Source organism: Kitasatospora sp. NPDC058218, assembly GCF_042882445.1.
In the GTDB taxonomy this organism is placed as follows: domain Bacteria; phylum Actinomycetota; class Actinomycetes; order Streptomycetales; family Streptomycetaceae; genus Kitasatospora.
Map to the genome: position 1 here is coordinate 86,997 of NZ_JBHVWC010000003.1, position 56,003 is coordinate 142,999.

Annotated in this window: 50 protein-coding genes and 1 tRNA gene; 21 read left to right on the top strand and 30 right to left on the bottom strand. The window is 73.3% G+C overall.

The genetic code is table 11. The features are described from left to right. Nucleotides 1-187 precede the first annotated feature (187 nt). A complete protein-coding gene (locus tag ACFVYI_RS02500; RefSeq protein ID WP_387880687.1) occupies nt 188-1,495 on the bottom strand; it encodes a serine hydrolase domain-containing protein in 1,308 nt (435 codons plus the stop codon). 68 nt (nt 1,496-1,563) lie between these two features. After that, entirely contained in the window at nt 1,564-2,814 is a 1,251-nt protein-coding gene (locus ACFVYI_RS02505; protein ID WP_387881009.1) for an IS110 family transposase, read from the bottom strand. Between the two features lie 536 nt (nt 2,815-3,350). Between ACFVYI_RS02505 and nhaA the strand changes: the two genes are divergently transcribed. The 4 genes from nhaA (at nt 3,351) to ACFVYI_RS02525 (ending at nt 7,176) form a co-directional block, all read left to right on the top strand. Continuing rightward, a complete protein-coding gene (nhaA, locus tag ACFVYI_RS02510; protein WP_387880689.1) occupies nt 3,351-4,751 on the top strand; it encodes a Na+/H+ antiporter NhaA in 1,401 nt (466 codons plus the stop codon). Between the two features lie 282 nt (nt 4,752-5,033). Then, nucleotides 5,034-5,510 carry a phage holin family protein gene (locus ACFVYI_RS02515; protein WP_387880692.1) on the top strand — a complete coding sequence of 159 codons (477 nt, stop codon included), beginning with the start codon at nt 5,034-5,036 and terminating at the stop codon, nt 5,508-5,510. Between the two features lie 257 nt (nt 5,511-5,767). After that, nucleotides 5,768-6,835, top strand: a complete 1,068-nt coding sequence (locus tag ACFVYI_RS02520) for an alpha/beta fold hydrolase (RefSeq protein ID WP_387880695.1) — start codon at nt 5,768-5,770, stop codon at nt 6,833-6,835. A gap of 131 nt (nt 6,836-6,966) precedes the next feature. Continuing rightward, entirely contained in the window at nt 6,967-7,176 is a 210-nt protein-coding gene (locus ACFVYI_RS02525; RefSeq protein ID WP_387880698.1) for a hypothetical protein, read from the top strand. A 102-nt stretch (nt 7,177-7,278) separates the two neighbouring features. Here ACFVYI_RS02525 and ACFVYI_RS02530 read toward each other — a convergent pair whose 3' ends face one another. From ACFVYI_RS02530 to ACFVYI_RS02555, 6 genes are all read right to left on the bottom strand, one after another. After that, the gene (locus ACFVYI_RS02530) at nt 7,279-7,980 is read right to left on the bottom strand and encodes a metal-dependent hydrolase (protein ID WP_387880700.1); all 702 of its coding nucleotides are present in this window, start codon (nt 7,978-7,980) and stop codon (nt 7,279-7,281) included. Between the two features lie 134 nt (nt 7,981-8,114). Further along, entirely contained in the window at nt 8,115-9,299 is a 1,185-nt protein-coding gene (locus ACFVYI_RS02535; protein ID WP_387880702.1) for a MarP family serine protease, read from the bottom strand. A gap of 46 nt (nt 9,300-9,345) precedes the next feature. Further along, nucleotides 9,346-10,122 (bottom strand): NUDIX hydrolase, encoded by a 777-nt coding sequence (locus ACFVYI_RS02540; protein WP_387880704.1) that lies wholly within the window; start codon nt 10,120-10,122, stop codon nt 9,346-9,348. Then, complete coding sequence (gene nth, locus ACFVYI_RS02545; protein ID WP_387880707.1) at nt 10,119-10,991, bottom strand: endonuclease III; 873 nt, start codon at nt 10,989-10,991, stop codon at nt 10,119-10,121. The genes ACFVYI_RS02540 and nth overlap by 4 nt, the downstream gene beginning before the upstream one ends. A gap of 40 nt (nt 10,992-11,031) precedes the next feature. Then, a complete protein-coding gene (locus ACFVYI_RS02550; protein ID WP_387880710.1) occupies nt 11,032-12,405 on the bottom strand; it encodes an MFS transporter in 1,374 nt (457 codons plus the stop codon). A 138-nt stretch (nt 12,406-12,543) separates the two neighbouring features. Then, nucleotides 12,544-13,485 carry a beta-ketoacyl-ACP synthase III gene (locus ACFVYI_RS02555; RefSeq protein WP_387880713.1) on the bottom strand — a complete coding sequence of 314 codons (942 nt, stop codon included), beginning with the start codon at nt 13,483-13,485 and terminating at the stop codon, nt 12,544-12,546. A gap of 89 nt (nt 13,486-13,574) precedes the next feature. On the opposite strand from ACFVYI_RS02555, the gene ACFVYI_RS02560 reads away from it, so the two are divergent. Next, nucleotides 13,575-14,240, top strand: coding sequence for a TetR/AcrR family transcriptional regulator (locus tag ACFVYI_RS02560; RefSeq protein WP_387880716.1), 666 nt, complete (start codon nt 13,575-13,577; stop codon nt 14,238-14,240). A gap of 60 nt (nt 14,241-14,300) precedes the next feature. Here the strand turns inward: ACFVYI_RS02560 and ACFVYI_RS02565 are convergent, their stop codons facing one another. Next, on the bottom strand, nt 14,301-15,158 hold the full coding sequence (locus ACFVYI_RS02565) for an isocitrate lyase/phosphoenolpyruvate mutase family protein (protein WP_387880719.1): 858 nt from the start codon (nt 15,156-15,158) through the stop codon (nt 14,301-14,303). A gap of 473 nt (nt 15,159-15,631) precedes the next feature. On the opposite strand from ACFVYI_RS02565, the gene ACFVYI_RS02570 reads away from it, so the two are divergent. Then, nucleotides 15,632-16,306 carry a Crp/Fnr family transcriptional regulator gene (locus tag ACFVYI_RS02570; protein WP_030240972.1) on the top strand — a complete coding sequence of 225 codons (675 nt, stop codon included), beginning with the start codon at nt 15,632-15,634 and terminating at the stop codon, nt 16,304-16,306. 107 nt (nt 16,307-16,413) lie between these two features. Here ACFVYI_RS02570 and ACFVYI_RS02575 read toward each other — a convergent pair whose 3' ends face one another. From ACFVYI_RS02575 to ACFVYI_RS02595, 5 genes are all read right to left on the bottom strand, one after another. Then, complete coding sequence (locus ACFVYI_RS02575) at nt 16,414-17,235, bottom strand: MBL fold metallo-hydrolase (RefSeq protein ID WP_387880722.1); 822 nt, start codon at nt 17,233-17,235, stop codon at nt 16,414-16,416. Continuing rightward, a complete protein-coding gene (locus ACFVYI_RS02580) occupies nt 17,232-17,426 on the bottom strand; it encodes a hypothetical protein (RefSeq protein WP_387880725.1) in 195 nt (64 codons plus the stop codon). The genes ACFVYI_RS02575 and ACFVYI_RS02580 overlap by 4 nt, the downstream gene beginning before the upstream one ends. 131 nt (nt 17,427-17,557) lie before the next feature. Next, on the bottom strand, nt 17,558-18,424 hold the full coding sequence (locus tag ACFVYI_RS02585) for an NUDIX hydrolase (protein WP_387880728.1): 867 nt from the start codon (nt 18,422-18,424) through the stop codon (nt 17,558-17,560). Nucleotides 18,425-18,486: 62 nt separating this feature from the next. Then, a complete protein-coding gene (locus ACFVYI_RS02590; protein ID WP_387880730.1) occupies nt 18,487-18,951 on the bottom strand; it encodes a RidA family protein in 465 nt (154 codons plus the stop codon). Beyond that, nucleotides 18,948-19,106 carry a DUF4177 domain-containing protein gene (locus tag ACFVYI_RS02595; RefSeq protein ID WP_094743074.1) on the bottom strand — a complete coding sequence of 53 codons (159 nt, stop codon included), beginning with the start codon at nt 19,104-19,106 and terminating at the stop codon, nt 18,948-18,950. Before ACFVYI_RS02595 ends, ACFVYI_RS02590 begins: the two co-directional genes overlap by 4 nt. A gap of 208 nt (nt 19,107-19,314) precedes the next feature. Between ACFVYI_RS02595 and ACFVYI_RS02600 the strand changes: the two genes are divergently transcribed. Further along, nucleotides 19,315-20,397 (top strand): ArsA-related P-loop ATPase, encoded by a 1,083-nt coding sequence (locus tag ACFVYI_RS02600; RefSeq protein WP_387880733.1) that lies wholly within the window; start codon nt 19,315-19,317, stop codon nt 20,395-20,397. An 80-nt stretch (nt 20,398-20,477) separates the two neighbouring features. After that, nucleotides 20,478-21,605, top strand: coding sequence for an ArsA family ATPase (locus tag ACFVYI_RS02605; protein WP_387881011.1), 1,128 nt, complete (start codon nt 20,478-20,480; stop codon nt 21,603-21,605). A 154-nt stretch (nt 21,606-21,759) separates the two neighbouring features. On the opposite strand, the gene ACFVYI_RS02610 is transcribed toward ACFVYI_RS02605, so the two are convergent. After that, nucleotides 21,760-22,083 carry a WhiB family transcriptional regulator gene (locus ACFVYI_RS02610; protein WP_033333275.1) on the bottom strand — a complete coding sequence of 108 codons (324 nt, stop codon included), beginning with the start codon at nt 22,081-22,083 and terminating at the stop codon, nt 21,760-21,762. Nucleotides 22,084-22,605: 522 nt separating this feature from the next. Here ACFVYI_RS02610 and ACFVYI_RS02615 point away from each other — a divergent pair. After that, nucleotides 22,606-24,852 (top strand): transglycosylase domain-containing protein, encoded by a 2,247-nt coding sequence (locus ACFVYI_RS02615; protein WP_387880736.1) that lies wholly within the window; start codon nt 22,606-22,608, stop codon nt 24,850-24,852. Between the two features lie 107 nt (nt 24,853-24,959). Here ACFVYI_RS02615 and ACFVYI_RS02620 read toward each other — a convergent pair whose 3' ends face one another. Beyond that, a complete protein-coding gene (locus tag ACFVYI_RS02620; RefSeq protein ID WP_387880739.1) occupies nt 24,960-25,415 on the bottom strand; it encodes a GatB/YqeY domain-containing protein in 456 nt (151 codons plus the stop codon). A gap of 113 nt (nt 25,416-25,528) precedes the next feature. Here ACFVYI_RS02620 and ACFVYI_RS02625 point away from each other — a divergent pair, with 113 nt between their 5' ends. The 4 genes from ACFVYI_RS02625 (at nt 25,529) to ACFVYI_RS02640 (ending at nt 27,855) form a co-directional block, all read left to right on the top strand. After that, entirely contained in the window at nt 25,529-26,188 is a 660-nt protein-coding gene (locus ACFVYI_RS02625; RefSeq protein ID WP_387880741.1) for a CGNR zinc finger domain-containing protein, read from the top strand. Between the two features lie 50 nt (nt 26,189-26,238). Continuing rightward, nucleotides 26,239-26,715: an SRPBCC domain-containing protein gene (locus ACFVYI_RS02630; RefSeq protein WP_387880744.1), complete on the top strand. Its 477-nt coding sequence runs from the start codon at nt 26,239-26,241 to the stop codon at nt 26,713-26,715. A gap of 24 nt (nt 26,716-26,739) precedes the next feature. Further along, nucleotides 26,740-27,681, top strand: coding sequence for a metallophosphoesterase (locus ACFVYI_RS02635; RefSeq protein WP_360637548.1), 942 nt, complete (start codon nt 26,740-26,742; stop codon nt 27,679-27,681). A 100-nt stretch (nt 27,682-27,781) separates the two neighbouring features. Beyond that, nucleotides 27,782-27,855, top strand: a tRNA-Pro gene (locus ACFVYI_RS02640). Here the strand turns inward: ACFVYI_RS02640 and ACFVYI_RS02645 are convergent. The 3 genes from ACFVYI_RS02645 to ACFVYI_RS02655 all read right to left on the bottom strand — a co-directional run bounded on the left by ACFVYI_RS02645 (nt 27,837) and on the right by ACFVYI_RS02655 (nt 31,275). Continuing rightward, the gene (locus tag ACFVYI_RS02645) at nt 27,837-28,280 is read right to left on the bottom strand and encodes a tyrosine-type recombinase/integrase (protein WP_387880747.1); all 444 of its coding nucleotides are present in this window, start codon (nt 28,278-28,280) and stop codon (nt 27,837-27,839) included. The two genes, ACFVYI_RS02640 and ACFVYI_RS02645, sit on opposite strands and share 19 nt — an antisense overlap. 492 nt (nt 28,281-28,772) lie before the next feature. Further along, nucleotides 28,773-29,699: an HNH endonuclease gene (locus ACFVYI_RS02650; protein ID WP_387880750.1), complete on the bottom strand. Its 927-nt coding sequence runs from the start codon at nt 29,697-29,699 to the stop codon at nt 28,773-28,775. A 619-nt stretch (nt 29,700-30,318) separates the two neighbouring features. Further along, nucleotides 30,319-31,275 (bottom strand): ScbA/BarX family gamma-butyrolactone biosynthesis protein, encoded by a 957-nt coding sequence (locus ACFVYI_RS02655; RefSeq protein ID WP_387880753.1) that lies wholly within the window; start codon nt 31,273-31,275, stop codon nt 30,319-30,321. A 124-nt stretch (nt 31,276-31,399) separates the two neighbouring features. On the opposite strand from ACFVYI_RS02655, the gene ACFVYI_RS02660 reads away from it, so the two are divergent. From ACFVYI_RS02660 to ACFVYI_RS02675, 4 genes are all read left to right on the top strand, one after another. Beyond that, the gene (locus tag ACFVYI_RS02660; RefSeq protein WP_387880755.1) at nt 31,400-32,026 is read left to right on the top strand and encodes a ScbR family autoregulator-binding transcription factor; all 627 of its coding nucleotides are present in this window, start codon (nt 31,400-31,402) and stop codon (nt 32,024-32,026) included. Further along, nucleotides 32,023-32,988, top strand: a complete 966-nt coding sequence (locus tag ACFVYI_RS02665) for an NAD-dependent epimerase/dehydratase family protein (RefSeq protein WP_387880758.1) — start codon at nt 32,023-32,025, stop codon at nt 32,986-32,988. The genes ACFVYI_RS02660 and ACFVYI_RS02665 overlap by 4 nt, the downstream gene beginning before the upstream one ends. Before the next feature lie 245 nt (nt 32,989-33,233). Next, a complete protein-coding gene (locus ACFVYI_RS02670) occupies nt 33,234-33,971 on the top strand; it encodes a TetR family transcriptional regulator (protein ID WP_387880761.1) in 738 nt (245 codons plus the stop codon). A 314-nt stretch (nt 33,972-34,285) separates the two neighbouring features. Then, entirely contained in the window at nt 34,286-35,434 is a 1,149-nt protein-coding gene (locus ACFVYI_RS02675) for an IS701 family transposase (RefSeq protein WP_387880763.1), read from the top strand. Between the two features lie 33 nt (nt 35,435-35,467). Here ACFVYI_RS02675 and ACFVYI_RS02680 read toward each other — a convergent pair whose 3' ends face one another. From ACFVYI_RS02680 to ACFVYI_RS02695, 4 genes are all read right to left on the bottom strand, one after another. Beyond that, a complete protein-coding gene (locus ACFVYI_RS02680) occupies nt 35,468-35,833 on the bottom strand; it encodes a MerR family transcriptional regulator (RefSeq protein WP_387880765.1) in 366 nt (121 codons plus the stop codon). Nucleotides 35,834-36,081: 248 nt separating this feature from the next. Continuing rightward, nucleotides 36,082-38,493, bottom strand: a complete 2,412-nt coding sequence (locus ACFVYI_RS02685; protein WP_387880768.1) for a PKD domain-containing protein — start codon at nt 38,491-38,493, stop codon at nt 36,082-36,084. 241 nt (nt 38,494-38,734) lie between these two features. Then, nucleotides 38,735-41,158 (bottom strand): right-handed parallel beta-helix repeat-containing protein, encoded by a 2,424-nt coding sequence (locus ACFVYI_RS02690; RefSeq protein ID WP_387880770.1) that lies wholly within the window; start codon nt 41,156-41,158, stop codon nt 38,735-38,737. A gap of 183 nt (nt 41,159-41,341) precedes the next feature. Further along, nucleotides 41,342-44,113 carry an AAA family ATPase gene (locus ACFVYI_RS02695; protein ID WP_387880772.1) on the bottom strand — a complete coding sequence of 924 codons (2,772 nt, stop codon included), beginning with the start codon at nt 44,111-44,113 and terminating at the stop codon, nt 41,342-41,344. Between the two features lie 155 nt (nt 44,114-44,268). Here ACFVYI_RS02695 and ACFVYI_RS02700 point away from each other — a divergent pair, with 155 nt between their 5' ends. The 4 genes from ACFVYI_RS02700 (at nt 44,269) to ACFVYI_RS02715 (ending at nt 48,728) form a co-directional block, all read left to right on the top strand. Beyond that, nucleotides 44,269-44,691, top strand: a complete 423-nt coding sequence (locus ACFVYI_RS02700) for a nuclear transport factor 2 family protein (RefSeq protein WP_387880775.1) — start codon at nt 44,269-44,271, stop codon at nt 44,689-44,691. Nucleotides 44,692-44,835: 144 nt separating this feature from the next. After that, a complete protein-coding gene (locus ACFVYI_RS02705) occupies nt 44,836-46,242 on the top strand; it encodes an MFS transporter (protein WP_387880778.1) in 1,407 nt (468 codons plus the stop codon). A gap of 84 nt (nt 46,243-46,326) precedes the next feature. Then, the gene (locus tag ACFVYI_RS02710; protein WP_387880780.1) at nt 46,327-48,201 is read left to right on the top strand and encodes a S9 family peptidase; all 1,875 of its coding nucleotides are present in this window, start codon (nt 46,327-46,329) and stop codon (nt 48,199-48,201) included. Continuing rightward, nucleotides 48,198-48,728 (top strand): hypothetical protein, encoded by a 531-nt coding sequence (locus ACFVYI_RS02715; RefSeq protein ID WP_387880782.1) that lies wholly within the window; start codon nt 48,198-48,200, stop codon nt 48,726-48,728. The genes ACFVYI_RS02710 and ACFVYI_RS02715 overlap by 4 nt, the downstream gene beginning before the upstream one ends. Before the next feature lie 13 nt (nt 48,729-48,741). On the opposite strand, the gene ACFVYI_RS02720 is transcribed toward ACFVYI_RS02715, so the two are convergent. From ACFVYI_RS02720 to recR, 7 genes are all read right to left on the bottom strand, one after another. Beyond that, nucleotides 48,742-49,533 (bottom strand): SURF1 family protein, encoded by a 792-nt coding sequence (locus tag ACFVYI_RS02720; RefSeq protein WP_387880785.1) that lies wholly within the window; start codon nt 49,531-49,533, stop codon nt 48,742-48,744. A gap of 141 nt (nt 49,534-49,674) precedes the next feature. Continuing rightward, nucleotides 49,675-51,045, bottom strand: coding sequence for a hypothetical protein (locus ACFVYI_RS02725; RefSeq protein ID WP_387880787.1), 1,371 nt, complete (start codon nt 51,043-51,045; stop codon nt 49,675-49,677). Beyond that, complete coding sequence (locus ACFVYI_RS02730) at nt 51,038-51,583, bottom strand: SigE family RNA polymerase sigma factor (RefSeq protein WP_387880790.1); 546 nt, start codon at nt 51,581-51,583, stop codon at nt 51,038-51,040. The genes ACFVYI_RS02725 and ACFVYI_RS02730 overlap by 8 nt, the downstream gene beginning before the upstream one ends. A 365-nt stretch (nt 51,584-51,948) precedes the next feature. After that, on the bottom strand, nt 51,949-53,001 hold the full coding sequence (locus ACFVYI_RS02735) for an aspartate-semialdehyde dehydrogenase (protein WP_387880793.1): 1,053 nt from the start codon (nt 52,999-53,001) through the stop codon (nt 51,949-51,951). Further along, nucleotides 52,998-54,278, bottom strand: a complete 1,281-nt coding sequence (locus tag ACFVYI_RS02740; RefSeq protein ID WP_387880796.1) for an aspartate kinase — start codon at nt 54,276-54,278, stop codon at nt 52,998-53,000. The genes ACFVYI_RS02735 and ACFVYI_RS02740 overlap by 4 nt, the downstream gene beginning before the upstream one ends. A gap of 368 nt (nt 54,279-54,646) precedes the next feature. Further along, nucleotides 54,647-55,357 (bottom strand): DUF5063 domain-containing protein, encoded by a 711-nt coding sequence (locus ACFVYI_RS02745; RefSeq protein WP_387880798.1) that lies wholly within the window; start codon nt 55,355-55,357, stop codon nt 54,647-54,649. Further along, the gene (recR, locus tag ACFVYI_RS02750) at nt 55,350-55,949 is read right to left on the bottom strand and encodes a recombination mediator RecR (RefSeq protein WP_360637435.1); all 600 of its coding nucleotides are present in this window, start codon (nt 55,947-55,949) and stop codon (nt 55,350-55,352) included. Before recR ends, ACFVYI_RS02745 begins: the two co-directional genes overlap by 8 nt. Nucleotides 55,950-56,003 lie beyond the last annotated feature (54 nt).

Sequence of the window (56,003 nt, forward strand, 5' to 3'; positions counted from 1 at the left end):
GTTTTTTTTGTTTTTTTGTTTTTTCTTGTCCCTGCCCCCGGGGGGGGGTTGGGTGGGGTTCCTGCGTGTGTCGGGGGGGGGGGCCGGGGGGGGGGGGCCCGGCGGGGGCCACCGCTGTCCCCGCCCGCCGCCCCCTCCCCCTCCCCCTCCCGTGAGGCGGCATCGACCGCGCTTCCGGCGAGGCGGTTCAGTCCTCCGGCGCCCGGCGCTCGGCGATCAGCGTGCGCAGGGTGTCGTAGGCGTTCTGGACGAAGCCCCGACTGCGCAGCGGCAGCGTGCCGGCCATCACCGCCAGCCCCACCTGCGCGCGCGGGCTGAACCCGACGAAGGTGGTGAAGCCGCGGGTGGATCCGGCGTGGTAGACGACCTCGAACTCCCGGCCCGCTCCACCACCTGTGCCGCCACCACCTGAGCCACCATCCGCGCCGTCACCATTCCTGCCGCCACCATTCCTGCCGTCAGCCGTGCCACCACGCACGGCGGCGCCTAGCGGGCCGGTCGCCGGGTGGTCCGCCGATTCGCCGGCCGGTTCGACAGCCGGCCGGTTCTCCTCCGCAACCGCCGGGACCGAGCGGTGGTTCCACCCCAGGCAGATCCGTGTTCCGCCACGCCGTCGGCCGGCCCGCGGTCGCCGGACCTCGCCCAACGCCGTCCGCAACGCCGCCGCGTCGGCCCGTTCGGGCAACGGGACGGCGTCCAGCGCCAGATGCGCCTGCAGGTAGCGGAGCATGTCATCGGCCGTGGAGCGCAGCGCGGCGGCGCCGGGCAGCGCGGGCAGGCGGAAGGACGGGACGCGCCGGCCGCGCCGGTAACCGGCGGCGTCCTCGCGGCCGGGGCCGCAGGAGGTGTCCACCAGGCCGAGCGGCCCGCAGACCCTGGCCTCCAGCAGGTCGTCGTAGCGCTGCCCGGCCGCATTGGCCAGCAGCAGGCCGAGCAGCCCGCAGCCGAGGTTCGAGTAGCGCACCTGCGCGCCCGGGGTCCCGCGGACCGGGGTGCGGGGCAGTGCCCTGAGCAGGTGGGCCGGGCCGAACGTGGCGTACGGACTGGTGAACCACCTGGGGGCCATCGCCGGTAGCAGTCCGACCGGCAGCCTGGGCAGACCCGAGGTGTGGGTGGCCAGGTGGAGCAACGTGATCGGCCGCTCGTGCGGGTAGCCGGGGGCCGCGTCGGCGGGCAGGTAGCGGTCGATCGGATCGTCGTAGCCGACCTCGCCGCGGGCGGCCATCTCGGCGAGCAGCAGCCCGGTGAAGGTCTTGGTGACGGAGCCGAGCTCGAACCTGGTGTCGGCGCGGACGGGACGCTCGCTGGAGCGATCGGAGTGCCCACGGCAGGCCACGGTCCGTTCGTCACCGCGGATCACCACGACGGCGACGCCACCGCCCGGGGCGGCGGCACGGAACAGCGGGCGGAGCAGGCGGTCGAGTTCGGGCCCGGGCTCGGTGGCCGGATCAGCGGCGACGGCGGCGGCGACGGGGGCGTGCGTCGAGCCGTTCACCGGTCCGCGCTCCACCGGAGCGGCCGGCCGAACGACAGGGGCGATAAAAGGTGCCCCTATGGTTTTCGTCAAGCCGCGGTAGCGATCGGGGGTTCGTAGAAGGTGCCGTCTCGGAGCATTGCGAAGAGCACGTCAATGCGTCGGCGGGCGAGGCAGACGAGGGCGGCGACGTGGTGCTTTCCCTGTCGTCGCTCCTTGTCGTAGTAGGCGCGTGACTCGGGTTGGGACAGTGACGCGAACGCGGCGAGGTAGAAGGCTCGCTTGAGCTGCTTGTTACCTCGGCGGGAGGGGTGCTCGCCGTGTATGGAGGAGCCTGAGCTCCTGGTCACCGGTGCTAGTCCGGCGTAGGCGGCCAGGTGGCCGGCGGTGGGGAAGCTGCTGGCGTCGCCGACGTCGATGAGGATGCGGGCTCCGGTCCTGACCCCGATGCCGGGCATGGAGGTCAGGACCTGGGAAAGAGGGTGGGCCTCCAGCAGTTCCTCGATGCGGGCGGCGAGGAGCTTGCGCTGGTCGAGGACGGAGCTGAGTGAGCCGGCGAGGCTGGGGACGATCAGCGAGGCGGCCTCGGTGCCGGGCACGACGACGCTCTGCTCGTCGAGGGCGTCGAAGATGTCCTCGACCAGGCGCCCGGCCAGCCGCGGGGCCTTGGGCCGCAGGAGGGTGACCATGCGGCGTCGGCCCGCCTTCCTCAATTGGGCGGGTGAGCCGTGCCGTTCGAGCAGCGTCAGGACGGCTGGATGGTCAAGTCTCGGACCGATGACCCGCTCCAGCGAGGGGTGGATCTGGGTGAGCAGACCACGCAGCCGGTTCTTGATCCGTGTGGACTCGGCGGCGAGGTCGTCGTCGAACCCGACGATCATCTCCAGCTCGGCGACCGTCTCGTCGCAGGGCGCCAGGTCGCGCAGGGTGTGCGGCATGGTCCGGGCGGCGTCCGCGATGATCGCCGCATCCCGTGCGTCGGTCTTGGCCTCGCCCGGGTAGAGGTCGGCGATCCGTCGCATCGTCAGGCCGGGCAGGTAGGCGACGCGGCAGCCCGTGTCGCGGGCCACGGCCAGCGGCAGGGCTCCGATCGAGGCCGGCTGGTCGACCACGACCAGCACGGTGCCGTGCTTGGCCGTCAGCTTGCTGAACACCTCGCGCAGCTTCGGCTCGGTGTTGGGCAGCCGCTTGTCGAAGACCCGCTTGCCGGCCGGGGTCAGGGCGGTGGCATGGTGCTCGCCCTTGCCCACGTCCAGGCCCAGGTAGACGTCGATGTCACCCGTGTCGATCACGCGCACTCTCCATCGTGGTCGTGCTCTTCCCGGCCTTGCCTGCGGCATCAGCGTGCCGGCATCCACGTTACGAAGAGCCTGCCTCACCCCAGGAACGGGATCGGCGCTCGTGCCCCTAATCAGCGGTCTGCCAATGCCTCCGGTACCCGGTGACAGCACCTTTTCGATCATGGTCGACTAGGGCGAAGAGTCATGCCGGGCCCGGAGGCCGGGAGCCCCATTGCGGGGCCGCGAGAAAGGTAACGGGCGGTCTGGGCATCGTCGTGTCTCCACAGCGGAAGCGGGAACAAGGGAATCGCGCCACTCGAACGGGTGGCACTGCGATCGACGATAAGGAGGCGTTCACCCGTCTGCATGCGGCCGACTCCATTCGAGTGCCACGCACGCGGGCAGAACGGGACATCGAGGCCTAGGTCCTGAAGTATGACAATGCGGATATCGCATTCCCGTTCCGGCTAGACTGTCAAAGACGCGACAAGATCTCCCCCGGGAGTTCGTCGCGTCACAGGGCGCGCCGGGAAGTCTGGTCGGCACTGCACCACAGGTGCATCCATACACCGTTCCCCCGCCCAAGGAGGTCCCGCGTGGCCGACCAGCAGCCCGTCAACGAGCCGACCCGACGCCGCCAGTTCCTCGGCAGACTGCCCCTCCCCGAGCGGGCCTACATCGCCGACGCCCTGCGCACCGAGACGGTCGGTGGCGTCCTGCTGCTGATCGCCGCCGTGGTCGCCCTGATCTGGGCCAACGTCTGGCCGGACGCGTACGAGAGCGTCCTCGACTACACGATCGGGCCGTCCGGCCCGCTCCACCTGGACCTCACCCTGGACGCCTGGGCCAAGGACGGCCTGCTGACGATCTTCTTCTTCGTGGCCGGCATCGAGCTGAAGCGCGAGTTCGTGGCGGGTGAGCTGCGCAGTCCCAGCGCCGCGCTGCTACCGGTCATAGCCGCGATCTGCGGTGTCGCCCTGCCCGCGATCGTCTTCGCGATCGCCAACTCCGGCAGCGGCGGTCACCCGGGCGGCTGGGCGATCCCGACCGCGACCGACATCGCCTTCGCACTCGGCGTGCTGGCCGTGGTCGGCAGCCACCTGCCGTCCGCGCTGCGCGCCTTCCTGCTCACCCTCGCCGTGGTGGACGACCTGATCGCGATCCTGATCATCGCGGTCTTCTACAGCTCGGGCATCAAGTTCTGGGCGCTCGGGCTGGCCTTCGCCGGCCTGGTGCTGTTCTGGTTCCTGCACCGGCGCGGGGTGCACGGCTGGTACCTGTTCGTACCGCTCGCCTTCGTGATCTGGGCGCTGATGCACGAGAGCGGCGTGCACGCCACGGTGGCGGGCGTCGCGATGGGCCTGATCCTGCGCTGCCACCGGGTGGGCGACGAGAAGTACTCCCCCGGCGAGCACATCGAACACCTCGTCCGACCGCTCTCGGCCGGGCTGGCCGTCCCCGTCTTCGCACTGTTCGCGGCCGGAGTGACGATCTCCGGGCCCGCACTCGCCGACGTGTTCACCCAGGCCACCCCGCTCGGGATCGTCCTCGGCCTGCTGGTCGGCAAGACCGTCGGCATCTTCGGCGGCACCTGGCTGGCCGCCCGCTTCACCCGCGCCGAGCTGAATCCGCAGCTCAAATGGGCCGACATGTTCGCGGTCTCGGTCCTCGCCGGCATCGGCTTCACCGTCTCCCTGCTGATCAGCGAGCTGGCGTTCCCCGACGACGCGGACCTCGCCGACCTCTCCAAGGCGGCCGTCCTGGTGGGCTCGCTGCTCTGCGCGCTGGTCGCCACCGTGCTGCTGAAGCTGCGCAACCGGCACTACCGCGAGCTGTGCGAGGAGGAGGACCGCGACCTCGACGGCGACGGCATCCCCGACGTCTACCAGCAGGACGATCCGGCCTGGCAGGCCCGAGTGGCGGAGGCGGCGCGCCGCGCGGGCGAGAACGGCACCGACGGCGCCGGGTCCGACCCGGGCTCCGGCCCGACCCGCTGACGTCCCCCCGACCAAGGGGACACGGCCCGCTGATGACGCACCCTCCGAACGGGCACGCCCCGCTGACGACGCACCCCTGCGAACGGGACACGTCCCTCCGGCGGGGCCCCGGAGTGGTGTGCGACTGACCGGTAGGGGCATGATTCTGAGCTGTCGACAGTCCACAGACACCGCCGGCCGCTCCGATCCCCCGGAGCGGTCCCCGGACACGGCCCCCGGAACGACCCGGGAGCAGCACCGCCCGGCGGCGTCACGCCGCACAGCCGCAGAGGAGAACCGCTGATGCCCGCAGGAGCCGCAGACCCGTCCAGCAACGGCCGGGCGCCCTACGAGGGCGAGCGTTCGGTGGGGCAGCTGTTCGCGGCGGCCACCGCGGACCTGTCCGCCCTGGTCCACGACGAGATCGCGCTCGCGAAGGCGGAGATCCGCGCGGACGTCAAGCGCGGTGTCTCCGGCGGTGTGTCGCTGGCGGTCGCCGGCGTGGTGGCACTGGCCGCGGTGCCGATGCTGAGCGCCGCGGCGGCGTTCGGGATCCACGCGCTGGGCGTCTCGCTCGGCTGGTCGTTCCTGATCGTGGCCGGTGCGTACCTGCTGCTGGCGGTGCTCCTCGGACTACTGGCGCTGCGCTCGTTCAAGCGGATCGAGAAGCCCCACCGCACCATCGAGGGCGCCCAGAAGACCGCCGACGTGCTCAAGAACGCCCGCCCCCGCCCGGCCACCCAGGAAGAGATCGACCGGGCCCTCGGCCGCATTCCGTAGGCCCGCCGCCGGGACGCCCCAGCCCGGTCCTACGGACCCGCCGGACGCCCCGGTCGCGTCCGGCCGGGCCGGTGGATCGGCCGGCCCGGCGACAGCCAGCGCGGCCGCACCGCCACGTCGGTGATCCGGCGCTCCCGCCCCGGGCACCCGCGCCCCGGCGGCCCCGCCCCGGTGGCCGGGGCGCCCGGTCCGGTCCGGACGCCCCGAGAGCGAGTGCCGAGCGCGTACCCGGCGCGCCGATGTGACACGCTCTCGGTATGCCGCTCGACCAGAAGCCCGTGCCCGCGCAGCCGTCCGCCAGCTCCGGCCCCGACCGCACGGTCGGTCAGGACGCCGTCGACCACGGTCGGGACGCCGCCGGGGAGACCGCCGCCGGGCCGGCGGACGGCGGGGGCGGCTCCGCCGCGGAGGCCGCGCCCGCGGCGCCCTGGGACATCCGGCAGGCCGGCCCCTGGCGACACCGGGACCTCGCGGCCAACGGCGCCCGGTTCCACATCGCCGAGCTGGGCGAGGGCCCGCTGGTCCTCCTGGTGCACGGCTGGCCCGAGTACTGGTGGGCCTGGCGTCATCAGCTGACCGCGCTCGCCGAGGCCGGCTACCGGGCCGTCGCGCTCGACCTGCGGGGCATCGGCGGCAGCGACCGCACCCCGCGCGGATACGATCCGGGCAACCTCGCACTGGACATCACCGGGGTGATCCGTTCGCTCGGCGAGCGCCGGGCGCACCTGGTGGGCCACGCCTCGGGCGGCACGCTGTCCTGGGTGGCGGCGGTGATGCGGCCGTCGGTGATCCAGAGCCTCACCGTGGTCTCCGCGGCGCACCCCCGGGACCTCCGCCGGGCACTGCTGACGGACCGCCGCCAGATGGCCGCCTTCGAGCACGTGCTGGGCTTCCAGCGGCCGTGGATACCGGAACGCCGCCTGGTGGCCGACGACGCCGCGCTGATCGGCCGCTACCTGGACGCCTGGACCGGCCCCGCGCAGCTGGACCGGACGGCGGTGGCCGCGTACCGGCAGGCGATCCAGATCCCCAGCACCGCGCACTGCTCGATCGAGCCGTACCGCTGGCTGCTGCGCTCGATGGCCCGCCCGGACGGCATCCAGTTCGCCCGCCGGATGAAGAAGCCGATCACCGCGCCCACCCTGCACGTCCAGGGCGCCGCCGACCCGGTCCTGCTGTCGCACACCGCGCTGGGTGGCGGCGAGTACGTGGCCGCGCCGTACCGCTGGCGGCTGCTGCCCGGGGTCGGGCACTTCCCGCACGAGGAGGCGCCGGAGCAGTTCACCGCCGAGCTGCTGGACTGGATCGGCCGCCACAAGGACTGAGCGCCTCCACATTCCGGGAACGGAAGCGGAACTCAACTCCCTTTATATTGCGCTCATATGACAAACGCATAGGCCAAGATGACGACCCCCTGGGCGGTTACTCCGGCCGGCCCAGGGGCATCCATTGCGGTATGACCTGGATGCCCGATCACGGCAGCGCCCCGCGCGGCCGACGCCACAACAGCTCGCAGAGGTCCGGCCACCGCCCCGACTGGGCGGACGACCTGGGTCACGACGGCACGGACCACCGCCGGAGCACGGCACAGCGGCAGCTCGGCATCCCGCGCATTCTCGGCCGCCGCGCCCGCTGGGTGGGCGCGCGCCTGCGGCGCGAGACCTGAGGGCGCACGCCGGGGCAGCACGGCGCTCAGCACGGCACGGCCCCGGCGCTCAGTCCGGACCGGCGATCAGCCCGACCCAGTGCTCAGCGCACCCGGATCAGATCAGTTCACCACCGTGGGTGACAGCGCGGTGAACCAGAGCAGCACGAAGGTCGCCACCGACATGATCGGCACCAGCACCTTGGTCTCGACGCTGTTGCCACTGCGCTTGATCAGGACGACCTCGTAGCGCTCCTTGTGCGGCCAGAGCAGCGGCGCGCCCTTCTTGGTCAGACAGTCGCCCAGCAGGTGCGCCAGCGTGCCCAGCGCCACCGCGTACGGCAGCCAGCCGGGAGCGTTCGGCATCCAGGTGTTCATCCCGGCGGTGCCCAGCGCGGCGAGTCCGATGATGGTGATCCACATCGTGGGGCCGTCGCCCGGCGGGTGCAGCCGCAGGGCGCGGATCGCGAGCGCCAGGAGGAAGAACGTCATCGCGAGGGTGAAGTTCCGGCCCAGGAAGGTGACGCCGGCCCAGGTGCCGCCACCCATCAGCGCGACGAACAGCAGCGAGTGGGTGGCGTGCCGGTGTCCCCCGGAGATCCAGGCCACGAGGCGGCAGAGCACCTTGGAGATCGGGCCGAGGAAGTTGGCGATCGTCCCGTCGTGGTGGTCGAGGTCCGGCAGCAGGGCGGCGCCGGCGCACAGCACCGTGCCCATCAGGATGTCCGCCGGCTGCAGGGTGGTGTCGAGCAGCAACGGCGGCAGGAACGGCGCCGAGGCCGCGTACAGCATGGCCCCGCTGACCGCGTGCGAGTGACCCATCATCGGACGCCGCCGACCTCCGCTCGGCCCACGCCCGGACGGCGCCCGATTGAGCCGAACGGGTGAGCGCGGCCGACGCTACCAGCCGGGGCCGCCGGTGCGGCGGACATCGGCCGCACCGCCGGTGGCCGGCCGCGTCAGAGCGCGCAGCCCTGGGTGTCCACCCGGGTCGTCGCGGTGCTGCCCTTCTCGGCGTCCTCGCGCACCTCGGCGGCGGTCAGCACGTACCCGGTGTCCGCGCTGTCCAGCGACTTGGCGAAGACCACCCCGTAGACCTGGCCGTCCGGGGTGAGCAGCGGGCCACCGCTGTTGCCCTGGCGGACCAGCGAGCGCACCGAGTAGACGTCGCGGACGACCTGGCCGCGGTGGTAGATGTCCGGGCCGTTGGCCTGGATCCGGCCGCGGATACGGGCCGGTTGGACGTTGAAGGCGCCGTTCTCCGGGAAGCCGGCCACGATCGCGTTGTCGTTGGTCTTCGCCTCGCCCGCGAAGGAGAGCGCGGGGGCGTTCAGCTTGGGCACGTCCAGGACCGCGATGTCCCGCTGCCAGTCGTAGCTGACCACGGTCGCGTCGTAGAGCTGACCGACGCCGCCGATCTGCACGGTGGGCTCGTCGACGCCGCCGACCACGTGGGCGTTGGTCATCACCCGGTGCGGGGCGAAGACGAAGCCGCTGCCCTCCAGGGTCTTGCTGCAGGAGGTGGCGGTGCCGACCACCTTGACCAGGCTCTGCTTCGCCTTGGCCACGGCCGGGCTGGCGGCCAGCGCCGGATCGGGGGTGTCGACCTGGGTGATCGGCTCGTGCTCGAAGGGGTTGAACACCTGCGGGAAGCCGTTGCGGGCGAGCACCTTGGAGAAGTCGGAGAACCAGTTCGGCGCGTCGGAGGGGAGCGTGTCCTGGACGCCGCCAAGGATCGCCGAGGTGCGGACCTGCTTGGAGACGGTGGGCAGGGACGTTCCGGCGAGCGCCGAGCCGATCAGCCAGGCCACCAGCAGCATCGAGATCACGTTGACGACAGCGCCGCCGGCGGCGTCCAGCGCCTTCGCCGGGCGGCGGTCGATGTGGCCGCGCAGCTTCCAGCCGAAGTGGGTGGTGACCGCCTGGCCGATCGCCGCCAGCACGATGACCACCACGACGGCCACCACCGAGGCGGTGGTACCGGGGCTGAGGTGGTCGAGCAGCAGCGGCAGCAGCTGGACGGCGAGCAGGCCCCCGCCGAGGAAGCCGAGGACCGACAGCACGCCGACCACGAAGCCCTGCCGGTAGCCCGACACGGCGAATCCCACGGCGGCGGCGATCAGCAGCAGATCCAGGACGTTCACCCCGACACCCTCCCACGGCGGGCGCCGGGGCCACACAGGCGGGCGTTCACGTGGTCCTGGCGTCGCCGCCCAGCAGCGCACGGGAGCGGTCGCGGTCGCCCTGGACCAGCGCCAGCGCCTCGTCCGAGAGGTCGACGATCCGGGCCGGGTCCCAGGGCAGCTCCAGGCCGCTGTGGTGCAGCACCCGGTCGATCACCCCGGCGGTGAAGCCCCAGACCAGCCGGCCGCCGACCGCGAAGGCCGGTCCGAGATGGCCGGACGGGTGGCGCAGCCGGGCCCGGTTGGCCGGGTCGGTCAGTTCGGCGATCGGCACCCGGAACACCGCGCCGGTCTCGCCCGCGTCCACCGGGCGGACCGGTGACTCCTCGCGCCACCAGCCGAGCACCGGGGTCACCACGAAGCGGCTGACCGGGATGTAGAGGGCGGGCAGGGCGGCGAAGACCTGCACCCCGGACGGGTCCAGGCCGGTCTCCTCCCAGGCCTCGCGCAGCGCCGCCGCGATCGGACCCGGTCCGTCGGGGTCGCCGTCCTCCGGGTCCAGCGCGCCCCCGGGGAAGGACGGCTGGCCGGCGTGCGAGCGCAGGGAGCGGGCCCGTTCGATCAGCAGCAGGTCCGGGCCGGTCCCGCCCTCGCCGAAGAGCATCAGGACGGCCGCGGCGCGTCCGCCCTCGGCCGGTGGCAGGAAGCGGCTCAGCTGTTCGGGCAGCACGCGCTCGGCGGCGTCCCGGACCGGCTCCAGCCACGGCGGCAGGCCGTCCCGCTCGATCCGCCCGCCCGGCCCCGGTCGCTGCTCGTGTCCCCGCTCGGGACGGTGCGCCGTCACTCGGCCACCGCCAGGTCCGCGACCTCGCCCCGGTGGGCGGCGGCGTCGGCCCGTGCCGCCGCCTCGCCCGGGAAGTCGGCGGGCGGGCGCAGCCGCTGGCCGGGGTGCCCGCCCATCTCGTACTTGAGCAGCTTCTTCGCCTTCTCCGGGTCCGTCTCGCCCTCCCCGTAGGAGGGGCAGAGCGGCGCGATCGGGCAGGCCCCGCAGGCCGGCTTCTGCGAGTGGCAGATCCGGCGGCCGTGGAAGACCACCCGGTGCGAGAGCATCGTCCACTCCGACTTGGGGAAGATCTCCGCGACGGCCGCCTCGACCTTGACCGGGTCCTCCTCGGCCGTCCACCCGAAGCGCCGGGCCAGCCGGCCGAAGTGGGTGTCCACGGTGATCCCGGGCACCCCGAACGCGTTGCCGAGGACCACGTTCGCGGTCTTGCGCCCGACGCCGGGGAGGGTGACCAGGTCGGCCAGCCGTCCCGGGACCTCGCCGCCGAACTCGTCCCGCAGCGCGATCGAGAGCCCGATCAGCGACTTCGCCTTGTTCCGGAAGAACCCGGTCGGCCGGATGATCTCCTCCAGCTCCTCCGGCACCGCCGCCGCCATGTCCTCCGGCGTCGGGTACTTCGCGAACAGCGCCGGCGTCGTCTGGTTCACCCGCAGGTCCGTCGTCTGCGCCGACAGCACGGTGGCCACCAGCAGCTCGAACGGATTGTCGAAGTCCAGCTCGGGATGCGCGTACGGGTACAACTCCGCCAGCTCCCGGTTGATCCTCCGGGCCCGCCGCACCATCGCCAGGTGCGACTCCGGCTTCCTCGGCTTCGCAGCCACCTTCACCGCCGGCTTGGCTGCGGCCTTCCGGACCTTGCTCTCTGCCATGCACGAAGGCTACGCCGAACAGCCCTGGCCTCGTGGGCGATCAGCCATCGGCGCAGGGCGGCAGGTGGTTCGGGGGGCACGCGCCGGACGGCTCGGGCCGGGCGGCCGGTCCGGCCCGGTCCGCCGCCGCCGCCGCCGCCGCCGCGGAGGCTACGGGCGGTGCGGACGTCTCGGGCAGTACGGGCGACACGGATGACACGGGTGATGCAGATGATGCGGACGACCCGGGCAGTACGGACGCCGCGGCCCGGCGGTCGCGGCGGGCGGGGGCGAGGGCGCCGAGCATCACCACGGCCGTGAGGGCGAAGGCCTGCGGGTAGCCCAACGGGCCGGCCAGCACGCCGAAGGCCACTGCGCCGACGCCCATGCCCGCGTCGTAGGCGACGTTCCACAACGCGGTGACGGCTCCGTAGCCGGCCCCGGAGACCCTCGCGTACATCATGGTCAGGGTGGCGTTCTGGGCGATGCCGAAGCCGAGGCCGAACACCGCCGCACCGGCGACCACGGCGGCCGGGCTGCCGGTCAGCGCGATCAGCAGCGTGCCCGCGGCGCTGAGCAGCAGTCCGGGGAGGACGAGCCGGTCCGAGCCGTGCCGGTCGCCGTACCGGCCCGCCGCCCAGCGGGCCGCCGTGGACGCGGCCGGCTGGACGAACAGGGCCACCGCGGCGAGGCCCGCGGACCCGGCCGGGAGGGCCAGCGGCAGGAAGGTCACGATGATTCCGGCCGCCAGCGCGGTGGCCGCGAAGACCACCGTGGGACGCCGGAGCCCGGCCGAGCGGAAGCCCTCCACCACGCCCACCGACGGCTCGGTGGACGCCTCGCGATCGGGCAGGCCCGGTACGGCGGCGATCGCGGCCAGCGCCACCACCCCGGCGGTCACGGCCACCGTCGTGTAGCCCAGGTGGGCCGCCAACCACACGCCCAGCGGCAGGCCCAGCAGCGAGGGCGCGCCCGAGACCACTCCGACCAGCGCCAGCCCTTCGCCGCGCCGCTCGGCCGGGATCAGCGCCGCGGTCAGCGCACCGCCCGCGACGATGGTGAAGGCGAAGCCCAGTCCGCGCACCAGGCAGACCGTCGTGATCCAGACGGCGCTGCCGTCGAAGGCGGTCAGCACCAACGCGGGCGCGCCGAGCAGGAACAGTCCCACCGCCAGTAGCGCCCGGTAGCCGAAGCGGACCACCAACCGGGGTGTGGCCAGTTCGCCCAGCACGGTCGTCAGCATCAGCGCACCGGTGGCGAGCCCGGCCGCGTTGCCGCCGCCGGTGGACTCCTCGGCGTAGAGCGGGACGACCGCGAGCAGCAGGTTGAAGCCGGTCGAGGCGCCGAGGATCGACACGAAGCGCAGCAGCAGCGGCCGGGTGACCAGCCTGGGGCGGGTGCCGGCCGAAGTCCGGGAGGTTGCCGTCGAGGTCATATGACGGACCGTAGGGGGGAATCGGCCCGCCGGTAAGATCCAATATCGGCCTGCTCCGCTCCGCCCGGTGGCCGGGCCCGCCGAGCTGCGGCAACACCGGTGCCCACGACCGGGCCGCACCGCCCCCGCGACGGCGGGTCAGGGGCAGATGACGACCTGGCCGGCCCACGAGAGGCCGCCGCCGAAGCCGAGCAGCAGCGTGGGGGCGCCGCCGGGCACCTCGCCGCGCTCCACCAGCTTGGCCAGCGCGAGCGGGACGGAGGCGGCCGAGGTGTTGCCGGACTCGACGACGTCGCGGGCGACCACCGCGCCGGTCGCGCCGAGCCGGTCCACCACCGCCTCGATGATCCGCAGGTTGGCCTGGTGGGTGACCACCGCACCGAGGTCCGCGGGGGTGATCCCGGCCCGCCGGCAGGCCTCCTCGGCGATCGGGGCCAGCGCGGTGGTGGCCCAGCGGTAGACGGTCTGGCCCTCCTGACGGAACTTCGGCTGCCAGCCGTCGTCGAGCCGGACGGCGTGGCCCCGGGTCGGGTCGGAACCCCAGACGACCGGTCCGACACCCCGGCCGGTCGGGTCGTGGCTGAGGACGGCCGCGCCCGCGCCGTCGCCGAGCAGGACGCAGCTGGACCGGTCGGTCCAGTCGGTGACGTCGCTCATCCGTTCGGCGCCGATCACCAGTGCGTGCCGGGCGGCCCCGGCCCGGACGGCGTGGTCGGCGGTGGCCAGCGCCGTGCAGAAGCCCGCGCAGCCGTTGTTGACGTCGAAGCCGACGGCCGAGGGGATGCCCAGTCGGCCGGCGACCTGGGTGGCGATGCTCGGGCAGCGGTCCATCGCCGAGCAGGTGGCGACCACCACCATGTCGATCTCCTCCGGGGCCAGGCCGGCCGAGGCGAGCGCCTTGCCGGCGGCAGCGGCGGCGAGGTCGGTCACGGACTCCGTGTCGGCGATGCGCCGGGTGACGATGCCGGTGCGCTGCCGGATCCAGTCGTCGCTGGTGTCGACCAGCCGGGCGAGGTCGTCGTTGGTGAGGACCCTGGCGGGCTGGTGGTGGCCCAGGGCCGCGATCCGGGATCCCGACATGTCTGCTCCTCCGTACGGGGATGTCACGCCGGGACTATAGCGTCCGAACGGTCGGACGCTAAAGGGTCCACGCTGGCTACACTGGCGTGGTGAGCCCGAGAAGATCCGTCGCCGACGCCCGCCGGACCCGCACCGCGATCCTGCGCCGGGGCCTGGACCTCTCCTCGGTCGAAGGCCTGGAGGGGCTGACCATCGGCCGGCTCGCCACCGACCTGTCGATGAGCAAGTCCGGCGTCCTCGGTCACTTCGGCACCAAGGAGACCCTGCAACTCGCCGTGGTCGACGAGGCGGTCGCCCTGTTCGTCCGCGAGGTGGTGCGGCGCGCGACGGCCGCCGGCGCGGAGCCCGGGCTGCCCCGGCTGCTCGCGCAGTGCGAGGCCTGGGTCTCCTACCTGGAGCGCGACCTGCTGCCCGGCGGGTGCTTCTTCACCGCCGTGACCTCCGAGTTCGACGACCGGGAGAGCGGGCCGGTCCGGTCGGCGGTGGCCGCCAAGAACGCCGTCTGGCAGCGCGAGCTGCGGCAGCAGGCGGAGCTGGCGATCGCCGCCGGACAGATGCCGGACGACCCGGACGCCGAGCAGGTGGTCTTCGAACTGACCGGTCAGGTACTGGCGCTCAACCACGCCCGGCGGCTCTACCGCGACGCGGCCGCGCCCGCCCGCACCCGGCGGGCGATGCGACGCCTGCTCGGGCTGCCCGCCGCACTCGACGGGCGGCCCGAGCTGGCCCCGCTACCGGAGCCGGACGACCACTGACGTCGACCGGTCCCGGCCACCGGCACCTCCCCTGTGCGTGCCGGTGGGCTCTCTCCCCGGTCAGCGCCGGTACAGCGCGTCCAGGTCGCCGTAACCCAGCGCGCCGTCCAGCTCCGCCAGGGTGCCCGCGCCGAGCAGTTCGGCGGCGGCCCGGTGGGCGGCGGTGTACGCGGCCTGGGCCAGCCCGGTGCCGACGCTGATCCGCCGCACCCCGACGGCGGCGAGTTCGGCGACCGTCGGCCCGCCCGGCCCCGCCATCGCGTTCACCGGCAGCGGGGACGCGGCACAGAGCCGGGCCAGTACGTCGAGGTCCAGCAGGCCGGGGACGAAGAGGCCGTCCGCACCGGCCTGCGCGTACGCCTCCGCGCGGGCCAGCACGTCGTCGAGCCGGCCTTCGCTCGGCCCGATCCCGAACAGGAAGACGTCCGTCCGCGCGTTGACCACCAGCTCCGGCAGGCCCGCCCCGGCGGCCGCCTCCCGGGCGGCGCGCAGCCGCGCGGCCTGCTCGGCCACCGGGAGGAGCGGGCCGCCGGCCGCCGTCGAGTCCTCCAGGTTGACTCCGGCCGCGCCGGCACCGACCAGCGCCCGGACGGTGTCGGCGACATCGGCGGGCGCCGGCCCGTAACCGCCCTCGGCGTCCACGGTGACCGGCAGCTCGACCGCGGCGGTGATCCGGCGGGCGGCCTCGACCATGTCCGCCCGGCCGAGCCGCTGGCCGTCGCCGTGACCGAGCGACCAGGAGACGCCGCCGCTGGTGGTGGCGATCGCCGTGGCTCCGGCGGAGGCGATCACGGCGGCGCTGCCGGCGTCCCAGGCGTTCGGCAGGACGAGCACCCCGTCGGCCACGAGCGCCCGCAGCCGCAGGGCCCGCTCGCGGAGTTCGGGGGTGGTGGTGCCGGTGGGCAGGGAGGCGGACATACGGGGTCACCGCTTTCGGGCCGTCGGATCGTCAGGACTGCATCCTGTGGTCCCGGTCCCCGCCGCTCCACTGATTAAGCTGCAGCCGAATCCTGGCGGGCGACCGCACCGTGGACGGCGCCGGCCCGCACCGGGCTCCGCCACCGGGGCCGCCCCGAGGGCCCCGGCACCGCGCGCACGCGGCCGGCCGTCAGACCCCGCACCGCGGACAACCGGGCTGACCTGCGAACACCGCGCCGGTCCCGCGACACCGGCCGCGCACGCCGCCGCCACCGCTCCCCACGCCGCCCCGCACGCCCGCACGCGCGCTCCGCCGACCGATCCGGCGGTACGAATGGCCCCGCGCAGCACACCTCGGCGCACCCCCTCCTCATATGATCGGAGCGACATGCGCCATGCTTGGTGATGCAGAGCACTGTACGGAACTTGCGCCGACCGGCTTGATCGCCGGACGGCCGAGAAGGAGGAAGCACGTGGACGACGTTCTGCGGCGCGCCGCACTCTTCGCGGCACTCGACGACGAACAGGCCGGCGAGCTGCGCGCTTCCATGACCGAGGTCACCCTCGCCCGCGGTGAGTCGCTGTTCCACGAGGGCGACCCGGGCGACCGGCTGTACGTCGTCGCCGAGGGCAAGGTCAAGCTGCACCGCGCCTCGCCGGACGGCCGCGAGAACATGCTCGCCGTCCTCGGCCCCAGCGAGATGATCGGCGAGCTGTCGCTGTTCGACCCGGGCCCGCGCACCGCCACCGCGAGCGCGCTGACCGAGGTCAAGCTGCTGGGCCTCGGCCACGGTGACCTCCAGCCCTGGCTGCACGCCCGCCCCGAGGTCTCGATCGCGCTGCTGCGCGCCATCGCCCGCCGGCTGCGCCGGACCAACGACGTGATGTCCGACCTGGTCTTCTCCGACGTGCCCGGGCGCGTCGCCAAGGCCCTGCTGGACCTCTCGCGCCGCTTCGGCGTGCAGTCCGAGGAGGGCATCCACGTCGCCCACGACCTCACCCAGGAGGAGCTGGCCCAGTTGGTCGGCGCCTCCCGCGAGACGGTCAACAAGGCGCTCGCCGACTTCGCCGGCCGCGGCTGGCTGAAGCTGGAGGCCCGCGCCGTGGTCCTGATGGACGTCGAGCGGCTCTCCCGCCGCTCGCGCTGACCCGGCCGGCCGGAGCACTCGCGCCGACCGCGCCGATCCGACGACGAGGGCCCGTACACCGCTTGGTGTACGGGCCCTCGCGCCGTTCCGGGGCGGGCACCGCCCGCTCAGATCAGTCCGTGCTCCTCCAGGTACTGGAGCTGGGCCCGGACCGACAGCTCGGCCGCCGGCCAGAGCGCGCGGTCCACGTCCGCGTAGACCCGGGCCACCACCTCGGGTGCCGTCCGGCAGCCCGCCTCGACCGCCGTCTCCACCTGGGCGAGCCGGCCGGCCCGGTGCGCGAGGTAGTAGTCGACGGCGCCGAGCGCGTCCGCGAGCACCGGCCCGTGGCCGGGCAGCACCGTGCGCACGCCGTGCGCGGACGCCATCGTGTGCAGGTGGCGCAGCGAGTCCAGGTAGTCGCCGAGCCTGCCGTCGGGGTGCGCCACCATCGTGGTGCCGCGGCCGAGCACGGTGTCACCGGTGAGGACCGCACCGTCGGCCGGCAGGTGGAAGGTCAGCGAGTCCGAGGTGTGCCCCGGAGTGGCGATCACCCGCAGGTCGAGGCCGCCGACCTCCAGCCGCTGCCCGTGCGTCAGGCCCTCGGAGCCGAGCCGGTACGCCGGATCCAGGGCGCGGACCTCGGTACGGGTCAGCTCGGCGAACCGCGCGGCGCCCTCGGAGTGGTCGGCGTGGCCGTGGGTGAGCAGGGTGAGCGCGACGCGCTTGCCCTGCTGCTCGACGGTGTCGATCACCCGGCGCAGGTGCCCCTCGTGCAGCGGGCCCGGGTCGACGACCACCGCGAGGTCCGAGCCGGGCTCGGAGAGCAGCCAGGTGTTGGTGCCGTCCAGCGTCATCGGCGACGGGTTCGGCGCCAGCACGCACAGTGCCCTGGGGGTGGCCTCGCCGCCGATGCCGGCGGCGGGGTCACCCGGGAGGATTCCGCTCACCGGCCGCCCCCACCGAGTCGGCCGCCCTCGCAGGCGCGGTCGAGCACGCGCGAGGGCAGCGTCCGGACGAGGGCGCGCAGCCCCGGTATGGCGTCGTCGACGGCTGCGGCCTCGCAGGCGAGGGTGCGGGGGGTCAGGCTGCGGGCGGGCATCTCGCGCGCCGTCCGGCGAGCCACGTCGTTGTGGGTCATCGGGCGTCGATCCTTCCTCGGGGTCGGTGCTTCGGGTCATCGGTCGGCTCGGCTGTCCGGTGAGCCCGGCCCTCGGACGGCCTCGGGCTTCAGCGGGGGTTCAGGGGGCTTCAGCGCGGGTTCAGCGGAGTTCAGCGGGCTTCGGGAAACCGTCCATCGATGGTCAGCTCTTCATACCCCGACCATCGAACCGTCATTCGATCGCCCCGGACCTCGGCCGTCCCGAGGATCGGGGCCAGCGAACGACCCGCCGCGGCGTCCAGTGCCCCGGCCGCACTGCGCACCGGCAGCAGCTCCCGCAGCACGGTCACGGTGGGCGGCAGCATCCCGAACCGGCCCTCCTCCTGCCCCCGGACGGCCTCGGCCGGGGAGAGCCAGGCGACCCGGTCGGCCTCGCCGACCTCCAGCGCGGCGCGCTGACCCGGCGGCAGGGCCGCGACGAAGAACCAGGTGTCGTACCGGCGCTCCTCGAACGCCGGGGTGACCCAGCGGGCCCAGCCGGCCAGCAGGTCGCTGCGGAGCAGCAGGCCGTAGTCGCGGAGGAAGTCGGCGAAGGAGAGTTCGTGGGCCTCCAGGGCGGCGCGCTCGGCGCTCCAGTCCCGGGGCTCGGCGGTGCTCGCGGCGTCCGGGCCGGCCAGCAGGACGCCGGCCTCCTCGAAGGTCTCGCGGACGGCGGCGCAGACCACCGCCTGCGCGGTCCGGGCGTCCACACCGAGCCGCTCGGCCCACTCCTGCGGGCCGGGACCGGCCCAGCCGAGTTCGGCCTCGGCGTCGCGCGGGTCCACCCCGCCACCCGGATAGGCGTACATGCCGGCAGCGAATGCCATCGAGCTGCGTCGGCGCAGCAGATAGGCCTCCGGCCCGGTCGCCGTGTCCCTCAGCAACACCACGGTGGCGGAGGGCCGGGGCACCGGCGGGGTCACCTCGCCGGACTCGACCGCCCGGATCCGGGCAGGCCAGCCGGGCGGCATCGGGAGCGTCGTTGCTCGCTGGTCCATGCCCGGATGCTAAGCGCACGAGGGCGGGGTTGGACAGGGCCAACCCCGCCTCATGATCGGACTCAGGCCTTGACCCGGACCTGCAGCTCCACCTCGACCGGGGCGTCCAGCGGCAGAACGGTGACGCCGACCGCGCTGCGGGCGTGCACGCCCGCCTCGCCCAGCACCTGGCCGAGCAGCTCGCTGGTGCCGTTGATGACGCCGGGCTGGCCGGTGAAGTCGGGGGCGGAGGCGACGAAGCCGACCACCTTCACGACCCGCTCGATCAGGTCCAGGTCGCCGATCACCGACTTCACGGCGGCCAGCGCGTTGAGCGCGCAGATCTGCGCGAGCTCCTTCGCCTCCTCCGGGGTGACCTCGGCACCGACCTTGCCGGTGGTCGGCAGCTTGCCGCCCACCATCGGCAGCTGGCCGGAGGTGAAGACGAACTCGCCCGAGCGCAGCGCCGGCACGTAGGCGGCGACCGGTGCGGCCACCGGCGGCAGGGTCAGACCGAGTTCGGCAAGCTTGTCCTCGACCTTGCTCATGCGTTCTTCTCCCGCTTGAAGTAGGCCACCAGCTGCTCCGGGTTCGGGCCGGGCACGACCTGGACGAGCTCCCAGCCGTCCTCGCCGAAGTTGTCCAGGATCTGCTTGGTGGCGTGCACGAGCAGGGGCGCCGTCATGTATTCCCACTTGGTCATGGCCAGACTCTAGACGAGCGGCAACGGCGAGCGGTGCGGCCCGCTGGCGGGCGTGTGAGGTGGCCCACAATCCGGGCATGATTCAGGCCTGGCCTCCCTGATGCTCCCGGCATCCGGCGCGGTCCCTGGTTACCCTCGCGGGAGGGCACCTGCGCGGTGGCGGCCCTCGGAACGGCCCTCGGCCCTCGGAGACGGACGGAGACGGAGCGTGGCACGCACCCCCGGCCAGGCGGCCCGGCGTGATCCCGACTGGGAGGGCGTCCGGCTGCACGTGGTCAGTGGCAAGGGCGGAACCGGGAAGACCACCCTGGCCGCGGCGCTGGCGCTGGCCCTCGCGGCCGAGGGCCGGCGGACGCTGCTGATCGAGGTGGAGGGCCGCCAGGGCATCGCCGAACTGTTCGGGATCGCCGCACTGCCGTACGAGGAACGCAGGATCGCGTCCGTCACGCGCGCCCAGCTGGGGCTGCCGGGCAAGGGCGGCGACGGGGCCGGCAGCGGCGAGGTCTACGCGCTGGCCATCGACACCGAGCAGGCGCTGCTGGAGTACCTCGACATGTTCTACAAGCTCGGACGGGCCGGGAAGGCGCTCCAGAAGGTCGGCTTCGTCGACTTCGCCACCACCGTCGCCCCCGGCGTCCGGGACGTGCTGCTCACCGGGAAGGCCTGCGAGGCGGCCCGGCGCAAGGGCCCGGACGGGCGGCGCAAGTACGACGCGGTGGTGATGGACGCGCCGCCGACCGGCCGGCTCACCCGCTTCCTGAACGTGAACTCCGAGGTGGCCGGGCTGGCCCGGTTCGGGCCGATTCATACGCAGGCGCAGGCCGTGATGCGGGTGCTGAAGTCGCCGGAGACCGCGGTGCACCTGGTCACCCTGCTGGAGGAGATGCCGGTGCAGGAGACGGTCGACGGCTTCACCGAGCTGCGCGAGGCCGCCCTCCCGGTGGGCGGGGTGATGGTGAACATGGTCCGGCCGCCGGTGCTGGACGCGGCGGCGGTGGCCGCGGTGCACGGGGACCACCGCGAGGAGGTCGCGCTGGCCCTCGGCGAGGCGGGCCTCGGCGGGCGCTCCCGCAAGGCGGACACCGTCCGGGCGGCGGTGGACCCGCTGCTGGACCCGCTGCTGGACCAGGCCCGGGAGCACGCCGAGCGGGTGGAGCTGGAGCGCGAGCAGCGCGCCGACCTGCAACAGCTGAAGCTCCCCACCTACGAACTTCCGCTGCTGGGCGAGGGTGTGGACCTCGGCGGGCTGTACCGGCTGGCGGGCGAGCTGAAGCGTCAGGGGGCGGCGTGAGCGGGAACGGCAAGCAGGGCACGGAGCAGGGCACCGGCGGCAAGCAGGGCGCGGGCCGTGAACAGGGCAGCCACCTCGACATGGACGGGCTGATCGACGACCCGAAGACCAGGATCATCGTCTGCTGCGGCTCGGGTGGCGTCGGCAAGACCACCACCGCCGCGGCGCTCGGGCTGCGGGCGGCCGAGCGCGGCCGCAAGGTGGTCGTGCTGACCATCGACCCGGCCCGCCGGCTGGCCCAGTCGATGGGCCTGACCGAGCTGGACAACACCCCCCGCATCGTCAAGGGCGTGACGGGCGAGGGCGAGCTCCAGGCCATGATGCTCGACATGAAGCGGACCTTCGACGAGGTCGTGCTGGCCCACGCCGAGCCCGAGCGGGCCCGCGCGATCATGGAGAATCCGTTCTACCAGTCCCTGTCGGCCGGCTTCGCGGGCACCCAGGAGTACATGGCGATGGAGAAGCTCGGCCAGCTCAGGGCAGCCGAGGAGTGGGACCTCATCGTCGTCGACACCCCGCCGTCCCGCTCCGCGCTCGACTTCCTGGACGCGCCGAACCGGCTCGGGTCGTTCCTCGACGGCAAGGTGATCCGGATCCTGACCGCGCCGGCCAAGGTCGGCGGGCGCAGCGCGATGAAGTTCCTCAACGTCGGGATGGGCCTGCTCACCGGCACCCTGGGCAAGATCTTCGGCGCCCAGCTGCTGACCGACGTGCAGACCTTCGTCAGCGCGATGGACTCGATGTTCGGCGGCTTCCGCGAGCGCGCCGACCGGACGTACCAGCTGCTCAAGGCACCGGGGACGGCGTTCCTGGTGGTGGCCGCGCCGGAACGGGACGCGCTGCGCGAGGCGGCCTACTTCGTCGACCGGCTCGCCGCCGACCGGATGCCGCTGGCCGGCCTGGTCCTCAACCGGGTGCACCGGTCGGGCGCCCCGCAGCTCACCGCGGAACGCGCGCTGGCGGCGGCGGAGGCCCTGGAGGAGAACGGCTCGGAGCACACCTCGCCCGAGGCGGAGCTGCTCGCGGCCGGGCTGCTGCGGCTGCACGCCGAGCGGATGCAGATCATGTCGCGCGAGCGCCGTACCCGCGACCGCTTCGTCTCGGTCTACCCGGACGTGCCGATCGTCGAGGTCGCCGCGCTGCCCGGGGACGTGCACGATCTGGACGGGCTGCGCGCGATCGGCGAACGCCTCAGCGGCACCGTGTAGCACTCCCGTACCCGGCGGTGCCCCCGCACCGGCCCCCCACAGCGCTGCTCCCCCGTAGCGCTGCTCCCGGACCGTTGCCGTACGGCTCGTGACCCACCGTCGCGCGGCTCTCGTACCCTGCCGCGCGGCTCCCGCGCCCCGCCGTGCGGGCCGCTCAGCCCGCCTGGGCGTAGTCCGTCAGTATCACACCGGTGGCGAGGGACTCCTCGTACTCGGTGCGGGCCGTCTCCAGCAGCCGCCGCCAGGACATCACCGTCGGCCGCCGGCGCAGCAGCGCACGGCGCTCGCGCTCCGTCATCCCGCCCCAGACCCCGAACTCCACCCGGTTGTCCAGTGCGTCCGCCAGACACTCCGTACGAACGGGGCACCCGCTGCACACCGCCTTGGCGCGGTTCTGCGCCGCCCCCTGGACGAACAGTTCGTCCGGATCACTAGTGCGGCAGGCGGCCTGCGCACTCCAGTCGTCTACCCAGCCCATGCCGGCGCCGTCCTCTCCCGAATCGAGGCTCCCCCACGGCGGCAACGGCATATTCACCGTTGCCAGTTGAGGACGTTACGGAAGAACGACAGCTTGCAACAGCCCCTTCGGGCTCAATCTCGAATGACCCGATTGGACTATGGGTATCGGTCAGCTCACTCGTTGGAGTGACCGCAGGTCGCAAGCCTTGCCAAGAACCCCGGGGAAACTCTCGCCACGCGCGCCGTCACGGAGAGCCACCAAATGCAGGGGTACAGCCGCCGACAGCTGCCTCAAAAACACTCCATAGAGGGGCAATTCGGGCAAACCTCATCACTCACAAGAGTGAGTGATGTTGACGCACCGAAGCTGTCGCAAGCTTGTGACAAGCCTAGGCGAACACCTGCCCCTATGGAGGGGAATCGGCGACGTAGGGTTCTCCCCATGGCACCGAAGCGCCCCCAGGCACCCCAGCCCCCAGGCAACACCGGAGCTCCGAGCGGCCGACGCCGCGGGTCACCGCTCGACTTCGCGGGACACGGAGTGAAGTTCCTGGGTGTCAGCGTGCTCTCCGGAGTCCTGCTGGCCGGCATGGCCCTGCCCGCCGTCGGCGCGCTCGGACTGACCGCCAAGAACACGGCGGAGAGCTTCGACAACATCCCCGACGACTTCAAGACCCCGCCGCTCACCCAGGCCACGCAGATCTTCGACGCCAAGGGCGGGCTGATCGCCAAGGTCTACGAGCGCGACCGCACGGTGCTCGCGGCCGACCAGATGTCCCCCTACATGCGCCAGGCGCAGGTGGACATCGAGGACGCGCGCTTCTACGAGCACGGCGCCGTCGACCTCAAGGGCGTGCTCCGCGCGGCCAGCAAGAACGCCGAGAGCGGCACTGCCTCGCAGGGCGCCTCGACGCTGACCCAGCAGTACGTGAAGAACGTCAACGTCGAGAAGGCCGGTGACGACCAGGCCGCCGTCCTGGAGGCGCAGCGCAAGACCCTGGGTCGCAAGATCCAGGAGCTGAAGGTCGCGATCAAGTTGGAGGAGGACCTGACCAAGGACCAGATCCTCACCAACTACCTCAACATCACCTTCTACGGCCACCAGGCCTACGGGGTCGAGGCCGCCGCCCAGCGCTACTTCAGCAAGAGCAACAAGGACCTCACCATCGCCGAGGCCGCCACCCTGGCCGGCATGGTGCAGAACCCCTCGTCGTTCGACCCGGTGCGCTACCCGGAGAACACGGTCAAGCGCCGCAACGTCGTGCTCGACAAGATGGTCGAGAACAAGCACATCACCCCGGACCAGGCCAAGGAGGCCAAGGCCGCCCCGCTGGGCCTGAAGTACAAGGACCCGCAGAACGGCTGCATCACCGCCCAGGCGGGCATGGGCTTCTTCTGCGACTACGTCCGCCACGTGGTCAAGCAGGACCCGGCGTTCGGCAAGAGCGCCGCCGAGCGGAAGAAGTTCTGGGACCAGGGCGGCCTGAACATCTACACCACCCTCGACCCGGACAAGCAGGCCGCCGCGCAGAACGCGGTGACCTCCAAGGTGAAGGTCACCGACTCGGTGTCGGCCGCCGCGACCATGATGGAGCCGGGCAGCGGCAAGATCCTGGCGATGGCCCAGACCCGCCCGTACGGCCTGGACCCGAACAAGAACCAGACCGTCGTCAACCTCAACGTCGACGCGGCGATGGGCGGCGGCAACGGCTTCCAGACCGGTTCGACGTTCAAGCCGGTCCTGGCCGCGGCCGCGCTGGAGTCGGGCATGTCGCCCACCCAGCCGTTCCCGTCCGAGAACCGGATCGACTACCCCACGATGTCCACCTGCTCGGGCACCTGGAAGAACACCGCCAAGGGCAAGGACCGCAGCGTCGGCAACGAGTCGCCCAGCGAGGTCGGCCCGTACGAGCTGAAGCAGGCGATGGCGCTCTCGGTCAACACCTACTTCGTGCAGATGGAGCAGCAGGTCGGCCTCTGCGCGATGAAGCAGATGGCCAACAAGCTCGGCATCAGCCAGACGGCCAAGGGCGACCCGTTCGTCGAGGTGCCCTCGATGGTCCTCGGCACCCTGGAGCTGTCCCCGCTGACCATGGCGAACGTGTACGCGACCTTCGCCGCCCGCGGCAAGTACTGCACCCCGATCGCCATCAACAAGATCACCACGGTGGACGGCAAGGACGTCCCGGTCCCGCAGTCGACCTGCAGCCAGGCCTACTCCGAGACCACCGCGGACAACCTCAACACCGTCCTGCTCAACGTGACCGAGAAGGGCACCGGTGCCTCCCTCGGCCTGGAGGGCGGCCGGCAGATCGCCGGCAAGACCGGTACCACCGACGAGAAGAAGGCCGCCTGGTTCAGCGGCTACACCCCGCAGGTCGCCACCTCCGTCTGGCTCGGCGGCCCGGCCGGCGGCGTGAAGATGAAGAACATCAAGATCGGTGACACCTACTACGGCAGCGACGGCGTCTTCGGCGCCACCGGCCCGGGCCCGATCTGGCAGCTGGCGATGAACCAGGCCCTGCGCGGCGCTCCGATGGAGAAGCTGCCCACCCTCGACATCCCGGACCCGGCGCCCAAGCCCGACCCGAACGCCACCCCGTCCGGCGCCCCCACGCCGCCGAGCGGCGACGCGGCCGCGGCGGGCGGGAACCCGGGCGGGAACCCCGGTGGCGCCAACAACGCCGGCGGGATGATCGGCGGCGGCTTCACCCTGCCGCCGGGGATCATCGGCGGCGGGAACGGCAATGGCAACGGCGGGAACGGCGGCAACGGCGGCCGGCACTGACCGACCCGCACCTCGCATACGCGGGAGGGGCGCCCACCGAGCGATCTGCTCGGTGGGCGCCCCTCCCGCGTATGCGCTGTCGGTGGGCCGTGGGCCGTGGGCCGGCGTCAGCCGGTGAGCGCGGCCTTGACCGCAGCGGCCACCCGGCCGCCCTCGGCCAGGCCGTCCACCTTCGGCTTCACCAGCTTCATCACGGCGCCCATGCCCTGCGGGCCGGTCGCACCGCTCTCGGCGACGGCGGCGGCCACGATCGCCGCCAGCTCCTCGTCGGAGAGCTGCTTGGGCAGGTAGCCCGCCAGCAGCTCGCCCTCCGCACGCTCCCGGGCAGCCTGCTCCGTCCGGCCGGCGGCGTCGAACGCCTCGGCCGCCTCCCGGCGCTTCTTCGCCTCGCGAGCCAGCACCTTCAGCACCTCGGCGTCCGAAAGCTCCCGCTTCGCCTTGCCGGCGACCTCCTCGCTGGTGATGGCGGAGAGCGTCAGCCGGATCGTGGCCGAGCGCAGCTCGTCCCGCTCCCTGATGGCGGCCGTGAGGTCCTCGTGCAACTGCTCCTTGAGCGTGGTCATGGCCCAGAGTCTCCCACCTGCGGAGTTCGACTGCCCGGCATTAACGGAGCCCGCGCACGCGGCGGCCACCCACGGGCTTTCGCGGAGCCCTCGTAACTCCTTATAGTGGTTACATGACTGACGAGCGGACGACCGGACTGGTACTGCACTCCCCCGGGGGTGCGCGCTACCTCTTCGACCCCGGCGCGCTCTGCCTGGAACTGCTCACCACCGGCGGGCCCGGTCCCCACGCGCGGTACGAAGTGCTCCACGGCCCGGAGGACCTCACCCGGTGGCTGGGGCAGTCACGACTGGAGCTGCCCGCCGGGGGCGTCCGCGTCGACACGGAGCAGCTGGCCGCCGCACGGACCCTGCGCGATGCCCTCTGGCGCCTCGCGGTGGCCCGGGCGCACGGCGAAGCGGGGGCGGCGGCCGACTACGCCGTGCTCAACCACGCCGCCGCCCACCCGCCGCTGGTCCCGCAGGTCGGGCCGGACGGCACACCGGCCGCGCCGCTCCCGGCCGACGGCGACCAGCTCGTCTCGACCCTCGCCCGCGACGCCATCGCCCTGTTCACCGGCCCCTTCGCGGACCGGGTCCGGGAGTGCGGCGGGCACAACTGCCAGCTGATCTTCGTCGACACCTCGCGGCCCGGCCGGCGGCGCTGGTGCTCGATGGAGCGCTGCGGCAACCTGCACAAGGTCCGCGCCCTCCGGGCCCGACGCGACCGGTCCGCCGAGGAGGGCCCGGCCGGTCGGACCGACCGGCTCGGCCCCGCCGCCGGGCCCGCATGACATCGACCACCGGTGCGACACCGGAAGACGCCGAGAGAGGAATGATCCGAATGGCCGAGGAACACCCCGTCGGACTCACCCGGGACGCCGGCTTCCAGATCGGCGTCTCCCGGACCCTGCCCCACCCCCCGGAGGCCGTCTGGGACCTGCTGACCTCACCCGAGGGCGCCGCACTCTGGCTCGGCCCCGGCGCCGACCTCACCGGCCGGGTGGGCGGACCGGTCACCGCCGCCGACGGCTCCCGCGGCGAGCTGCGCAGCCGGCACCCCGGTACGCGGATCCGGCTCACCTGGCAGCCCGCGGGCCGGGCCGGCGCCACCACCGTGCAGGTGACGGTGACGCCCAGCGGCGGCGGCACGGTGCTCCGGTTCCACCAGGAGCGCCTCGACGACCCCGAGGAACGCGCCCGGCAGCGCGACCACTGGCGGGCGGCCATGGACGCCGTGGCCGCCGAGCTGGCCCCGCGCCGTGGGCAGATGGACCACAGCAGCGTGTCCCCGCGCACCCACCGGACGTTCACCGGCTGATCCACCGTCTGAGAGCATGGAGCGATGCGACCGCTGTACTCCGTCCCCCTCGGAATCGCCGCCACCGGCGCCGCCTGCCTCGCCTACTCCGCCGGGTACGAGGTCCGTTCCTTCCGGCTCCGCCGGGTCGAGGTCCCCGTCCTGCCCAAGGGCGCCCGCCCCCTCCGGGTGCTGCAGGTCTCGGACATCCACATGGTGAGCGGCCAGGGCAAGAAGCAGCGCTGGCTGCAGAGCCTCGCCGGGCTCCGCCCCGACCTGGTGGTCAACACCGGCGACAACCTCTCCGACCCACTCGGCGTCCCCGCCACGCTCGACGCGCTCGGTCCACTGATGGACTTCCCCGGCGTCTACGTCTTCGGGTCGAACGACTACTACGGCCCCGCCCGCAAGAACCCGGCCCGCTACCTCCAGGCGATGCGCAGCGGCGTCCACGGGATGAACAACCCCGACGGCAGCGCGCGGCGCGGCATCAGCGGCGCCGTGCACAACCCTTGGGAGAAGCTGCGCGACGGCTTCGACGCGGCCGGCTGGCTCGACCTCACCAACACCCGCGGCCGACTGAACATCGGCGGCCTCGACCTCGAATTCACCGGCCTGGACGACCCGCACATCCGCCGCGACCGCTACAGCGAGGTCACCGGCGGCCCGTCCGCCGACGCCGACCTCTCACTCGCCGTCGTGCACGCGCCCTACCTGCGCGTCCTGGACGCCTTCACCGCCGACCGCTACCCGCTGATCCTGGCCGGCCACACCCACGGCGGCCAGCTCTGCGTCCCCTTCTACGGCGCCCTGGTCACCAACTGCGACATCGACTCCAAGCGGGTCAAGGGCCTCTCTACCCACCAGGCGGGCGGCCGCCGCGCCTTCCTCCACGTGTCGGCCGGCTGCGGCACCAACCGCTACACCCCGGTCCGATTCGCCTGCCCGCCCGAGGCCACCCTCCTCACCCTCACCCCCTCCCGCTGACCTGCGACGGAGGCCCGCCGGGAATCGGATTTCGTCTCTCGGCAAGCGTCCGGTAGAGTTCTACTCGTTGCGAAGGAGACGGAGCAACAAACCGCAGGACCGGGGTGTGGCGCAGCTTGGTAGCGCGCTTCGTTCGGGACGAAGAGGCCGTGGGTTCAAATCCCGCCACCCCGACCCAGTGCAGAGGCTCTGCCGGAGAAATCCGGCAGAGCCTCTGTCGTTGTGCGTGACCATCTGCGTGACGACAGCTCAGGTGCGTGCTCGAAGAAGAGGTCGCCCATGCCCGTCGCACCGGCCTGGATCACCGGGCGGATCCGCCTCCGGTACACCTCCTCGGTCACGGCGGTGCGGGAGTGGCCGACCGACCGGGAGATCTCCTCCAGAGGCACACCGCTGCCGGAGAGCAGAGACACGAAGCCGTGACGCAGCTCACGCGGTGTCCATTCGGCAGCGTTGACCCCATCAGCCTTGGCGATAGCTGTGCGAAACGCCCGGCGGACGTGGAACGGGTCGAGTGCCGTACCGACTGCGGAGTGGCAGGTCAGGTTGCTCTTCTCCCACTTGTCGCCGGCCAAGAAACGATCCCAGCCCTGATCCACTCAGTGATCCCAGAGAGCTTCGACACGGCGGGCCGGAAGAGCTAGCGTCCGACGGGACCTCCGGGCTTGTTGTCACCACCGACGCGGACCGAGCGCCACACGACGATGTGCGGCGGGATCGGTGGGTTCGAGTCGGGCCGGTCCTTCAGGGATACGCGGTCCCAGGTCAGCGCGCAGCCTTCGGTTCGGGCGCAGTGAGCAGGGACACCACGATGAAGGCGTACGTGGAGGTCTTCTCCGCCGCCTTCAGTACAACCTCAGCCTGAACGAAGGTCAGCACGCTTTGGACGGCTGCCCAGCAGGACTGCCTGACGGCGCCACGAAGCACGGCCGGACAGCAGGACGGCCTCGGAGCCGCGTGGGGTCGACCAGGGCCAATCAGTATCGACAACCGATGGACGGCATTCGGGCCTGCCGGCGCGGGGATCCTCTCACCCGCTGACCAGCTTCGTGCTTGACCAGAACTCATGCATCAGCGGAGACAAAGGTGTTCTATTCGGTCACCCTATGCGTGTCCCAGTGCTTGGCGATCCACTTCCGGTGCGCGTTCGTGATGGGAACTGCCAGTGGGCGACCGTGAAGCTCTCCGTACTCTGGGTAGGCCCGGATCTTCGGAGAAACGTCGAGAGTGAGGGTGCTCGGATCAACCGAGATCTGCCCCAGATCAAACAAGCGATGCACGTCTCGACGCAGGAGGAGACCGCCGTTGGAATGGTGCTTGCCGTCTGCGGCGTAGCTGTAGAGGTGAGCGGCTTCCAGAACATAAGCCGGCATCGGGCCGGTGAAGGCGCAAACCTCACCAAACGTGTCCAGAAGCCTGGCACGGAACGCCGGTTGACCCCTGCGAACCCGGACGGTTGCTGTGGTGTGACCTCCAGTGATGGTCTCGCGGGTTATGTCGATGACATCCAGCGGAGTGGCGTTCCTGCCGCTCTCGACACGGTGGCGGAAGTCGTCCCAGCGCAGCCGACGCATCGCGTTCTGGGACTGCGGCTCCTCGCACAGCTCCCGTAGTTCCATGCCACTGACCGTGCCCTGCAGGCCAACCCATGCGAAGTCGTACCGGCTGCGGTAGGTGGTCACCGGCACGATCTCCACCTTCGGCTCGGCGAACTCGGCCTTGCACTTCTGGTTCCAGCACCGGTACTTCGGCGTCTTCGTCTTGCGCTCGGCTATGTCGGCCTTACCGCATCCTGGGCAGGAGCTGAGAGGCTTGGTCGCGCTACCGGTCTCGATGTCCTCGATGACGGACATGCCCAGCAGGGTCTGTCCGTTCCAGAGCACGATCTCGTCACCGACCTGTACGTGACTCGCGTTCGGAACCCGACTGTCCCAGCTGTAGTGACTGGGACCGCTGTCGTCGTAGCCGCTGCCAACACGCTTGGGATCGTCACCCAGGTACATCAGCCATGCTGTCATCTGACTCTCCCTGTCAGCCCGTTAGCCCGTCACGTGGATACCCCAGAGTCTTCGTATGATCAACATACTGTGCCCAGTGGACGACTACCTCCAGCCCTGCGCCATGCCTCCATCGGCAAGCCCACGGCGTTAGGGAACCTGCCAAACCCGTCGCAGGACGGAGTGTCCGATCAGGCTGCAACGGGCCTCGCGTAAAGAAGAAGCCGGCGCTGCGGCGGCGATCGTCCGTCGGCTCGTGACCGATGCCCCGAACCCCACCCCGGAGGCCTGCAGCCCCTCCCTCCGGAAGGCCACACCCGAGATGGAGGTGCCGATCGGCTCCGGCTCCCCGGCGATCAACGGAGCGACCAGCCGGGGCGGCAGCTCATCGGCCAGGTCCAGCAGCCGCCCCAGGGCGCCTTCGCCGGCACCCTCCGTCCGGTCCGCCGCCGCGGCGGACCGCCGCTCGTCCCCCACCCCGGGGAAGCACGTGGCAAGCCCTTGATCAGCCCCGGCGATCACCGTGCTGTTCGCCGGGGCTGACCTCTCCCTTGCGCCCGACGCCGGTACGGACGGCCCCCGCGCGAGGGTCGGTGGGGAGGGGGGCGTCGCCGGCCGGCAGGGGCTGGCGGGCGGGTGGTCAGCGGGTGGGGTTGTCGGGGTGGGGGACGACGGTGACGACGGTGGAGCAGGATGCGGTCTCGGGGCCCTGGTGGAGGGTCACGCCGATGCGGTCCCGGCCGGCCGGGTCGCGGGGCAGCCGGGCGGCCTCGACCAGGCAGGGCTCGTCGAGCTCGACGTAGCTGGTGAAGACGCACTCCATGGCGACCGCCAGGACGGGGGCCGAGGGGGCGATGGCCTGGGCGGCCTGGCGGCAGGCGTCGAGGAGCAGGGCGCCGGGCACGTGGTCGACGGGGTGGTCGAAGTAGACCGGGTGGGAGGTGTCGACCCGCAGCTGCCAGCGCCGGGCGTGGTCGGTGGCGGAGAGGGCGACGTCCTGCGAGGTGGCGGCGTCGGGTCTCGCGGCGCGTATCGGGGGGCCCGGCGTCACGGCGCGCGCCATCATCTCGGCGGCGTCGGCGCGCTCCGCGCGCAGCCGCCGGTAGATGGCCGGGGCCTGGACGGTGAAGCGGGTCTGGGCGGTGGCGAGCGGTTCGCCGGCCCGGCTGATCATGTAGGACAGTGTGAGGGCGCAGACCCGGTTGCCGCGGCGGACCACGTCCTGGCAGACGACGTCCAGCCGGATGTCGTCCCAGTCCTGGTCGGCGGGCCGGTCGACCAGGAGCAGTTCGGGGACCAGTGCGAAGCTGAAGCGGTCCCAGACGAGGTGGTGCCCGAGCGGGACGTCGAAGGCGGCGTGGGAGAGCAGTGGGAAGCTCTGCCGGACCGTCTCCACCAGCAGCATCGGGTCGTACAGCCCGCCGCCGGCGGCGAGGGCGGCGCGAACGCGGGGCCAGCGGGCGGTCACCCGGTAAGTGTCCGGTCCGGTGGGCTCCCAACCGGTCAGCAGCACCTCCTCGACCGCGCGCTTGTGGACGAGTTCCTTGGGCACGGTGGTCGCAGCGGTGATGGTGCTGCCGTGATCTGTGCGGTACATGTGTGCACTCCCCCAGAATGGCCACTGGCGTGGTTGTTGGTGGAGCCTCCGTTGTGTACGCCGGGCCCCGCTGCAAATAACGTAGAGGTCGTTCTTTTTGTTTGTCGAGGAGTTTGGAGTCACTGTGACGCGAGCGAAGCAGGACCGAGCCGTACGCACCCGCGGGACGATCCTGCGCGCCGCCGCACAGGTCTTCGACGAGTACGGTTTCAGCGGTTCGAGCGTAAACAAGATCATCACACAAGCGGGTACCACCCAGGGCGCAATGTACTTCCACTTCCGGTCCAAGGAGGAGTTGGCCAAGGCGGTGATGGACGAGCAGGCCGCCGACCTCGAACTGCCGGCGCAGCCGGCCGGTCTGCGCCAGCTGCTCGACCTCAACCTGTACCTGGCCGACGAGCTGCGGGACAACGTCCTGCTGCGCGCGGGCGTCACCCTCGCCGTCGAGCAGGGCCAGCTCGGCCTGCGCGACTTCCGCCCGTACGAGATGTGGGCCGAGCAGTTCTGCGCCGAGCTGGAGGAGGCCCGCAAGGCCGGCGAGCTGCTGCCCGACGTCGACTCGGCGGAGTTCTCCCAGGTCCTGGTCGGGGCCTACACCGGCACGCAGGTCATGTCGCACCTGCGCAGCAACCGCGCCGACCTGCCGGAGCGGATCGCCCGGCTCTGGTGGTACCTGCTGCCCGGCATCGCGACCGCGCCGGTCGTGGAGTCGCTGCGGGCCGTCCTCGCGGAGCGCGGGCACCGGGCATGACCGGGCCGGGCATCCTGCTCACCGGAGCCGGCGGCTTCATCGGCTCGGCGGTGCTCGCCGCGCTGCGCGACCGGCCCGGCACCGGCCCGGTCCGGGCCCTCGCGCGCTCCGCCGCACCACCCGGGACGGTCCGGGTCGCGGCGGACCTCGCCGACCCGGCGACGCTGCGCGGCGTGGCCGACGGCTCCGACGTCCTGGTCCACCTCGCCGCCGCGGTCTCCGGCGACGAGGAGTCCTGCGCGGCGGTCAACGTGCACGGCACCCGGGCGCTGCTCGCGGAGGCCGCCCGGGCCGGCGTGGGCCGGATCGTCCACCTCTCCACCACCGCCGTGTACGGCCCCGGCCCGCACCGGGGCATCGGCGTGGACGGGGTGACGCCGGCCCCCGTGTCGGCGGCCAGCCGGACCAGGCTGACCGGGGAGCGGGCGGCACTCGACGCCGGCGCGGTGGTGCTGCGCGCGCCGCTGGTCCTGGGGGCCGGGGACCGCTGGGTGGTGCCCTGCCTGGCCGAACTCACCCGACGGGTACCGGCCCGGTGGGACGGCGGCGCCGCCCTGCTCTCGCTGGTCGCGGTGGAGGACCTGGCCCGGCTCGTCACCGCACTGGCCGTCGGCCCGGACCCGGCCCCGGGCGGGATCCACCACGCCGGCCACCCCGAACCCGTCCGCAGCGGGGCGCTCCTGGACACCCTCGCCGACCACGGGGTGCTGCCGCCCACCCCCGGCCCGGACTGGCCCTGGGAGCGCTGCGCGGCCGAACTGCGGCGGGTGCCCGGAGTCTTCAGCGAGCGGCAGTTCGCGCTGCTGGCCCGGGACCACTGGTACCGCAGCGCGGAGATCTGGCGACTGGCCGGCACCGATCCCGGCCCGGGCCCGCTGCACCGGCTCGCCGCGGCCGCTCCCTGGTACCGGGAGCACCTCGCGCGGACCGGCGCACCGGCCACCGAACAGACTTCCGGGTAAGTTGCCAAAGCTGCAAGCGGATGACGTGTGAGCAGTGTGTACGCGGCCCGCTCCGCGTAGCGTCGGGACTCCGTCGGATCGGCTCGGACCGACGCAGGGGTCCCGGCTTTCCGCGCACCCCGCTCCGTCCGCCCGAAGGAGCCTCCCCCGCTCATGCGGTTCGTCAGTCCCTCGCTCCAGACCGTGGAGCCGGTGCCGACGCTCGGCCGGTGTGCCCGAGCAGCCCGCCCCAGCGGCGGTGGGCGATGAAACAGGAACGGGCCCAGCACACCCGACGGGCCCTGCTGCGGGCCGCCGCCGGTGAGTTCGACCGGCACGGCTACGCGGGCACCTCGCTCTCCCGGGTCAGCCGGGCGGCCGGTGTCACGATGGGCGCGCTGACCTTCCACTTCCCCACCAAGGCCAGCCTGGCGGACGCGGTCCGTGCGGACGCCGTGGAGCTCACCCGGGCGGCGGTCGGGGCTCCGGCGGGCGGGGTCCCGGCGGGCGGCGGGGGCGAGGGATGCGGGGTCCCGGGCCCCGGCGGTGGCCCCGGCGAGGTCGCACGGCTGACCGACGTGCTCACACGGCTGCTCCAGGAGGAGCCCAGCGTCAGCGCGGCGGCCAGGCTGGCCTGGGAGCAGCCCGGAGCGGCCGACAACTGGTACGCCAGCTGGATCCCCGTCCTGCGCGGCCACCTGGCGGGACAGCCGCCCTGCGTCCCCGCCCAGCGGGACGACGGGCCGGACCCCGACGCGCACGGCCCCGAGGGCCCCGACGGGCACGGCCCGGCCGGGCAGGCCCCCGGGGAGTGGGGGACCCGGGCGTCGGCGGCCGCCGACGCGCAGGACCTCGAACTCCTGGTGCACTGCCTCGTGGTGGGCTCGGAAGCACTGCGGCGCGGCGTCGTCCCGGTGGGCGGGGAGACGGCCCCCAGCGGGGACGAGCTCCGGCAGCGGCTGCGCCGGCTCTGGCACCGCACACTGGCCGGGCCCTCGGCCTGACGCAGGCCCACCCCTGCCTGCCTGCCCGCCGGTCCTTCCGTGCCCGCCCTCCCCCGCACCGGGTGGTCGAACGCGGCCGGGCAGAAGGCGGGCACGAAGGCCGGCACGACCCGGGCGCGGCACCGGCGCGAAGGCGAGCGCGCCACGGCAGCTCGCGCCCCGCGATGGCAGGTGCGCGCCGGGGCGCACACACCCCGGCACACGAACTTGTCAGAATCTTGCCAGGGCCCGCCTCGAAGCCCAAAACAAAGCGATCGTTCGCTATTCTTCCCGGGACGGCCTCGCACGGCACCTCACGACCTCGGGGAGCTCACATGGACGCGCAACACCTGCCGCCGGCCGGCGAAGCAACGGTCTCCCGGTTCGCCGAGCAGGTCTTCGCCCACCTGCCCCGGATAGACCAACGCCGCTGGGCCCACGCGTACCTGCACGGCCTGCTCGCCGCGCCGGGCCGCAAGTCACTGTCGAACATGGCCACCAGCCTGACCACGAGCCGCACGGCCGCGCTCTCGCTGCAGCAGTTCATCAACGGCAGCCCCTGGGACTGGCGTCCGGCCCGCCGCGCGCTGGCCCGCCTGACCGCCACCGGCGCGCGGCCGGTGCGGGCCTGGACCGCCACCCTGGCGGTCATCCCCAAGCGCGGCGACCAGGCGGTGGGAGTCCACCGCCGCTTCGTCCCGGAGTTCGGCCGGACCATCAAGTGCCAGGCCGCGACGGGGATGTTCATCGCCACCGACCGGCACGCCGTACCGGTGGACTGGTCGCTGCTGCTCGACGCCGACTGGACGGAGGACCAGGGCCGGCGCGCCCGCGCCAGGATCCCGGACTCCGTCACCCCGCGCCCGGCGGACCGGACGGTGCTCGACATGGTCGACCGGCTGGCCGCCCACCTCCCGGTCGCCCCGCTGGTCGCGGACCTCACGGTGGTCGAGGACCTGCCGCCGCTGATGTCGGCGCTCGCCCGCCGGGGCGTCCCGTACCTCCTGGAGGCCCGGCCGCACCAGGCCGTCCGCCCGGTCCTGCAGGCCACCACCGGGCGGTTCGGCCGGATCCAGCAGGACGCGGTGCCGGTCGAGACGCTGCTCCCGCGTCAGCGGCCGCGCACGCCCGGCGCCGCGCAGCCGACGCTGCGCTGCGTCCCGGTCCTGACGCCGGGCGTCCAGGGCGCACCCGTCCACCGGCTCTGGGTGCAGGACACCCGCGGCGGCAGGCCCCGGCGGTACTGGCTGACCAACCTCACCGAGGACGCGCCCGCCGTCCTCGCCCTGCTCGGCACCGCGACGACCACCCGGGACGCCGTGGACCGGCTGGGCGCCGACTTCGGCCTGCTGGACTTCTCCGGCCGCTCCTACCTCGGCTGGCACCACCACATGACGATGGTCTCGGCCGCGTACGCGCTCGGCCACGACCGGCCGGACCTGACCGGGATGCCGGCCCGGGAGATCTTCCGCACCTCCGCCTGACCGGCGGGGGGAAGGGGAGGTGCGGAGCCGGCCCTACGCCACCAGGGCCGAGGCCTCCGCCTCCCGGGCCGCCGCGACCATGCCCGCCAGCGCGGCCCGGCTCGCCCCGAGGACCAGCATCTGCCGGTCCAGCACCGCCAGCCGGCGTTCGAGCACCTCCAGCACGCACGAGTCGACCGTGGACTCGCCGCTCACACAGGGCAGCACGTCGCGGATGGCACTGGTCGAGAGCCCCGCCCCCAGCAGGGCCCGGATCCGGCGCACGACCACCGGAGCCTCGGCGCCGTACCGGCGGTGCCCGCCGTCGCGCCGCCGGCTCTCCAGCAGCCCCTGCTCCTCGTAGTACCGCAGCAGGCGCACGCTGACCCCGGTCTGCGCCGACAGCTCACCGATCCGCATGTGACCCTCCGAACGCGCACCCGCGCATCGCACACCGGCGGCGATTGTAACGCGGCGGGCTCGGCCGGCCACGGGACCACCCCCGGACCGGGAGGCCGACTCCCCTTCACCGGGCATGATCTGACGATCCGTCCGTGATCTGCGGCGACCGGACAGCAAAAGGCCGGGCGGCCGGGAGGGGGCATCGCTGCCCCCCTGCCCGGCCGCCCGGCCACCGCCGCATCCGGCTCCCGCGACCCGGTGATCCGTCAGCCGAGGATCTGGAACACCGAGTCGGCCTGCCCCGCGTACGCGTTGCTCAGGGCGAAGGTCCGGCTGCTCGGGCGGAAGATCCCGAAGGTCGCCCGGCCCTGGCGGAGCCAGTCGCCGACCACCGGCAGGTCGCCCTTGACGCCGTAGGAGGCGGTGGAGACCGTCCCGTTGTCGTGGCGGAGGATGAAGAGGTTCGGGTCGCCGGGGTTGCGGCCCGGCCGGAAGACGCCGAACTGGGCGTGGCCCGTGCGGTCCCAGTCGCCGACCAGCGGGATGTCGGTCGGGTCACCGAAGCGCAGCGTGGTCACGCTGCCGTTGTCGTGCCGGACCGCCAGCAGGCTGCTGCTCGGACGGTAGATCGCCAGCTGGTCATGACCGTTGTGGTCCCACGCACCCACCGCCGGGAGGTCGCCGGGCTCGCCGAAGGGCACCGCGGTCACCGAGTAGTCGGCGTGCTTGAGACCGAAGGTGGCGGTGCTCGACCGGTAGATGCCCACCTGCTCCGAGTTGCCGGCGTCCCACTGGCCGACGGTCGGCAGGTCACCGGGCTCGCCGAAGAGGTAGCCCATGGACGCCCGACCGGTCACCTTCTGGTAGGTGATGGCCCACTGGCCGTTGTGGAAGAGACCGACCTGGGAGTTGGGCGCGCCGAAGCGACCGGCCACCGGGACCCCGTTGGTCGGGCCGACGACGTACGACCTGTTCGTCGCGGCCACCGAGCGCCCGTGGTCGTCGAGGATGGCCAGGGTGACGTTGAAGTAGCCCGAGGTCGGGTACTCGTGCGTCAGACCGGTCGGCAGTGAGCCGTAGCCGACCGAGGCCGGCGAGCCGTCACCCCAGTCGACGGTGTACCGGTCCACCGGCCAGGGGCTGCGGCTGCTGTCCGCGAACCCCACCGTGGTGGTGGTCGAGTCCGCCTGCGTGACCCAGAAGGCGGCGCGGAGGTCGTCCACCCGTCGGGTGGTCACGGTGCTGGTGGCCTTGCGGACCACTCCGGCGGTGCTGGTGGCGGTGAGCGTCACGGTGTAGGTGCCGACACCCGCGAAGTCGTGGTCCACCGAGAAGTCGCCCGCGCCGAGCGAGGTCAGCGGGGCGCTGCCGTCGCCGAAGTCCAGGGTGGCGCCGGCCGACGACCAGCCCGGGGTGACCGTACCGGTGATCTGGCCACGCAGCGGGCGGCCGTCCACCGGGGTGTCCGTCGACCGGACGGAGACCGAGATCGGGTCGTGCGTGTCGACGGCGCCACGATCGTGGTACCCGACTCCGGTGCCCTGGTTGGCGATGTTCGGATCGTCGACCCTGGCCAGGCCCCACAGGTCGGTGTCCAGTTGCCCGGGGGCGTTGGCGTCCGCCGCGTCCGTCACGCCCTCGGCGGCGGCCGGGACGAAGTACTCCCCGCTCTTCGAGAGCCTGGGGTCGACGGACAGGTCGTGCTCGCCCTGCCCGCTGGCCCGGAACTGGCTCGCGGACAGGTACGCCGTGCCGCCCCAGGAGTAACCGGCGGCGCCCGTTGCCGGGTAGACCACGTTGTAGTCGACGACGGTGCCCGCGACGGAGCCCGCGGAGACCACCAGGCTCGTACCGGGAACCGGGCTGCCGCACGTCGTGCTGCGGGCGGCGCCGGTGACGATGTTGTTCTCGACCGTGGCGCGCGGGGAGTCCCCGAGCAGGGCGACGCTGTCGCCCTGGCAGTTCAGCGTGACGGTGTTGCCGGTCACCACCGTGCCGGGGGCGTCGGTGGCGACCAGGCCGCCGGCCTTGTTCTCGGCGAGCTGGCTGGCCGTGACGACGGTGCCGGTCGCCCCGGCCTCGACCACGAGCCCGGCCGTTCCGCTCAGCTTGACCAGACTGCGGCTGACCGTGACGCCCTTGCTGGCCCCGGTGATCCGGACACCCGGCGCCGGGTCGGGGAAGTTCGGCACCCCGTCGAAGACCCGTGGCCGGCCGGCGGCGACGACGTGGTCGCGGTCCAGCACGATGCGCTCGGAGTCCTGGACGAGCACGGCCTCCTGCGAGGATCCGAGGTAGAGCTCGCTGAGCACGATGTCGTGCACGCCGGAGAGCACGAAGGCGTGCGGGAGGCCCCTGCTCTCGGGGGTCTGCCGGTTGGTGCCCACCATCACGCTCGGCTGCGAGAAGCCCCAGGCCCCCTTGAAGGTGATCGGCCGGCCCTCGGTGCCCGAGCGCTTGACCGTCACCTGCTCCGTGTAGTCCCAGCTCCCGAGGATCTGCACCGTCTGACCGGGCTGGGCCACGTCGGCGGCGGCCTGGATGGTGCAGTACGGCTGTGCCTGGGTGCCCTCGCCCGCGTCCGAGCAGTTGGCGGACGTGCGGTTGTCGACGTACAGCACCGAGACCTCGGCGTGGGCCGCCGACGGCAGCGAGGTGCCGGCGACGACGGAGCTCACGATGGCAGCGGCGATGCCAACGCGGCGGCGTATTGACACAGTTGATTCCTCATAGTCGCAATTGATATCGATCGGACCGTTCATTCGCGAACATCTGAACGATTCATACCGGCAGAGCGGACAGCAGTATTCACGAGGCGCCGTGGGCCCCGGTGACGAGGGCACCCCGGAAACTCCGCACGGGAGCCGGCGGGGTGCCCTCGACCCTTCGGACGCTGTCGCGAAGGGCTGCGGGCCGCCGTCAGTACCTGGTGATCCTGAAGACGGAGTCACCGGCCTGCGCATAGGCGTTGCTGAGGCTGAAGACCGCCTCGCTCGGCCGGTAGACCCCGAAGGTCGTCCGCCCCCGGCCCAGCCAGTCCCCGACCAACGGGAGGTCGCCCTGAGCCCCGTAGGCGGCCGCGCTCACGCTGCCGTCGTCGTGCCGCAGCGCGAAGGTGCTGCCGCTCGCCCGGTGGATGCCCAACTGGAGGTGGCCGACGCCGTCCCAGTCCCCGACCAGCGGCCGGTCGCCCGGCTCGCCGAAGCGCGCGGTGGTGACGCTGCCGTCGTCGTGGCGCACCGCGAAGGTGCCGGTGCTCGGCCGGTAGATCGCCAGCTGCGCGTGCCCGTTGCCGTCCCAGGGGCCGGGCACCGGGAGGTCGCCCTGCTCGCCGAAGGCCACCGCCGTCGCGCTGCCGTCGTCGTGCCGCAGCGCGAAGGTGCCGGTGCTCGGCCGGTAGACGCCCAACTGGTCGGCGCCGACGCCGTCCCAGTTGCCCGCGACCGGGATGTCGCCGTACTGGCCGAAGGCCGCCGTCACGGCCGGGCGACCGGTGGTGCTGCTCGTGGTGAGCGACCACTGGCCCTCGCGGAAGACGCCGACGTACGACGTCCGCCCGCCCGCCCAGCGCCCCACCACCGGCGTGCCGCTGACCAGTTCGGGTCCGCTGCCGCCAAGCCGCGTCGAAGCCGCGTAACCGAGGGACCGGCCGTGGTCGTCCGTGAACACCGCGCGCGGCGTGTAGGCGCCACCGCTCGGGTAGTCGTGCTTGATCCCCCTGTTCAGGGTGTCGATGTCAGTGGCCAGCACGGGAGTCCCGTCACCGAAGTCGACGGTCACCCCGGCGAGCGGCCACGGGCTGTCGACTCCCCCGTACACGGTGTAGTGGAGTTCGGGATCTCCCCCGATGCGGACCAGCGAGAGCCACGGGCGCGCCATCTCGGGGACGGGGTGGACGGTGGCGTCGATCGCGACCGTCCGGGCGGTGCCGAGGCTGTTGACCGCGGTGACCTCCACCCGGTAGGTGCCCGGCCCCGGGTAGGTGTGGACCATCACCCCGCCCTCGACCGCCTGGCCGGTGCCGTCGCCGAAGGAGATGGTCCTGGTCACCGGCGCCCAGGAGGACTGGTAGCCCGAGTCGAAGGCCAGGTCCAGCGGGTGGCCCTTCGGGATGTAGGCCGAGCCCGGAATCTGCCGCAGATTGACCCAGAGCGGGTCCTGGAACTCGATCGCCCCGCGGTCCCGGTAGGTCACCGGGCCGGTGCCGTTGTTCGGCAGCCACGGGTCGTCGGCGGGCGCGTTGCCCAGCAGGTCGGTGGCGAGTTGGCCGGGCGCGTCGGCGGCGGCGGAGTCCAGCTCGTAGTCCTCGCCCCAGGGCGCGAGGTCGTCGGCGGCCGAACCGTTCAGGCGGTACTGGGGATCGGCGTCGTTGTCGTGCCCGCCCTGGCCGGTCGCCGCCGCGAAGGCGGCGGGAGAGGCGAAGGCCGCCCCGCCCCAGCGGTAGCTTCCGCCGGCCGTCTCGGGGCGGACGACGTTGTAGTCCGCCTTCGTACCCGCGACCGACTCCGGGTCCACGACCAGCTCGACCGTCTCGCCGGGGGCACAGCCGAGGGCCTTGAGGCCGGTGGCGGTGACGATGTTGTTCTCGATCACCGCGCCGGACGAGGCGCCCGCCAGCGTGATGCCGCTCCCGCAGTTCTCCACGACCGAGTTGCTCGTCACCACGGTGCCGGGGGCGTCGGTCACCAGGATGCCGCCGCCGCGGTTGGCGTTCACGGCGTTGGTGGTGAGGACGGCTCCGGAGACACCGGCCTCGACGGCGATGCCGGCGCCGGCGCTGCCGCCGATCCGGTTGCGGCTCACGGTGACCGCCGTGGTCCGGCCGGTCAGCCGGATGCCGGGCGAGGCCGCCTGGCCGGCCGCCACCACCACATTGCCGTCGAGGACGATCCGGTCGGCGTCCGCGACCAGCAGCGCCTCCTGGTCGGTCGCGAAGGCGAGGCCCTGGACCGTGACGTCGTGGACGTGGGAGAGCCGGAACCCGGGAGCGCCCCGGCCGGTCGAACCGAGCTTCGCGGCCGGCCGCTTGTCGGCGCCGGGCACGCCCCGGAAGGTGACGGGGTTGCCGGGGGTGCCGGAGCGGGTCACGGTGACCGCCTCCGGGTACGTCCCGCCGGCGATCTGGACCGTCTGCCCCGGCAGCGCCGCGTCGGCGGCGGCCTGGACGGTGCAGTAGGGCTGCGCCTGGGTACCGGCGCCGGCGTCCGAGCACTGTGCGGACGCGTCGTTGTTCACGTAGAGCGTGGTGGCCTCGGCGTGGGCCGCGACCACCGGGAGGGCTGCCCCGACGACCACCGAACTCACCAAGGCCGCGGCGAGCCCGGTCCGACGTCTTACGGCCATGCTGTGTCCCCCTGGGATCCGTGCGCCGGGAACCTGCCGGACGGTGTCGGACACCGGCGTTCGAAGCAGGCGATGAGTCGATGATCATGATGGCGCGCAGAGCAGTATCCACGAGCCCGCCCGAGTGCACCATCGAGTTCTCGGCGCCCTCCTGACCGTCCGCCGCACAGCCCTGCGGCGTCGTCAGAAGAGGGCCTGGAGGTCGGTGCGGGCGGCGATGCCGAGCTTGGGGTAGGCCTTGTAGAGGTGGTGGCCGACGGTGCGCGGGCTGAGGAAGAGCTGGGCCGCGATGTCGCGGTTGGTGAGCCCCCGCGCCGCCAGCCGCGCGATCTGCAGTTCCTGCGGGGTGAGGGTGGCCAGCGGCCCCTCGGGGGTGCCGGCGGGAGCCGGGGCGCTGGTTCCGGTGGCGGTGAGCTCGGTGCGGGCGCGGTCGGCCCAGGGGTGGGCGGAGAGCAGCTCGAACGTCTCCAGGGCCGCGCGCAGGTACGGGCGGGCGTCCGTGCGGCGGCGTTCGCGGCGCAGCCACTCGCCGTAGAGGAGCGCGGTGCGGGCCTGCTCGAAGGGGCGGTGGGTGCCGTCGTGGAGGTCGAGGGCCGCGCGGTAGGCGGACTCGGCGAGTTCGTCCGGCCCGAGCAGTGCCTGGCAGCGCAGCCGCAGCGCCTCGGCCCAGGGCACGGCGGCGGCGCCGGCCCAGCGGGCGAAGCGCTCGTACGGTCCGGCGGCGCGTTCCGGGTCGCCGAGCCGGACGGCGGCCTCGACCAGGTCGGGGACGGCGCGGGTGGCGCCGACGTGGTGTCGGTAGGGGCCGGTGGTGAGGGCCTGGAGGCGCTCGGCGGCGTCGGCGGCGCGGCCCCGGCCGAGGTCGAGCAGGGCGAGCGCCCACTGCGCCCAGGGCTCGCCGGGCGCGGGCGCGGGCGAGCCGGCGGCCGAGCCCGCGGCGGTGCCGGTGAGCGCCGTCGCCGTCCGCGCGGTCGCGGCGAGTGCGGCGCACTCCTGCTCGGCACCGCGCAGGGCCGCCAGGAAGCCCAGCAGGGCGCTGAGTTGGCTGACCCACTGGTGCTGCCCGGTGTCCCGGGCCAGGGCCAGCGCCTCGGTGGCGGTGACCTCGGCGTCGCGGTGCCGGCCGTGGAAGAGCTCCGCCTCGGCGAGGAAGAACTGCAGCGTCGGCAGGACGCCGATGGTGCCCTTGGCCCGGGCCTCGGCGACCAGTTCGGCGGCGAGTTCGACCGTTTCGGCGTCCCGGCCGAGGACCAGTGTCGCCCCGCAGAGCTGGACCAGGTCGCTCGGCGTCTCGGCGCCCGCCCGGCGGGCCGCCGCCGCGGTGTCGCGGGCGGCGGGCAGCGGCGGGCCGGGGCGGCCCAGCGCGGGCAGGACGGCGGCCGACAGGTGGCGGGCGAGCGGGGTGAGCGGGTCGCCCTCGGCCAGCGGGAGCGCGGCGAGCCGGTCGAGGACGGCGATCACCGGCTCCTCCCCGGCGTACCAGGCCGCGTGGAAGGCCTGGAGCAGCATCCGGGCGGCGTGCGGCGCCTCGATGTCCGTACCGGCCGCGTCCAGCAGCAGCCGGTAGGCCGCCGGGTAGGAGCCGCGCCAGAAGTGCGCGGTGGCCCGGACCTGATCGAGCAGGGCGTGCGCGAAGACGCTGTCCGTCCGGGCCCCGGCCCGCTCGGCGAGCGCCTCGGCCTGCACCAACTTGCCCTCCTCGGTGGCGGCTTCGGCCGCCAGCACCAGGCGCCGGGTGGCGCCGTCGCGATCGGGGGTCAGCCGGGCGGCGCGCTCGTACGCGGCGGCGGCGCCGCCGTGGGCGCCCCGGGTCTCCGCGCGGACGGCGGTGCGTTCCAGGGCGTCGGCGAGGCCGGCGTCCGGAGCGGTGGCGGCGAGGGCCAGGTGCCAGGTCCGGCGGTCGCCGTCCTCCAGCACGGTGCCGATCGCCCGATGGGCCGTCAGTCGCTGTTGCAGCGGAGCGCGTTGCATGATCGCGGCGCGCAGCAGCGGGTGCCGGAACGCGAGTCGCCGGTCGGCCGCCAGGGTGACCAGGCCCGCCTCCTCGGCCGGGGCGAGGTGGTCGGCGGTCGCCCCCAGGACGGCGGCGGCCGCCAGCACGACGTCGAGGTCGCCGTTCTCCTCGGCGGCGGCGACCAGCAGCAGGTTCTGGGTGGCCGCCGGCAGGCCGGTGACCTGACCGTGGAAGGCGATCTGCAGGCGACTGGTGAGCGGCAGTGCGCCGGGGGCGGCGGCGGCGGATCCGTCGACCGCGAGGGGCAGTTCGGTGAGCGCCAGCGGATTGCCGGCCGACTCGGCGAGCAACCGGCGGCGGACGTCTCCGGTCAGGGCCGCGGTGGCGCGGGCGTCGAGCAGCCGGGTAGCGGCGGGCTCGGCGAGCCCGGCCAGCCGGAGTTCGGGCAGGCCGGTCGGCGGCAGGCCGCCCCCGGCGGGGCCCGCGTCCCGGGTGGCGAGCAGAAGGGCGACGCCCTCCGCCTGGAGTCGGCGGGCGGCGAGCAGCAACGCGTCCAACGAGGCCCGGTCGAGCCACTGCACATCGTCCACGACGCACAACAGGGGCTGATCAGCCGCTAGTTCGGCGAGCAGCCCGAGGGTGGCGAGCCCGGTGAGCAGCCGGTCCCCGCTCGCCCCGGCCGGCGGGACCCCGTCCTCCAGCCCGAACGCGCCTTCCAGGGCCCGCCGTTGCGGACCGGGCAGCGCGGACAACCGGTCCAGGCCGGGCGCGAGCAGCAGACTGAGCCCGGCGAACGGGAGTTCGGCCTCGTACTCGACGCCGGTCGCCCGGATCACCCGGAACGCGCCGTCGGCCGCCGCCGCGGCGTGGTCCAGCAGCGCGGTCTTGCCGATCCCCGGCTCACCGCGCAGCACCAGCACCCCGCTGCGGCCGCCCTTCGCGTCGTCGAGCAGCGCGTCGACGACGGCCTGCTCCTGTTCCCGCCCGTAGAGCTTCCCCATGCTCCGACCCTACTGGCGCGACCTACCCACGGCTTCCGCGGAACGGCCCGCACCCCTACCTATCCGTGACGGATTCGCCGGTCGCGCGTCGTCCGTACCTTCATGAGCAGCGGGAACGACCCGCCCAACCACCCGGCAGGACAAGGGAGAAGACGATGACCGACCTCCAGCAGACCGACGTCCAGGGGGCCGACCTCCAGGGGACCGACGTCCCGCAGCTCGACCTCCGGCAGCTCGCCGAGCGCTACCTCGCCGTCTGGAACGAGACCGACCCGGCCGCCCGCCGCAAGCTGGTCGACGAGGCGTGGGCCGAGGACGGCAGCTACACCGACCCGCTGGCCGCCGTCACCGGCCGGGAGGGCGTCGACGCCCTGATCGGCGCGGCCCAGGCGCAGTTCCCCGGTCTGGAGTTCACCCTCGGTCCGGTGGACGCGCACCACGACATCGCCCGGTTCACCTGGAACCTCGGGCCGGCCGGCGGGGAGGCCCTGGTGGTCGGGTTCGACGTGCTGGTCGCCGGCCCGGACGGCCGGATCGCCTCGGTGTACGGCTTCCTGGACCGCGTCCCGGGCGCCTGAGCCGCCGGCCGCCCGGCAGGGGCGGGCCGCCCCGCCCGCCCCTGCGAACCGTTCCCTCCCCGAACAGCTCCCCCTCCCCGAGCAGCTCCCGACTCCCCGACCCGCCTCCCGACTCCGCCGAGGAGAGCCCGAGATGAGCCCGAGATGAGCACCGCCCTGCACACCCGCCCGGTCACGGCGAAGGCCACCGAGCCCTCCCCCCGGGGCCTGCTGCCGGTCGTCCTGACCGCCACCTTCATGACCGCCCTCGACGTCTTCGTGGTCAACGTCGCCGTCCCGTCCGTCCAGGCCGACCTGGGGGCCGGCCCGGCCGCCGTCCAGTGGGTGATCGCCGGTTTCGCCCTGGCGCTGGCCACCGGGCTGATCACCGCCGGCCGGCTGGGCGACCGCTACGGGCGGCGCCGGGTGTTCGCCCTCGGCCTGGCCCTGTTCACGCTCGCCTCGGCCGGCTGCGGCCTGGCCCCGACGGCCGCCGCCCTGGTCGGTGCCCGGGTCGCGCAGGGCCTGGCGGCGGCGCTGATGGGCCCGCAGGTGCTGGCCATCCTGCGCACCGCGTTCAGCGGCGCGGCGCAGGCCCGGGCGTTCGCGATGTACGGGCTGACGATGGGCGTCGGCGCGGTGTTCGGCCAGCTGATCGGCGGTGCGCTGATCCGCGCGGACCTCTTCGGCCTGGACTGGCGCAGCTGCTTCCTGCTCAACCTGCCGGTCGGCCTGGCCGCGCTGGCACTGGTCCGCCGCTGCCTGCCGGAGTCCCGCGCCCCGCACCGCCCCGGCCTGGACCCGGTGGGCGTCCTGCTGATCACCCTCGCGCTGACCGGCCTGGTGCTGCCGCTGATCCAGGGCCGTGAGGCGGGCTGGCCGCTCTGGACCTGGCTCTGCCTGGGCGGCGCCGTCGCCCTGCTGGCCGGCTTCGCCGTCCACCAGCACCGCCACACCGGCACACCACTGGTCGACACCGCTCTCTTCCGGGACAGGGCCTTCGCCGCCGGTCTGCTCGCCCAGCTCGCCTTCTGGCTCGGCCAGGCGTCGTTCTTCCTGGTGCTCGCCCTGCACCTGCAGCAGGGCCGCGGCCTGGACGCGCTCGGCGCCGGCCTGGTCTTCACCGCGATCGGCGCCGGCTACCTGCTCACCTCGACCACGGCGCACCGCGTCGCCGCCCGTCTCGGCCGCCGGGCGATCGCGCTCGGCGGGCTGCTGATGGCCGCCGGGCTCGGCCTGCTCGGCCTCGCCGTCCACGCCGGCGGGACGACCGGCAGCGTCTGGTGGCTGACCCCGGGCCTGTTCGTGGACGGTCTCGGGATGGGTCTGGTGATCGCCCCGGTGACCACCGTCGTGCTGGCCTCGGTCGAGCCCCGGCTGGCGGGTTCGGCGGCGGGGGTGCTGGCCACCGTCCAGCAGGTCGCCGGGGCGCTCGGGATCGCGCTGATCGGCATCGTCCACTACGGCGCCGGGGACCCGGCCACCGCCTTCGGGCGCAGCGTGGCGGTGCTGGCGGTGCTGGAGTTGCTGTTGGTGGGCCTGGTGCGGTTGCTGCCCCGCCGGACGGCCTGAGCGCGGGCACGGAACGGGCGGGTGGGCCGGTACTGGCCCACCCGCCCGTTCCGTTCACTCCCTCCGATCGGGTTGGATGGGTGGATGAGCGAGGAGAAGAGCGCCGTACCGGCGTGGGAGCAGCGGTTCAGGGCGGCCCGGGTTTCCCTTCCGGACTGGGCGGAGGACGCCCCCGACCGGGCGCTGTACGTGTCCAACGCCACCGGTACCTACGAGGTGTACGCCTGGGACCGCGCCACCGACACCCACCGGCAGGTGACCGACCGGCCGAACGGCACCACCGACGCGGAGCTGTCGCCCGACGGCACGTGGGTCTGGTGGTTCGACGACAACGACGGCGACGAGTTCGGGATCTGGCGCCGCCAGCCGTTCGCGGGCCGCCCGAACGGCCCCGACCCCGATGAGGAGGCCGTGCCCGGCCTGGCCGCCTCCTACTCGGCGGGCCTCGCCCTCGGCCGGGACGGCACGGTGGTGGTCGGCCGCTCCACCGACGAGCACGGCACCACCCTGCACCTGCGCCGCCCGGGCGCGGCCGAGGCGGTGGAGATCTACCGGCACGAGGAGTACGGCGGCGTCGGCGACCTCAGCTACGACAGTGCCCTGCTCGCCGTCGACCACACCGAGCACGGCGACGCGATGCACTCGGCGATCCGGGTCGTCCGGCTCGCCGACGGCGCGACCGTCGCCGAGCTGGACGAGGTCACCGGCCGGGCGGAGCCGCGCGGCGTCGCCTGCCTGGGCTTCGCGCCGGTCGACGGCGACACCCGGCTGCTGGTCGCCCACCAGCGCACCGGCCGTTGGGAGCCGATGATCTGGGACGTGGCCACCGGGGCCGAGACCGCGCTGCCGCTCCGCGACGAGCAGGGCCGCGAGCTGCCCGGCGACGTCTCCGCGCAGTGGCGCCCCGGCGCCCGCGCGCTGCTGGTCGAGCACGAGTACGAGGCGCGCAGCGAGCTGTTCTCGTACGCCCTCGACACCGGGGTGCTGACCCGGCTGGAGACCCCGCGCGGCACCGTCGGCGGTGCGACCGCCCGCCCGGACGGCACGGTGGAGTTCCTCTGGTCCTCCGCCGCCGAGCCGTCCGCCGTCCGCTCCACCGCCGGCACGGTCGTCCTGCGGGCGCCGGGCGCGGTGCCGCCGGGCTCGGTGCCGGTCGAGGACGTCTGGGTGGACGGCCCCTGCGGCCGGGTGCACGCGCTGGTCCAGCGCCCGGCCGGGGACGGCCCGTTCCCGACCGTCTTCGACGTCCACGGCGGGCCGACCCACCACGACAGCGACTCCTTCGCCGCCGGCCCCGCCGCCTGGCTGGACCACGGCTTCGCGGTGGTCCGGGTCAACTACCGCGGCTCCACCGGCTACGGCCAGGCCTGGACGGACGCGCTGCGCGAGCGGGTCGGGCTGATCGAGCTGGAGGACATCGCCGCGGTCCGCGCGTGGGCGGTGGCGAGCGGGCTCGCCGACCCGGAGCGGCTGGTGCTCACCGGCGGCTCCTGGGGCGGCTACCTCACCCTGCTCGGCCTCGGCGTGCAGCCGGAGAACTGGACCCTCGGCGTCGCCGCCGTCCCGGTCGCCGACTACCTGACGGCGTACGACGACGAGATGGAGGCGCTGAAGTCGCTGGACCGCACGCTCTTCGGCGGCACGCCGACCGAGGTGCCCGAGCGCTGGACCGCCTCCTCGCCGCTGACCTACGTGGAGCAGGTGCGGGTGCCGGTCTACATCAGCGCCGGGGTGAACGACCCGCGCTGCCCGATCCGGCAGATCGAGAACTACGTGGAGCGCCTGGAGCGACTGGGCAGGCCGCACGAGGTCTACCGGTACGACGCCGGGCACGGCTCGCTGGTGGTGGAGGAGCGGATCAAGCAGCTGCGGCTGGAGATCGACTTCGTCCGGCGGCACCTGGGGGAGGGTCCCGTCCGGCAGGACCGGGCCGCCCGGAGCGGCGGGGGGACCGGGTGAGACGTCTGCTGACGATCATGGGGGTGGGGGTGGCCGGAGCACTCGTGCTCACCGGCTGCTCGGGTCAGGACAGCAGCGACGCGGCCTGCCCGCCGCCCCTGTCGCCGTCCACGCAGCCGACGGCCACGGCCACGGCGAGCCCGACAGCGGCGGGAAGCCCGGCCGTCCGGGCTGCCTTCCGCTCCGCCGGGACGGCAGGGATCACGGAATTCGCGGAATCGGTGGAGTTCGCGGAGGCCGGTGACGGGGCGGTCCTGTTCGCCGCCTCCAAATCGTCCAAGTCGTCCGGGTCCAAGGGGTCGAAGGGCTCCAAGGGCGGGCGCACCACACGCCACCACACCGACAACTACGACTCGGACGACGACAGCGGCAGCAGCCGTTGCACCAACCCGCCGCCGACGGTCTCCCCGTCCTCGTCCCCGTCCGGTACGCCCCGCCCGGCCCCGACGACGACCGCTCCGGCGGTGCCCACGGCGCCCGCGCCGCCGTCCAAGCCGGCCGTCCCGTCGGCGAAGCCGTCGCGCTGAGCCCCCCGAGGGGCTACTCCAGGACCGGGTCCAACCCGAGGGCCCGGTCCTGCTCGGCCTCCGCCTCGCGACGCACCAGGCGGAACCACATGAAGACGACGAAGCCGCCGAAGACGAACCACTCCAGGGTGTACCCGAGGTTCTGGAACGCGCGCAGGGTGAGGCCGTTCCCGCCCTGCGGCTGCACCGTCGGCACCGGGGTCAGCCCGGTCGGCACGCTGTCCGCGGACACCCAGCCGTCGTACCAGCCGTCGTAGGACAGCTTGTTGAGGAGCGCGGCCCTGTTGATCGTGCCGAGCTGGCCGGCCGGCAGCCCGCCGGCCACCGCACCGCCGCTGCCGCTGGTCTCGCCCGCCTGCAACCGCCCGGCCACCGTGACCTCGCCGGCCGGCGGCAGCGCGGCGGCGGACGCGCCCTCCGTGGGCGTGCCCGGCGCCCAGCCGCGGACGACGGCGACGGTGCGGCCGCCGTCCGTGCGCAGCGGGGTGAGGACGTAGTAGCCCTGCTTGCCGTCCAACTCCCGGTTGGGGACGAGCAGCTGGTGCTCCTGGTCGAAGGTCCCGGACACCGTCACGGCCCGGCCGACGGTGTCGGTGGTGACCTGCGGCCGGTCGGGGCCGAGCAGGTCGCCGAGCGGCGCGATCGCGCCCGCGTCGTTCACCGACCTGCTGATCTCCTGGTGCGAGGAGACCTTGTCCTCGAACCGGCCGAGCTGCCAGGAGCCGAGCCAGACGCACACCGCCACGGCCGCAACGGCCAGCGCGGTGCCGCTCAGCCAGCGCGGAGTGAGGAGGAACCGGTACACACCCCCCACGGTAACCACTCCTCACACCTCTCCCGACCACAGGGGCCCCCGCCACACCCTCCCGGGCCCGCGGCCGGTACTCCCGGTGACGGCCGGCCGGTACTCCCGGCGTCAGTCCGAGGGACCTCCTCGCCGCAGGGCTCAGCCGCCCGACGCGGAGGCGGACGGCGCCGGGGTCTCGGCCGGGGCCGGCGCCATGACGGGCTGCGGCGCCGTGCGGTAGACGGTGCCCGAGCAGGCGCCCGGCAGGACGGCGGAGGCGGCGACCGGGCTGCCCGGCGCCGGGGTGTGCGCGATGGTGACGGTGGCCGGCGGCGCGCTGGGGCCGGCGGTCGGCGTGGCCGAGGGGCTCGGCACCGAGGTCGGGCCCGTCGTCGGCGTGGCGGAGGCCGGGGGCGCCCCGGTCGGCGCCACCGAGGCACCGTCCACCGGGGCGGCGTCTCCTGCACCGGAGCCCGAGGCCGAACCGCCCGGTCCGCCGGACTGCATCGCCAGGGAGGTGCCCGCCGCGGAGCCGCCCGACCCGCTCTGGCCGGCCGTCGCACTGGGCGAGGCCCCGCCGGTGGCCCGGCAGCCGGCGTCCGGCACCCAGCCGAAGTCCACCCGGTACGCGGCCTGGGGGGCCAGGAGCAGCCCGGGGCCGTCGCCGGCGCCCGGTCGCGGGGCGGGCAGGTCGGTCGCCGGATCGCCCGCCGTGTGGTCGGCCACCCGGATCCGGGCGGGGTCCGTCCCGGTGGTCCCGGTGACGGCGACCGAGCCCGGCCCGCCGAGCCGGCAGGTGCGTGCGGAGGTGTTGACCACCGTGAAGTACCCGTTGATCCGCCCGTCACCGTCGGCCGCGCCGACCCTGGACGCCCCCTGCCCGAGATCACCCCGGAGGCAGAGCGGGACGGGCGCGCCGTCGCCGCCGCCGGTGCTGGACGCCGCGACCGGGGCGGACGGTACCCCGGCGGCGTTGGCGCTGCTGGCCCCCGGGTGGGGCGGGGTGCTCACCGAGCCGGACGGGCTGCCGGTGCCGGCGGTGCCGCTCGCGTCGGGTTGCGGCGGCCGGTTCGAGCCCACGACGTCGCCGCCGGCCGTGCTGCCCTCGGCGGTGACCGAGGGCGTGGCGCCGTGCGCGCCGGGTGTGCCGGGGCCGCCGGAGAGCCCGAGGTGGTCGCTGTCGTGCAGGGCCGGCAGGGCGATCGCCACCGCGACCGCCAGGGCGGCGGCGCCCGTCCAGGCGCCGCGCCGGGCGGCTCGCCGCCGGGGCACCGCGTGGCGGATCCGGTGCAGACCGGCGGGGTCGGGCTGCACCTCGGCCACGGCGCGCTGCAGCAGCACCCGGACCAGCTGCTCATCGGTGTTCAAGCCGTCGCTGCTCAGCCCGTCGGTGTTCAAGCCGTCGGTGTTCGACCCGTCCGCGTTCGACCTGCCCGCGTTCGGTCTGTCGAGGCTCGCCCCGTCGGTGCTCGGCCGGCCGCAGCGGGCCCGGTCGCCCGTACCCCCCGCACCGATCCGGTCGTCAGCCATGCCCGGCCTCCATCTGGACCCGCAGCGCGGCGATCCCTCGCGAGCCGTACGCCTTCACCGAGCCGAGCGAGATCCCCAGGGTCTCCGCGACCTGCGCCTCCGTCATGTCCACGAAGTAACGGAGCACCAGAACCTCCCGCTGACGGCGTTGCAGACCCCGTAGCGCGGCCTTCAACTGGTCGCGCTCCAGCGCATCGTAGGCTCCTTCTTCTGCACTGGCCATGTCAGGCATCGGCTTCGGCAGCAGCCGCAGGCCGAGGATCCGCCGCCGCAGCGTGGAGCGGGACAGGTTGACCACGGTCTGCCGCAGGTAGGCGAGCGTCTTCTCCGGCTCGCGCACCCGGCGGCGTGCCGAGTGCACCCGGATGAACGCCTCCTGGACCACGTCCTCGCAGGTCGAGAGGTCGTCGAGGAGCAGCGCCGCCAGCCGCAGCAGGGAGCGGTAGTGGGCTTGATAGGTCTCGGTGAGCAGATCCTCGCTGGTACCCGCGCCGGTACCGGCGCCGGAGTCCGCCGCGCCGGGTGCGACCGCCGTCATCTGGCTGTCTTCCGGCCTATCCGCAGGCCGCTGGGCGCGCGGCGAGAACGTCACCGCGGCCGCTGCCGAGATGCCCGCCCCTGCCCCCACCATCACGTTCGCCACGCCCGTTGGACACTCGATCCCCTGTCATGGTTGCCCCAGCCCGAGGAACATTCTCCCGTACGGGTGGCGGCCCGCTCCAGAGGATTCCGGCGGATTGGGCAAGTGAGCCCCGAAGGAGCGCAGAAGGCGCACGGAATCTCACGACGTCTCACGGTTCTCACCGTTCTCGCGGCCCGTGGGGCGCACCTGAGAACCCGTTCAATGACTCACGGGCTCAAGGACTCAAGGCCCGCAAGGGCTCACGCTGGCCCCACGACGCGTCAGGCGAACAGCTCGCGCGCCACCAGCTCGGCGATCTGCACGGCATTGAGCGCCGCGCCCTTGCGCAGGTTGTCGCCGCAGAGGAAGAGGTCCAGCGCCGTCGGGTCGTCCAGCGCCCGGCGCACCCGCCCGACCCAGACCGGGTCGGTGCCGACCACGTCGTTCGGGGTGGGGAACTCCCCCGCCGCCGGGTCGTCGTACAGCACCACGCCGGGGGCGTCGCGGAGGATCTGCTGGGCGTGCTCCTGGGTGACCTCGCGCTCGAAGACCGCGTGCACGGCCAGCGCGTGGGTGCGCACCACGGGGATGCGGACGCAGGTCGCGGAGACCCGCAGGGCCGGCAGGCCGAGGATCTTGCGCGACTCGTTGCGGAGCTTCAGCTCCTCGGACGACCAGCCGCCGTCCATCAGCGAGCCCGCCCACGGCACCGCGTTGAGCGCCAGCGGGGCGGCGAACGGGCCGTTGTCGGCGATCACCGCACGCAGGTCGCCGGTCTGCTCGCCGACCTCGGTACCGGCCACCAGCGCGACCTGCGCGCGCAGCGCGTCCACACCGGCGCGGCCCTCGCCGGAGGCCGCCTGGTAGGAGGCGACCACCAGTTCGCTGAGCCCGTACTCGGCGTGCAGCGCGCCGATCGCGGCGATCATCGCCAGCGTGGAGCAGTTGGGGCCGGCCACGATGCCGCGCGGACGCATCCGGACCGCCGCCGCGTTGACCTCGGGGACGACCAGCGGGACGTCCTCGTCCATCCGGAACGCACCGGAGTTGTCGACCACCACGATGCCCTTGGCGGCCACGATCGGCGCCCACCGGGCGGAGACCTCGTCGGGCACGTCGAACAGCGCGACGTCGATCCCGTCGAAGGCCTCCTCGGTGAGCGGCAGCACCTCGACGGGCTCCCCGCGCACGGTCAGCTTGCGGCCGGCCGAGCGCGGGGAGGCGACGAGGCGCACCTCGCCCCAGATGTCCTGACGGAGGGAGAGCAGGCCGAGCAGCACCTCGCCGACCGCGCCGGTGGCGCCGACGACGGCGAGGTTCGGCCGCCGGGTCATCGCCCGGTGCCTCCGTAGACGACCGCCTCGTCCGACTCGCTGTCCAGCCCGAAGGCGCTGTGGACGGCGCGCACGGCCTCGTTGACGTCGTCGGCCCGGGTGACGACCGAGATGCGGATCTCCGAGGTGGAGATCAGCTCGATGTTGACGCCGGCCTCGGAGAGCGCCTCGAAGAAGGTCGCGGTGACCCCCGGGTTGGAGCGCATGCCGGCGCCGACCAGGGAGATCTTGCCGATCGCGTCGTCGTAGCGCAGCGACTCGTAGCCGATGCCCTCCTTGACCCGGCCGAGCGCGTCGATGGCCTTCTGGCCCTCGGTCTTCGGCAGCGTGAAGGAGATGTCGGTGAGCCCCGTCGCCGCGGCGGAGACGTTCTGCACCACCATGTCGATGTTGACCTCGGCGTCGGCGATGGCGCGGAAGATGCGCGCCGCCTCGCCCGGCTTGTCCGGCACGCCGACGACCGTGACCTTGGCCTCGGAAGTGTCGTGGGCGACTCCGGAGATGATGGCCTGCTCCATCTCGCCCCCTTCGGGCTGGTTCGGGTTGTCGTTGCTGACGATCGTCCCGGGAAGACCCGAGAAGGACGAGCGTACGTGAATCGGGATGTTGTAGCGCCGCGCGTACTCCACACAGCGGTCGAGCAGGACCTTGGAGCCGGACGAAGCCAGCTCCAGCATGTCCTCGTAGGCGATCCAGTCGATCTTGCGGGCCTTCTTCACCACGCGCGGGTCGGCGGTGAACACGCCGTCCACGTCGGTGTAGATCTCGCAGACCTCGGCCTTGAGGGCCGCCGCGAGGGCGACGGCGGTGGTGTCCGAGCCGCCGCGACCGAGCGTGGTGATGTCCTTGCCGGTCTGCGAGACACCCTGGAAGCCGGCCACGATCGCGATGTTGCCCTCGTCCAGGGCGGTGCGGATGCGGCCCGGCGTCACGTCGATGATGCGCGCCTTGTTGTGGACGGAGTCGGTGATGACACCGGCCTGGCTGCCCGTGAAGGACTGGGCCTCGTGACCCAGGGATTTGATCGCCATGGCCAGCAGCGCCATGGAGATGCGCTCTCCAGCGGTCAGCAGCATGTCGAACTCACGGCCGGCAGGGATGGGTGACACCTGCTCCGCGAGTTCGATGAGCTCGTCCGTCGTGTCGCCCATCGCGGACACCACGACGACGACCTCATGGCCGGCCTTCTTGGCGTCAACGATTCGACGGGCCACGCGCTTGATGCCCTCGGCATCCGCAACGGATGAGCCGCCGTACTTCTGCACGACAAGGCCCACGTGCGCTCCTCGACTTGTGTCGTTTCCGGGGGCTCTGGGCCCCCGCACCCCCGGGTGGCGGGGGTTGTGCGGTCCGCGCCAGTCTACCGAGCGGGGGTGCCGCGACCGTCGCTTTCCATATGATGAGACGCCCGTTTCAGCAGGTGGGCGGCGGTTCCGTGGCCGCGACCGGCAGGTCTGCGGGGTATCCGGCGCGGCCCCGAAGAATCGGCGGACGAACGGACGGCGGCCCCGGGGTTTTCCCTCGCTCCGAAATCCCTGAGGCGTCCGTCACAGTCCGCTCCCGGCTCCGGGGCGCCCGTCACCGTCCCAGCGGTCCAGGCGTCCCACCGGCCCAGGCGGCCCAGCGGCCCAGCGGCCCGGCCGTCCTAGCGGCCCAGGCCCAGCTCGGCCGCCATCAGGTCGCCGGCCTGCTGCTCCAGCTGCTCGTCGGTGAGCCCGTCGTCGTCGGTGTCGGCACCGTCCGGCACGGCCCCGATCGGGCTGTCCAGCCGGACGTGGGCGATCAGCGACTGCAGCGCCCGGAGCACCGCCGAGCAGGTCGTGCCCCAGTTGGAGAGGTACGAGAACTGCCACCACCAGAGCGCCTCGCTGACCCGCCCGTCGCGGTAGTGGGTGAGGCCGTGCTGGAGCTCGCTGACCACGCCGGCCAGGTCGTCCGAGATCCGGAAGGCGTTCGGCTTCTCCGGCGGCCCGTACGGGTCGAAGACCTCGTGGTAGACGTCGATCGGCGCGAGCAGCTCGGCCAGCCGCTCCCGCAACTGCTCGCTGTCCGGCTCCGGCCCGGTGTCGGGCTCGAAGCGGTCCTCGGGGACGACGTCCTCGATCGCGCCGAGCCGGCCGCCGGCCAGCAGCAGCTGCGAGACCTCCAGGAGGAGCAACGAGACGGCGCTGCCCGGCTCGTCACCCTTGGCGACCTCGGTGACGGCGAGCACGAAGCTCTCCACCGAGTCCGCGATCTGCACCGCGAAGTCGTCCGGCTCCGAGCCGTGGGCATGGATGTGCGGGGCGGGCCGGTCCTGCTGCGGGCCCGCCTGGTGGGGCGGGTGGGGCTGCTGGTTGATCGTCCGGTCAGACATCGAGCAGTCGTCTCCCTTCGAAGGCGCGGCCGAGGGTGACCTCGTCCGCGTACTCCAGATCCCCGCCGACGGGCAGACCGCTCGCCAGCCGGGTCACCTTCAGGCCCATCGGCTTGCAGAGCCGGGCCAGATAGGTGGCGGTCGCCTCCCCCTCCAGGTTGGGGTCGGTGGCCAGGATCAGCTCGGTGACCGTGCCGTCCGCGAGGCGCGCCAGCAGCTCGCGGATCCGCAGGTCGTCCGGGCCGACGCCCTCGATCGGGCTGATCGCGCCGCCCAGCACGTGGTACCGGCCGCGGAACTCGCGGGTGCGCTCGATCGCGACGACGTCCTTGGACTCCTCGACCACGCAGATCACCGCGAGGTCGCGGCGCGGGTCGAGGCAGACGCGGCACTGCTCGGCCTCCGCGACATTGCCGCAGACGGCGCAGAACCGGACCTTGTCCTTGACCTCCAGCAGCGAGTGCGCCAGCCGGCGGACGTCGGTGGGGTCGGCCTGCAGGATGTGGAAGGCGATCCGCTGCGCGCTCTTGGGCCCGACGCCGGGCAGCCTGCCCAGTTCGTCGATCAGGTCCTGAACCACGCCCTCGTACACGTCGCGCCTTCCCTCAGGGGTCTGTGGTGCACCGGTTTCCCGATGTCCCGGTGC

Excerpts from the sequence above, each read along its gene's own strand:
- ACFVYI_RS02505 (WP_387881009.1), bottom strand. The coding sequence starts at position 2,814 with ATGCCGCAGGCAAGGCCGGGAAGAGCACGACCACGATGGAGAGTGCGC.
- ACFVYI_RS02515 (WP_387880692.1), top strand. The coding sequence starts at position 5,034 with ATGCCCGCAGGAGCCGCAGACCCGTCCAGCAACGGCCGGGCGCCCTAC.
- ACFVYI_RS02520 (WP_387880695.1), top strand. The coding sequence starts at position 5,768 with ATGCCGCTCGACCAGAAGCCCGTGCCCGCGCAGCCGTCCGCCAGCTCC.
- ACFVYI_RS02525 (WP_387880698.1), top strand. The coding sequence starts at position 6,967 with ATGACCTGGATGCCCGATCACGGCAGCGCCCCGCGCGGCCGACGCCAC.
- ACFVYI_RS02530 (WP_387880700.1), bottom strand. The coding sequence starts at position 7,980 with ATGATGGGTCACTCGCACGCGGTCAGCGGGGCCATGCTGTACGCGGCC.
- nth (WP_387880707.1), bottom strand. The coding sequence starts at position 10,991 with ATGGCAGAGAGCAAGGTCCGGAAGGCCGCAGCCAAGCCGGCGGTGAAG.
- ACFVYI_RS02550 (WP_387880710.1), bottom strand. The coding sequence starts at position 12,405 with ATGACCTCGACGGCAACCTCCCGGACTTCGGCCGGCACCCGCCCCAGG.
- ACFVYI_RS02555 (WP_387880713.1), bottom strand. The coding sequence starts at position 13,485 with ATGTCGGGATCCCGGATCGCGGCCCTGGGCCACCACCAGCCCGCCAGG.
- ACFVYI_RS02565 (WP_387880719.1), bottom strand. The coding sequence starts at position 15,158 with ATGTCCGCCTCCCTGCCCACCGGCACCACCACCCCCGAACTCCGCGAG.
- ACFVYI_RS02580 (WP_387880725.1), bottom strand. The coding sequence starts at position 17,426 with ATGACCCACAACGACGTGGCTCGCCGGACGGCGCGCGAGATGCCCGCC.
- ACFVYI_RS02585 (WP_387880728.1), bottom strand. The coding sequence starts at position 18,424 with ATGGACCAGCGAGCAACGACGCTCCCGATGCCGCCCGGCTGGCCTGCC.
- ACFVYI_RS02590 (WP_387880730.1), bottom strand. The coding sequence starts at position 18,951 with ATGAGCAAGGTCGAGGACAAGCTTGCCGAACTCGGTCTGACCCTGCCG.
- ACFVYI_RS02595 (WP_094743074.1), bottom strand. The coding sequence starts at position 19,106 with ATGACCAAGTGGGAATACATGACGGCGCCCCTGCTCGTGCACGCCACC.
- ACFVYI_RS02605 (WP_387881011.1), top strand. The coding sequence starts at position 20,478 with ATGGACGGGCTGATCGACGACCCGAAGACCAGGATCATCGTCTGCTGC.
- ACFVYI_RS02610 (WP_033333275.1), bottom strand. The coding sequence starts at position 22,083 with ATGGGCTGGGTAGACGACTGGAGTGCGCAGGCCGCCTGCCGCACTAGT.
- ACFVYI_RS02620 (WP_387880739.1), bottom strand. The coding sequence starts at position 25,415 with ATGACCACGCTCAAGGAGCAGTTGCACGAGGACCTCACGGCCGCCATC.
- ACFVYI_RS02625 (WP_387880741.1), top strand. The coding sequence starts at position 25,529 with ATGACTGACGAGCGGACGACCGGACTGGTACTGCACTCCCCCGGGGGT.
- ACFVYI_RS02630 (WP_387880744.1), top strand. The coding sequence starts at position 26,239 with ATGGCCGAGGAACACCCCGTCGGACTCACCCGGGACGCCGGCTTCCAG.
- ACFVYI_RS02635 (WP_360637548.1), top strand. The coding sequence starts at position 26,740 with ATGCGACCGCTGTACTCCGTCCCCCTCGGAATCGCCGCCACCGGCGCC.
- ACFVYI_RS02650 (WP_387880750.1), bottom strand. The coding sequence starts at position 29,699 with ATGACAGCATGGCTGATGTACCTGGGTGACGATCCCAAGCGTGTTGGC.
- ACFVYI_RS02655 (WP_387880753.1), bottom strand. The coding sequence starts at position 31,275 with ATGTACCGCACAGATCACGGCAGCACCATCACCGCTGCGACCACCGTG.
- ACFVYI_RS02665 (WP_387880758.1), top strand. The coding sequence starts at position 32,023 with ATGACCGGGCCGGGCATCCTGCTCACCGGAGCCGGCGGCTTCATCGGC.
- ACFVYI_RS02670 (WP_387880761.1), top strand. The coding sequence starts at position 33,234 with ATGAAACAGGAACGGGCCCAGCACACCCGACGGGCCCTGCTGCGGGCC.
- ACFVYI_RS02675 (WP_387880763.1), top strand. The coding sequence starts at position 34,286 with ATGGACGCGCAACACCTGCCGCCGGCCGGCGAAGCAACGGTCTCCCGG.
- ACFVYI_RS02680 (WP_387880765.1), bottom strand. The coding sequence starts at position 35,833 with ATGCGGATCGGTGAGCTGTCGGCGCAGACCGGGGTCAGCGTGCGCCTG.
- ACFVYI_RS02690 (WP_387880770.1), bottom strand. The coding sequence starts at position 41,158 with ATGGCCGTAAGACGTCGGACCGGGCTCGCCGCGGCCTTGGTGAGTTCG.
- ACFVYI_RS02695 (WP_387880772.1), bottom strand. The coding sequence starts at position 44,113 with ATGGGGAAGCTCTACGGGCGGGAACAGGAGCAGGCCGTCGTCGACGCG.
- ACFVYI_RS02700 (WP_387880775.1), top strand. The coding sequence starts at position 44,269 with ATGACCGACCTCCAGCAGACCGACGTCCAGGGGGCCGACCTCCAGGGG.
- ACFVYI_RS02705 (WP_387880778.1), top strand. The coding sequence starts at position 44,836 with ATGAGCACCGCCCTGCACACCCGCCCGGTCACGGCGAAGGCCACCGAG.
- ACFVYI_RS02710 (WP_387880780.1), top strand. The coding sequence starts at position 46,327 with ATGAGCGAGGAGAAGAGCGCCGTACCGGCGTGGGAGCAGCGGTTCAGG.
- ACFVYI_RS02725 (WP_387880787.1), bottom strand. The coding sequence starts at position 51,045 with ATGGCTGACGACCGGATCGGTGCGGGGGGTACGGGCGACCGGGCCCGC.
- ACFVYI_RS02730 (WP_387880790.1), bottom strand. The coding sequence starts at position 51,583 with ATGACGGCGGTCGCACCCGGCGCGGCGGACTCCGGCGCCGGTACCGGC.
- ACFVYI_RS02735 (WP_387880793.1), bottom strand. The coding sequence starts at position 53,001 with ATGACCCGGCGGCCGAACCTCGCCGTCGTCGGCGCCACCGGCGCGGTC.
- ACFVYI_RS02745 (WP_387880798.1), bottom strand. The coding sequence starts at position 55,357 with ATGTCTGACCGGACGATCAACCAGCAGCCCCACCCGCCCCACCAGGCG.